General features: G+C 40.3%; 53 protein-coding genes, 13 tRNA genes and 2 pseudogenes. 6 read left to right on the forward strand and 62 right to left on the reverse strand.

What is annotated here, in order from left to right:
- Nucleotides 1-255: 255 nt before the first annotated feature.
- The 7 genes from recA to ACYVQ1_RS09250 form a co-directional block, all read right to left on the reverse strand.
- Nucleotides 256-1395, reverse strand: a complete 1140-nt coding sequence (gene recA, locus ACYVQ1_RS09220) for a recombinase RecA (RefSeq protein ID WP_002889600.1) — start codon at nt 1393-1395, stop codon at nt 256-258.
- Nucleotides 1396-1435: 40 nt separating this feature from the next.
- On the reverse strand, nt 1436-2701 hold the full coding sequence (locus ACYVQ1_RS09225) for a competence/damage-inducible protein A (protein ID WP_461250492.1): 1266 nt from the start codon (nt 2699-2701) through the stop codon (nt 1436-1438).
- 96 nt (nt 2702-2797) lie between these two features.
- Entirely contained in the window at nt 2798-3352 is a 555-nt protein-coding gene (locus ACYVQ1_RS09230; protein ID WP_201712506.1) for a DNA-3-methyladenine glycosylase I, read from the reverse strand.
- Between the two features lie 8 nt (nt 3353-3360).
- Nucleotides 3361-3951, reverse strand: a complete 591-nt coding sequence (ruvA, locus tag ACYVQ1_RS09235) for a Holliday junction branch migration protein RuvA (RefSeq protein WP_461250493.1) — start codon at nt 3949-3951, stop codon at nt 3361-3363.
- A 157-nt stretch (nt 3952-4108) separates the two neighbouring features.
- On the reverse strand, nt 4109-4330 hold the full coding sequence (locus ACYVQ1_RS09240) for a hypothetical protein (RefSeq protein ID WP_037597288.1): 222 nt from the start codon (nt 4328-4330) through the stop codon (nt 4109-4111).
- A gap of 130 nt (nt 4331-4460) precedes the next feature.
- Nucleotides 4461-6398 carry a DNA mismatch repair endonuclease MutL gene (mutL, locus tag ACYVQ1_RS09245; RefSeq protein WP_461250494.1) on the reverse strand — a complete coding sequence of 646 codons (1938 nt, stop codon included), beginning with the start codon at nt 6396-6398 and terminating at the stop codon, nt 4461-4463.
- 51 nt (nt 6399-6449) lie between these two features.
- The gene (locus tag ACYVQ1_RS09250; RefSeq protein ID WP_073689439.1) at nt 6450-6755 is read right to left on the reverse strand and encodes a hypothetical protein; all 306 of its coding nucleotides are present in this window, start codon (nt 6753-6755) and stop codon (nt 6450-6452) included.
- A gap of 178 nt (nt 6756-6933) precedes the next feature.
- Between ACYVQ1_RS09250 and ACYVQ1_RS09255 the strand changes: the two genes are divergently transcribed.
- Together ACYVQ1_RS09255 and ACYVQ1_RS09260 are read left to right on the forward strand one after the other, a co-directional pair.
- A complete protein-coding gene (locus tag ACYVQ1_RS09255; RefSeq protein WP_461250495.1) occupies nt 6934-7371 on the forward strand; it encodes a LytTR family DNA-binding domain-containing protein in 438 nt (145 codons plus the stop codon).
- Nucleotides 7368-7823, forward strand: a complete 456-nt coding sequence (locus ACYVQ1_RS09260) for a DUF3021 domain-containing protein (RefSeq protein WP_201553399.1) — start codon at nt 7368-7370, stop codon at nt 7821-7823. The genes ACYVQ1_RS09255 and ACYVQ1_RS09260 overlap by 4 nt, the downstream gene beginning before the upstream one ends.
- A gap of 33 nt (nt 7824-7856) precedes the next feature.
- Here the strand turns inward: ACYVQ1_RS09260 and mutS are convergent, their stop codons facing one another.
- From mutS to ACYVQ1_RS09350, 18 genes and pseudogenes are all read right to left on the reverse strand, one after another.
- Nucleotides 7857-10415 (reverse strand): DNA mismatch repair protein MutS, encoded by a 2559-nt coding sequence (mutS, locus tag ACYVQ1_RS09265; RefSeq protein WP_461250496.1) that lies wholly within the window; start codon nt 10413-10415, stop codon nt 7857-7859.
- The gene (locus tag ACYVQ1_RS09270; RefSeq protein ID WP_084915133.1) at nt 10408-10767 is read right to left on the reverse strand and encodes a YlbF family regulator; all 360 of its coding nucleotides are present in this window, start codon (nt 10765-10767) and stop codon (nt 10408-10410) included. Before ACYVQ1_RS09270 ends, mutS begins: the two co-directional genes overlap by 8 nt.
- Complete coding sequence (gene argR / locus ACYVQ1_RS09275; RefSeq protein WP_171963598.1) at nt 10767-11195, reverse strand: arginine repressor; 429 nt, start codon at nt 11193-11195, stop codon at nt 10767-10769. The genes ACYVQ1_RS09270 and argR overlap by 1 nt, the downstream gene beginning before the upstream one ends.
- Nucleotides 11196-11548: 353 nt before the next feature.
- Nucleotides 11549-12127: a GNAT family N-acetyltransferase gene (locus ACYVQ1_RS09280; RefSeq protein ID WP_270307392.1), complete on the reverse strand. Its 579-nt coding sequence runs from the start codon at nt 12125-12127 to the stop codon at nt 11549-11551.
- Nucleotides 12128-12133: 6 nt separating this feature from the next.
- Complete coding sequence (locus tag ACYVQ1_RS09285) at nt 12134-12298, reverse strand: hypothetical protein (RefSeq protein ID WP_270307393.1); 165 nt, start codon at nt 12296-12298, stop codon at nt 12134-12136.
- 124 nt (nt 12299-12422) lie between these two features.
- Nucleotides 12423-12616 (reverse strand): annotated as a pseudogene (locus ACYVQ1_RS09290) (competence regulator inhibitor paratox).
- A gap of 265 nt (nt 12617-12881) precedes the next feature.
- Nucleotides 12882-13319: a hypothetical protein gene (locus ACYVQ1_RS09295; protein WP_270307396.1), complete on the reverse strand. Its 438-nt coding sequence runs from the start codon at nt 13317-13319 to the stop codon at nt 12882-12884.
- A gap of 281 nt (nt 13320-13600) precedes the next feature.
- Nucleotides 13601-14098 carry a hypothetical protein gene (locus tag ACYVQ1_RS09300; protein WP_270307398.1) on the reverse strand — a complete coding sequence of 166 codons (498 nt, stop codon included), beginning with the start codon at nt 14096-14098 and terminating at the stop codon, nt 13601-13603.
- 35 nt (nt 14099-14133) lie between these two features.
- Nucleotides 14134-14556 carry an ArpU family phage packaging/lysis transcriptional regulator gene (locus ACYVQ1_RS09305; RefSeq protein ID WP_270307400.1) on the reverse strand — a complete coding sequence of 141 codons (423 nt, stop codon included), beginning with the start codon at nt 14554-14556 and terminating at the stop codon, nt 14134-14136.
- 24 nt (nt 14557-14580) lie between these two features.
- Nucleotides 14581-15021, reverse strand: a complete 441-nt coding sequence (locus ACYVQ1_RS09310) for a hypothetical protein (RefSeq protein ID WP_270307402.1) — start codon at nt 15019-15021, stop codon at nt 14581-14583.
- 405 nt (nt 15022-15426) lie between these two features.
- On the reverse strand, nt 15427-16932 hold the full coding sequence (locus ACYVQ1_RS09315) for a DNA primase family protein (RefSeq protein ID WP_270307404.1): 1506 nt from the start codon (nt 16930-16932) through the stop codon (nt 15427-15429).
- Nucleotides 16922-17782 (reverse strand): primase alpha helix C-terminal domain-containing protein, encoded by an 861-nt coding sequence (locus ACYVQ1_RS09320; RefSeq protein WP_270307406.1) that lies wholly within the window; start codon nt 17780-17782, stop codon nt 16922-16924. The genes ACYVQ1_RS09315 and ACYVQ1_RS09320 overlap by 11 nt, the downstream gene beginning before the upstream one ends.
- A 16-nt stretch (nt 17783-17798) precedes the next feature.
- Entirely contained in the window at nt 17799-18071 is a 273-nt protein-coding gene (locus ACYVQ1_RS09325) for a MerR family transcriptional regulator (protein WP_023909303.1), read from the reverse strand.
- Nucleotide 18072: 1 nt separating this feature from the next.
- Nucleotides 18073-18414: a hypothetical protein gene (locus tag ACYVQ1_RS09330; protein ID WP_270307409.1), complete on the reverse strand. Its 342-nt coding sequence runs from the start codon at nt 18412-18414 to the stop codon at nt 18073-18075.
- Complete coding sequence (locus ACYVQ1_RS09335; protein WP_270307411.1) at nt 18401-18634, reverse strand: hypothetical protein; 234 nt, start codon at nt 18632-18634, stop codon at nt 18401-18403. The genes ACYVQ1_RS09330 and ACYVQ1_RS09335 overlap by 14 nt, the downstream gene beginning before the upstream one ends.
- Before the next feature lie 13 nt (nt 18635-18647).
- Nucleotides 18648-18854 carry a hypothetical protein gene (locus ACYVQ1_RS09340; RefSeq protein ID WP_270307413.1) on the reverse strand — a complete coding sequence of 69 codons (207 nt, stop codon included), beginning with the start codon at nt 18852-18854 and terminating at the stop codon, nt 18648-18650.
- Nucleotides 18855-18857: 3 nt separating this feature from the next.
- Nucleotides 18858-19169, reverse strand: a complete 312-nt coding sequence (locus ACYVQ1_RS09345; RefSeq protein WP_270307415.1) for a hypothetical protein — start codon at nt 19167-19169, stop codon at nt 18858-18860.
- Between the two features lie 215 nt (nt 19170-19384).
- Nucleotides 19385-19582: a helix-turn-helix domain-containing protein gene (locus ACYVQ1_RS09350; RefSeq protein ID WP_014727431.1), complete on the reverse strand. Its 198-nt coding sequence runs from the start codon at nt 19580-19582 to the stop codon at nt 19385-19387.
- A 153-nt stretch (nt 19583-19735) separates the two neighbouring features.
- Between ACYVQ1_RS09350 and ACYVQ1_RS09355 the strand changes: the two genes are divergently transcribed.
- The 3 genes from ACYVQ1_RS09355 to argS all read left to right on the forward strand — a co-directional run bounded on the left by ACYVQ1_RS09355 (nt 19736) and on the right by argS (nt 23418).
- Nucleotides 19736-20275, forward strand: coding sequence for a helix-turn-helix transcriptional regulator (locus ACYVQ1_RS09355; protein WP_270307416.1), 540 nt, complete (start codon nt 19736-19738; stop codon nt 20273-20275).
- 78 nt (nt 20276-20353) lie between these two features.
- A complete protein-coding gene (locus tag ACYVQ1_RS09360) occupies nt 20354-21520 on the forward strand; it encodes a tyrosine-type recombinase/integrase (RefSeq protein WP_270307417.1) in 1167 nt (388 codons plus the stop codon).
- Between the two features lie 206 nt (nt 21521-21726).
- Nucleotides 21727-23418, forward strand: coding sequence for an arginine--tRNA ligase (gene argS, locus ACYVQ1_RS09365; RefSeq protein ID WP_461250498.1), 1692 nt, complete (start codon nt 21727-21729; stop codon nt 23416-23418).
- Between the two features lie 876 nt (nt 23419-24294).
- Here argS and ACYVQ1_RS09370 read toward each other — a convergent pair.
- The 10 genes and pseudogenes from ACYVQ1_RS09370 to purD form a co-directional block, all read right to left on the reverse strand.
- Nucleotides 24295-24540, reverse strand: a pseudogene (locus ACYVQ1_RS09370) (adenylosuccinate lyase); the annotation flags it as partial.
- A 39-nt stretch (nt 24541-24579) separates the two neighbouring features.
- Nucleotides 24580-25428: a hypothetical protein gene (locus tag ACYVQ1_RS09375; RefSeq protein ID WP_175060959.1), complete on the reverse strand. Its 849-nt coding sequence runs from the start codon at nt 25426-25428 to the stop codon at nt 24580-24582.
- Between the two features lie 5 nt (nt 25429-25433).
- Nucleotides 25434-26732, reverse strand: a complete 1299-nt coding sequence (purB, locus tag ACYVQ1_RS09380; RefSeq protein ID WP_084915138.1) for an adenylosuccinate lyase — start codon at nt 26730-26732, stop codon at nt 25434-25436.
- Nucleotides 26733-27002: 270 nt separating this feature from the next.
- Nucleotides 27003-27758, reverse strand: coding sequence for a DUF6710 family protein (locus ACYVQ1_RS09385; RefSeq protein WP_084915139.1), 756 nt, complete (start codon nt 27756-27758; stop codon nt 27003-27005).
- Nucleotides 27759-27856: 98 nt separating this feature from the next.
- Nucleotides 27857-28105, reverse strand: coding sequence for a hypothetical protein (locus ACYVQ1_RS09390; RefSeq protein WP_084915141.1), 249 nt, complete (start codon nt 28103-28105; stop codon nt 27857-27859).
- A gap of 125 nt (nt 28106-28230) precedes the next feature.
- Complete coding sequence (locus tag ACYVQ1_RS09395) at nt 28231-28458, reverse strand: phosphoribosylaminoimidazole carboxylase (protein ID WP_084915143.1); 228 nt, start codon at nt 28456-28458, stop codon at nt 28231-28233.
- Nucleotides 28459-28466: 8 nt separating this feature from the next.
- Nucleotides 28467-29417, reverse strand: a complete 951-nt coding sequence (locus ACYVQ1_RS09400; protein ID WP_084915144.1) for a ketopantoate reductase family protein — start codon at nt 29415-29417, stop codon at nt 28467-28469.
- Nucleotides 29418-30509, reverse strand: coding sequence for a 5-(carboxyamino)imidazole ribonucleotide synthase (gene purK, locus ACYVQ1_RS09405; protein WP_084915147.1), 1092 nt, complete (start codon nt 30507-30509; stop codon nt 29418-29420).
- Entirely contained in the window at nt 30496-30987 is a 492-nt protein-coding gene (gene purE, locus ACYVQ1_RS09410; protein ID WP_084915149.1) for a 5-(carboxyamino)imidazole ribonucleotide mutase, read from the reverse strand. Before purE ends, purK begins: the two co-directional genes overlap by 14 nt.
- Before the next feature lie 200 nt (nt 30988-31187).
- Nucleotides 31188-32453 carry a phosphoribosylamine--glycine ligase gene (gene purD, locus ACYVQ1_RS09415; RefSeq protein WP_084915151.1) on the reverse strand — a complete coding sequence of 422 codons (1266 nt, stop codon included), beginning with the start codon at nt 32451-32453 and terminating at the stop codon, nt 31188-31190.
- Nucleotides 32454-32759: 306 nt separating this feature from the next.
- Between purD and ACYVQ1_RS09420 the strand changes: the two genes are divergently transcribed.
- Nucleotides 32760-33599 carry a CHAP domain-containing protein gene (locus tag ACYVQ1_RS09420; RefSeq protein ID WP_084915153.1) on the forward strand — a complete coding sequence of 280 codons (840 nt, stop codon included), beginning with the start codon at nt 32760-32762 and terminating at the stop codon, nt 33597-33599.
- 191 nt (nt 33600-33790) lie between these two features.
- On the opposite strand, the gene purH is transcribed toward ACYVQ1_RS09420, so the two are convergent.
- The 27 genes from purH to ACYVQ1_RS09555 all read right to left on the reverse strand — a co-directional run bounded on the left by purH (nt 33791) and on the right by ACYVQ1_RS09555 (nt 52315).
- Nucleotides 33791-35338, reverse strand: a complete 1548-nt coding sequence (purH, locus tag ACYVQ1_RS09425) for a bifunctional phosphoribosylaminoimidazolecarboxamide formyltransferase/IMP cyclohydrolase (RefSeq protein ID WP_461250499.1) — start codon at nt 35336-35338, stop codon at nt 33791-33793.
- A 75-nt stretch (nt 35339-35413) separates the two neighbouring features.
- Entirely contained in the window at nt 35414-35968 is a 555-nt protein-coding gene (gene purN / locus ACYVQ1_RS09430; protein WP_461250500.1) for a phosphoribosylglycinamide formyltransferase, read from the reverse strand.
- A complete protein-coding gene (gene purM / locus ACYVQ1_RS09435) occupies nt 35968-36990 on the reverse strand; it encodes a phosphoribosylformylglycinamidine cyclo-ligase (protein ID WP_013989890.1) in 1023 nt (340 codons plus the stop codon). The genes purN and purM overlap by 1 nt, the downstream gene beginning before the upstream one ends.
- 170 nt (nt 36991-37160) lie before the next feature.
- Nucleotides 37161-38600 carry an amidophosphoribosyltransferase gene (gene purF, locus ACYVQ1_RS09440; protein ID WP_461250501.1) on the reverse strand — a complete coding sequence of 480 codons (1440 nt, stop codon included), beginning with the start codon at nt 38598-38600 and terminating at the stop codon, nt 37161-37163.
- A 154-nt stretch (nt 38601-38754) separates the two neighbouring features.
- The gene (locus tag ACYVQ1_RS09445; RefSeq protein WP_461250502.1) at nt 38755-42480 is read right to left on the reverse strand and encodes a phosphoribosylformylglycinamidine synthase; all 3726 of its coding nucleotides are present in this window, start codon (nt 42478-42480) and stop codon (nt 38755-38757) included.
- 66 nt (nt 42481-42546) lie between these two features.
- The gene (gene purC, locus ACYVQ1_RS09450; protein ID WP_037599463.1) at nt 42547-43254 is read right to left on the reverse strand and encodes a phosphoribosylaminoimidazolesuccinocarboxamide synthase; all 708 of its coding nucleotides are present in this window, start codon (nt 43252-43254) and stop codon (nt 42547-42549) included.
- Between the two features lie 262 nt (nt 43255-43516).
- Nucleotides 43517-43762 carry a phosphopantetheine-binding protein gene (locus ACYVQ1_RS09455; protein WP_461250503.1) on the reverse strand — a complete coding sequence of 82 codons (246 nt, stop codon included), beginning with the start codon at nt 43760-43762 and terminating at the stop codon, nt 43517-43519.
- Nucleotides 43762-44766, reverse strand: a complete 1005-nt coding sequence (plsX, locus tag ACYVQ1_RS09460; protein WP_347106073.1) for a phosphate acyltransferase PlsX — start codon at nt 44764-44766, stop codon at nt 43762-43764. The genes ACYVQ1_RS09455 and plsX overlap by 1 nt, the downstream gene beginning before the upstream one ends.
- A 211-nt stretch (nt 44767-44977) precedes the next feature.
- Nucleotides 44978-45751 (reverse strand): DNA repair protein RecO, encoded by a 774-nt coding sequence (recO, locus tag ACYVQ1_RS09465; protein WP_461250504.1) that lies wholly within the window; start codon nt 45749-45751, stop codon nt 44978-44980.
- A complete protein-coding gene (locus tag ACYVQ1_RS09470) occupies nt 45738-46913 on the reverse strand; it encodes a pyridoxal phosphate-dependent aminotransferase (protein WP_461250505.1) in 1176 nt (391 codons plus the stop codon). Before ACYVQ1_RS09470 ends, recO begins: the two co-directional genes overlap by 14 nt.
- 91 nt (nt 46914-47004) lie before the next feature.
- A complete protein-coding gene (locus ACYVQ1_RS09475) occupies nt 47005-47970 on the reverse strand; it encodes a ribose-phosphate diphosphokinase (RefSeq protein WP_002886286.1) in 966 nt (321 codons plus the stop codon).
- 211 nt (nt 47971-48181) lie between these two features.
- Nucleotides 48182-49693, reverse strand: a complete 1512-nt coding sequence (locus ACYVQ1_RS09480; protein ID WP_461250506.1) for a PcsB-like coiled-coil domain-containing protein — start codon at nt 49691-49693, stop codon at nt 48182-48184.
- Between the two features lie 84 nt (nt 49694-49777).
- Nucleotides 49778-50302: a rod shape-determining protein MreD gene (gene mreD, locus ACYVQ1_RS09485; protein ID WP_461250507.1), complete on the reverse strand. Its 525-nt coding sequence runs from the start codon at nt 50300-50302 to the stop codon at nt 49778-49780.
- A 1-nt stretch (nt 50303) separates the two neighbouring features.
- Nucleotides 50304-51134, reverse strand: coding sequence for a rod shape-determining protein MreC (gene mreC, locus ACYVQ1_RS09490; protein ID WP_461250508.1), 831 nt, complete (start codon nt 51132-51134; stop codon nt 50304-50306).
- 56 nt (nt 51135-51190) lie between these two features.
- A tRNA-Ser gene (locus ACYVQ1_RS09495) sits at nt 51191-51278 on the reverse strand.
- Nucleotides 51279-51282: 4 nt separating this feature from the next.
- Nucleotides 51283-51356, reverse strand: a tRNA-Ile gene (locus tag ACYVQ1_RS09500).
- A gap of 31 nt (nt 51357-51387) precedes the next feature.
- A tRNA-Gly gene (locus ACYVQ1_RS09505) sits at nt 51388-51458 on the reverse strand.
- 9 nt (nt 51459-51467) lie between these two features.
- Nucleotides 51468-51540 (reverse strand) — tRNA-Phe (locus ACYVQ1_RS09510).
- Between the two features lie 3 nt (nt 51541-51543).
- A tRNA-Met gene (locus ACYVQ1_RS09515) sits at nt 51544-51617 on the reverse strand.
- Between the two features lie 9 nt (nt 51618-51626).
- Nucleotides 51627-51716 (reverse strand) — tRNA-Ser (locus ACYVQ1_RS09520).
- 19 nt (nt 51717-51735) lie between these two features.
- Nucleotides 51736-51809: transfer RNA gene (locus tag ACYVQ1_RS09525), tRNA-Ile, on the reverse strand.
- Nucleotides 51810-51825: 16 nt separating this feature from the next.
- Nucleotides 51826-51899, reverse strand: a tRNA-Met gene (locus ACYVQ1_RS09530).
- Between the two features lie 5 nt (nt 51900-51904).
- Nucleotides 51905-51978 (reverse strand) — tRNA-Pro (locus tag ACYVQ1_RS09535).
- A 6-nt stretch (nt 51979-51984) separates the two neighbouring features.
- Nucleotides 51985-52058: transfer RNA gene (locus ACYVQ1_RS09540), tRNA-Arg, on the reverse strand.
- 14 nt (nt 52059-52072) lie between these two features.
- Nucleotides 52073-52158 (reverse strand) — tRNA-Leu (locus ACYVQ1_RS09545).
- Between the two features lie 6 nt (nt 52159-52164).
- Nucleotides 52165-52236: transfer RNA gene (locus ACYVQ1_RS09550), tRNA-Gly, on the reverse strand.
- A 6-nt stretch (nt 52237-52242) separates the two neighbouring features.
- Nucleotides 52243-52315: transfer RNA gene (locus tag ACYVQ1_RS09555), tRNA-Thr, on the reverse strand.
- Nucleotides 52316-52365: the final 50 nt, after the last annotated feature.

Below are 52365 nucleotides of genomic sequence, written 5' to 3' on the forward strand. Positions count from 1 at the left end.
TACAATGTGGTACTTACACATCCATTTTGTATGTGATAAACTGTGAGCTTTTTGCGACATAGTCTTAACTCCTTTCGTTTTACAATTGGCTTGAACACCTATATTGTAACTCGTTTGGAGTTTTTTTTGTTATGACGGTATAACCTTCGATGCGCACCCGCATAGCGGGTGGTTTATTTGTTTCGCACCTTGGGAGCGAAACGGACTCAAAGTCACCAAATCAAAGAGAAAAAGAGCTCTTCGGCTCTTTTATACTTATTCTTCAATTTCAATGGTTGAATCAAGGTCCAAAACAAGTTCATCAGATGTTTCTTCAACTTGTGCTTCTTCAACACTATCCTCTTCATCTGGTTCAATCAAACCATAGTGTACACGTACTTTATGATCAATTTCTTCAAAAATATCTGGATGATCTGCCAAATATTTTTTCGCATTTTCAGATCCTTGACCAATCTTCTCTCCATTATATGAGAACCATGCTCCGGCTTTTTGAATAATTCCTAAATCACTAGCGATTTTTACAAGCTCACCTGTTTGTGAAATCCCTTCACCATACATAATTTCGACAAAGGCTTCTTTAAATGGTGGGGCAACCTTGTTTTTGACAACCTTGATTTTAGTTTCCTTACCAACATTTTGGTCTTTTTTATCACCAGTCCCTTTGATTTGCGTATTTCCACGTACATCAAGACGTACTGATGCATAGAATTTCAGAGCACGTCCACCAGGTGTTGTTTCTGGATTACCAAACATAATACCAACTTTTTCGCGCAATTGGTTAATGAAGATAGCAATTGTTTTTGTTTTATTGATAGATGCAGATAGCTTACGCATGGCTTGACTCATCATACGCGCTTGAAGTCCAACATGACTGTCACCAATATCTCCATCAATTTCTGCACGTGGTACCAAGGCCGCAACTGAGTCAACAACAACCAAATCAACTGCACCAGAGTCAATCAGCTTACCTGCAATTTCGAGACCTTGCTCACCTGAATCAGGTTGTGACAAAAGAAGCTCATCGATATTAACACCTAAGGCTGCCGCATAAGCAGGGTCAAGGGCATGTTCCGCATCGATAAAGGCAGCGATTCCGCCTTCTTTTTGCGTCTGAGCAACAGCATGGAGGGCTACAGTCGTTTTACCTGATGATTCTGGTCCGTAAATTTCGATAATACGACCTTTAGGATAACCACCTGCACCAAGAGCAATATCCAAAGCTAGCGAGCCTGAGCTCATAACCTGAACCTTCTGCTCTGCACGCTCACCAAGACGCATAACTGCACCCTTACCAAAATCTTTTTCAATATTCTTCAAAGCATCATCAAGTGCTTTACGACGCTCATCTCCAAATTTCTTTGTAATTTCTTCTGTTTTCTTTGTTTTCTTAGCCACTTATTTTCCTCTTCTTTCTATAGCTAAAGACAAACTAAAATCAAGTTGTCTCTTGTAATAAAGCTTGGCGAACTAGGTTAAAGGCATAGAGGGTACTAATATATCTAACATCAGAACGACTTCTTCCACCTATAACAACCTTGATTGACCTTACTTGATTCCTATCAGCAATACCAATAAATACTGTACCTGCTGGGTGTCCTTCTAATGAATCTGGTCCAGCTACTCCGGTAAGTGCAATTCCGTAATCGCTATCTGTTTTAGCTCGGGCACCTTCAGCCATTTTTTCTGCAGTAAAATGACTAACAACACCATGTTTTTCTAGTTGCGACAAGGGAATATCCAACATTTTAGATTTTTCTTCAATGCTGTAAGTAACAAAGCCGCCTTTAAATACTTGTGAGGCTCCTGAAAAATCAGCAATACTAGCCTGAAATAAACCTGCTGTTAGGCTTTCAGCTGCAGTGATAGTCTTGCCATGGTTCTTAAGCAAACGAAAAGCTTCAAAGGCTAAACTATTAGACTCTCCATACCCATAAATAAAATCAGATAAGGATTTGCCATCTAGAGTTTTAGTAGAACGAATTTGTTTTTCTAAAACATCTAGTTTTTGATCTGCTTCTTCTCGTGAAGAAGCCTTTGTTGACAAGCGAAGTGTTACTTCCCCCACTTTAGCGTATGGAGCTATGGTTGGATCGGTTTGGTTAACAATAAAATCCTTCAGAATAGTCACCAATTGACTTTCTCCAACGCCAAAGAATCTTAGGACTCTCGAATAAAGACTTGCGTGATTCTCAGTAAGTGCTGGAACAAGTTCCTGATTCACCATAGGTTTAAGTTCACTTGGTGGCCCAGGTAGGACTACATAGGTCACCCCTTGAGTAGTAATGACACCTCCAACTGCAAGACCTGTAGGATTTTGCAAGGGGATAGCCCCCTCAACAATTTGCGCTTGACGTTCATTATTAGGCGTTCGTGTGTATTTAGGGCGAGTAGCAAAGAAACTGTCCAGCTTTTTACTTGCCTTCTCATCAAAAACAAGTTTTTTTCCTAAGAACTTAGCTAGGGTTTGCTTGGTTAAATCGTCCTCCGTAGGGCCAAGTCCTCCACAAAGTATGACTAATTCACTACGTTTACTAGCTTGGTCTAGAACTGAGAGTAGGCGGTTTTCATTGTCTCCTACTGCTGTGTGAAAATACACATCGATTCCTAGTTCAGCTAGTTTCTCAGATAAAAATTGGGCATTGGTATTGGTGATTTGCCCGGTTAGGATTTCGGTTCCTACTGCAATCAATTCAGCTTTCATTGGTTCACCTATATTACTATTCGTAAAATAATCTCAAAAACATGTTCGTTTATAAACTAACATGTTTTTCTCGTCTTGTCAATCAAATCCACTCATTTATTTGAAGTCACAGTTATTTTCATGATCATTCACAAATCCTGCGGCTTGTAAAAATGAATATATAGTAGTCGGTCCTAAAAATTTGAACCCTCTCTTTTTTAGATTTTTGGCAATCTGTTGGGATAAATCAGTTGATGATGGGACGTCCTTATATGTGGGAACATTATTTATCAAGGGCTTTCCGTCAAAGAAATGCCAAAAATAATGAGACAGGGAGCCAAATTCATCTTGGAGTTTTAGTACTTGTTTGGCATTGTTTACGGTTGCTTCTAACTTAAGTTTGTGACGAATAATATCCGGATTTTGAAGCGCTTCTTCAAGTTCACTTAGGCTAAACTGGGCAACACGCTCAATATCATAGTTATGAAAAACACGATTAAAGGCCTGACGTTTATTTAAAACAGTTAACCAAGAAAGTCCTGACTGATAACTTTCTAAGCAAAGCAGCTCAAAAAGTTTTTGATCGTCACCAATAGGCTTTCCCCACTCCTTGTCATGATAATCACAATATAATTTATTGTTTGTTGGAACCCAACGACAACGATTGACCATTGCTTACCTCATTTCATCAACATCTTAAGAGCTGATTTAATGTATTGCTCTGCCGTTTCATTAGTACCTTCGAAGAAGGCTTTGATTTTCTTAAGTTCTACAGCTTTATAACCAAGAGCAAGCAAAGCTTCCATAGCCTCATCCAACTGATGATTTCCTTCAGGTTGACTTGGTGTCGTCTTGGTCGTTTCTGTTGGTAACTCTGCAAATTTCCCTGCCAAGTCCAAAACCATTTGCTGGGCTGTCTTTTTACCAACCTTTGGAAACTTCATCAGGTACTTGATGTCACTATTATCAATGGCAGCCACCAAGCCTTGATTATCATCTACAGCAACAATGGCTAGAGCAGTCGTCGGACCTATTCCAGAAACTGAAATAAGCTTAAGGAAGACCTCTTTTTCATCTTCAGTATGGAAACCAAAAAGAAGGTGGGCGTCATCCCTAATAACCTGATGAAGGTAGACTTGGATAGTCTGAGTCATCTGGTCAGAAAAACTATAGGGGTTCGCTACAGTGACAATATAACCTAAGCCGTTTGCTTCTATAACAATATACTTGGCGGTAATTTTCACTAGAGTTCCCTTGATGTAATCATACATAGCGTGTGATTTCCTTTCTCGTTCGTATCTTCAATGGATTGCTTTGTTATTTTATACTTATAAGATAGTTGTCTTGAGTGTTTATTTTGTCACCTCAAGCACTGCTGTACTATTGTAACAAAAAATCCACTCGAAAGTGGATTCTGTTTGCTCTATTTTAAGGATGACTACTCGTCTTTAAAGTATCTGTAATCATCTTCAATCCTAATAGAATATATGTTACAACGCCTAAAGTAAAGGCAATGCTAGAAACATTTACTAGGGCATTCTCCAAACTTGGTCGACCTAACCAAGCCAAAATATAGAAAATCAAGCTAGTCGCTAAAAATGTCAAGCCAACAAGTAAAAAGTGTTTATTAGTTTTTGTTAGGTGTCTCATCACTCTATCTCCTAACCTAAAAATCAGTCAACCATCCTACAATGATGTGCTAAAACATTAGAAGATTCCTTGTCTTCACCACTATTATAAATCTAACATTCCTATTCGTAAAGTAAGACGAAAAAAAGTTTTAATACTTCCCTAGGTCACGTAGACTGGTATGATTTTCTTGAATTCGACGGAACATTTTTTCCATATCAGACTTTGTAAAGTTGACAAGTACAGGACGTCCGTGAGGGCAATTGTAGGGGTTTTTACACTGGGCAAGCTGTACTAGAAGGTCACGCGCAGAGTAATCATCGAGAGCATGATTGGCCTTGATTGAACGTTTACAACTCATCATGATGGCTAACTCAGCACGGTAGGTCTTAACAGACACTTCATTCGTCAAAAGAAGCATGTCGCACATCTCATAGACTGCAGATTCAATCTCTTCTTCCTTCATCCAGATAGGATGTTCACGAAGAATGAAGGTGTTATTCCCATAAGGCTCTAAATAGATACCAACCTGGTTAAGAAGAGGCATTTTTTCTTGTAAACTAATGTAATCCGAACCTGAAAATTCAAAGAGATAGGGAACCAAGAGCTGTTGTAAACTACTGTCAACCTCACCAATCTTTTCGCGATAGTACTCATACTTAACACGTTCTTGGGCAGCATGCTGGTCAATGATGTAAAGTCCACCTTGTCCTTGAGCAAAGAGATAGGTTCCATGCATTTGACCAAAAAAATCCAACTCAGGGAAGGTTGATGTTTCCTCATTGTCCAGATTTTCAAGCATGCGCTTCATTTTCGACTTGTTTTTATAATCAAGTTTTTCGTGTTCACTATCACTTTCATCTGCTAAACGTTGTGCTTGTTTAACAGAAGGTTGCGGTTTGTTTTCTACCGATAAAACTGGAGACTCTGATACGAGTGGTTTGATATCCTCTTGGACTGTCTCTGGTTTGACAAAGAAATCATTACGACTGCTATCATAATAAAGATTGGTTTGTTTGAGTGGAAGACTGGTTTGAACCGGCTTAGTTGCACCTCTAGTACTAGACTTGGCTAGATTTTCAAGGGCATCAGGAATCAAATCCTGCTCTCTAAGGCTTTGAGCAATGGCAGAGCTGATGAGGGCCATAAGCTCCTTTTCTTTAGAGATACGTACTTCCTGCTTTGTTGGGTGAACATTGACATCAGCCAAGTAGGGATCAATCTGAATATCAATAACCGCAATAGGGAAGCGCCCCACCATGAGTTTAGAACCATAACCATCAAAAATAGCACGGTTAAGTAGGAAGTTTTTTATATAACGTCCGTTAATGAGAATCGTGATGTAGTTACGATTCGCACGAGTTAATTCAGGAAGGCTGACATAGCCAGAAACTTCAAAATCAAGGTCAGAATTTGAAATTTCCACCATTTTTTTAGCCGTTGTCAAACCATAAATCCCGGCAATAGCTTGACGGAGGTCTCCAGTACCTGAGGTCTGTGTCAACTGACGACCGTCATTAAGCAAGGTGAAGGCAACTTCGGGATGAGCTAGACTCAGACGATTGACAACATCGACAATATGAGCCAACTCGGCCTGTAAACTCTTCATATACTTGAGACGAGCAGGGGTATTATAAAATAAGTTTTCAACGGTAATCTTTGTTCCAACTGGTGTTGAAATAGGATCCTGACTCTCAATTTCCCCACCCTTGGCAACCAGTTTAGTCCCATAGGCTTCTCCATCAGCCGCTGTCACAATAGTTAGATGACTGATAGAAGCTATTGATGGCAGGGCCTCACCTCGAAAACCAAGAGTTCGAATACGAAAGAGGTCTCCTTGATTTTTGATTTTACTTGTTGCATGACGGCGCAAACTCATAGCTACATCAGATTGAGCCATTCCTTCGCCATTGTCTGTAATTTGAATTTTTGAGAGGCCTGATTCTTCAACTTCAATAGTAATCTGGGTGCTGCCTGCATCAATAGCATTTTCCACCAGCTCTTTAACTACACTAGCTGGTCGCTCTACGACCTCTCCAGCAGCGATCTGATTGGCTAGAACTTCAGGCAATTCGATGATTTTTGGCATAATTATTTTTTCTCCCTTCTAAAAGGTTGATAAATTCACTGGTGCTGACTGTTACTGATGCTTCCTATACAACCATAACTCACACACAACTGTTAGCCAAGATAAGGCTGTGGCTATAACAATCATATCCCCATGACGAAGGTTGAACCAAATGAGCCCAGAAAAAATCAAGAGGTAGATGATTTGGAAAATCCATTGGTAGGTTTTAGGCGAGCTTGTAGAATCCATAAACTGCTTAACAAAGAAATAAAGCAAGAGCAGGTTCAGTGTTAGTGCCTTTTCAAAAGGTGTAAAAAAACTCAAAATCAGACTGCAGGCAAGAAAAATTCCTGCTAGCCATTTCATTATAGATTTCATGTGATTACCTCGTCAGTATGTTTTCATTAAGTATAGGGGTTTTCTAAAATATTTTCAACCACTTAGACACCACATAGGACCACATAGACAAACGCTATTGCTGTGGGCTAGTAAATAGTGTTTAATAAAGGTGTGAAAGGGAGGAGGCCTCCTCAATTACAAACAAGAAAGGATAGTTATGAAAATAAAAGTTCATATTGACTCGATATTTCAAGAAGAAATGTTGCAGATTCAGGCACCTATTCGGACGCCAAAGATTCAGCAAGTTGTCGAGTTTGTTGAAAGTTTGGATAGTAACCAGCGACTCAAGGGAAAAAGAGATGGCGAAACTTACCTCATCGAACCCAAAGCTATTTCCAGAATTTACATCGAAAATCGTCAAGTTCTAGCTGAAACTACTCAAGGAGAGTACCACTTAAGCTTACGCCTCTATCAAGTTTTAGAAAAACTGCCATCTTACTTTATCAAAATCTCACAGTCAGAAATTATCAATCTTAAAGAAATCGAACGCTTCAACATTACCCCTAACGGCCTCGTTGAAATTCACCTTAAAAACAAGGAAACCACTTACTCATCACGCCGTTACCTCAAAGCAATAAAGGAGAAATTACAATGAAAAAGCAACTTTTTAAATCAGGCACAAAGGGCATCCTTATTGGACTTGCCGTATCCATGATTATGTCTCTTATCTGGGCACCAAGCTACATGCCTCTAAATCCTCACTCAGCCATTGGACAATGGATGACGTCACATCAGGTTCACGGATCTATAGTATTGGCCTACTGCCTCATCACTTGGTTTGCTATCGGTATTCTTTTTGAAGTCGCTAGTTATATTTTTCGTAAGGCTGAATGGAGTTTGCTTCGTGCAACCCTCACTCACTACGCCTTGACCTGTCTAGGTTTCATTCCACTAGCTACCCTCAGCGGATGGTTCCCTCTACGTTTAACTTTCTACTTGGAGCTAGTCATTGAATTCAGCCTTATCTATCTCCTCGTTTGGGTCTTCTCTTATTGGAAAATGAAAAAGGATATTGAACAACTCAACCAAGAATTGAAACACCTATAAAAGACAAGAAGCCTGTCAATTGACAAGCTTCTTTTATAGTTTCTGTTTTAAATCTGCTACAGCCATCATGACCTGCATAGGTGTCATATTGTAAATGTCCAAATCACGCAACTCTTGAAGAACTGGATTTTCAGTAAAATCATCAAAGAGAGAGATTTGCTCGTTGACATGCGTTTCAGTGGCAGGTTTCTCTTGAGGCGATACCTTTTCCTGAGGTTGGATGGTAACTGTATCGCCCTCTAGTTGTGTCAAGATGGTGTCAGCACGTTCCAGTAGATCTGATGGTAAACCTGCAATCTTAGCTACATGAATACCGTAAGATTTGTCAGCTGGGCCATCGACAATCTTGTGAAGGAAAGTCACTTCACCGTCCTTTTCAAGTGTCGCCACATGAACGTTGACAAGGTGTGTCAAATTGTTTGACAGGGCTGTCAACTCATGATAATGGGTAGCAAACATGGTCTTAGCCCCCACCTTGTCATGAATAAACTCAATAATAGACTGGGCCAGAGCCATACCATCATAAGTGGCTGTCCCACGTCCCAACTCATCAAAAATAATCAAGGAATTAGGTGTCGCCCGCTTAATAGCCTGGTTAGCCTCCATCATCTCAACCATGAAGGTCGACTGCCCTGAAATCAGGTCATCTGCAGCACCAATACGTGTATAGATAGCATCAAAAACTGGCAAGTCAATACTATCTGCTGGCACGTAAGACCCCATCTGAGCCATAACTACTGACAAGGCTAACTGACGCATATAGGTGGATTTACCACTCATATTTGGTCCTGTAATGAGCTGAATATTGGTCTGACTATCAAAGGTAATGGTGTTTGGAATGTATTCTTGAACGCCCATAACCTTCTCAACCACTGCATGACGGCCTTGATCAATAACAATACGATGCTCATCATTGAAAATAGGGCGAACATAATGATTGGTCTCTGCTACAACAGCTAGACTCTGAAGCACATCGACTGTCGCAATAGCCTTAGCCAAAGATTGCAAACGGTCAATATAGCGTTCAACCTGTTCACGGACACGCATGAAAATATCATACTCTAGCGTTGATGATTTTTCACGCGCCTCAAGCATCTCACCTTCAATTTTAGCCAACTCAGCAGTTCCAAAGCGTTCTGAATTTTTCAGGGTTGCCTTGCGGAAGAAATGGTCAGGAACCAAGCTAAGGTTAGAGTTGGTCACATGGAAGTAATAACCATCTTTACGGTTATAATCAATCTTTAGTGTTGTAATACCAGACGCTTCACGTTCTTTAGCTTCGATATCTGCGATCCATGAGGTTCCCTCACTCATCACCTTGCGATACTTGTCCAAGGTCTCATCAAAACCAGCACGGATAATGCCACCTTCTGTAATGGTTGCAGGGGCATCAGGATCAATAGCCGACCGAATCAAACTCTCTAATTCTGGCAGAGCATCTAACTCTTGTAAAAGACGTGACAAGGCCTCATCATTAAAGGACTCCAAAATCGCCTTAATCACCGGTACTTGAGCCAAAGTATGACCTAGCTGAATCAAATCTTTTGGATTAGCCTTGCCAAAGGAAACACGACTGGCTAGGCGCTCAATATCGTAAACACCTTTTAGACTCTCAGTCAAGTCACTCCGCTCAAAGAAGTTGTCCAAGAAAACTTGGATAATATTCTGACGCTCGGTGATAGTGGCTTGATTCACTAAAGGACGATCAATCCAAGTTCGCAAGAGACGCATTCCCATAGCTGTCTTGGTTTCATCCAAGAGCCAGAAAAGGGAACCGTGTTTCTTGCCCGTTCTAGCATTTTCTAGTAAATCCAAACTTGACTTGGTCGCATAGGACATCTGCAAGTAATCCTTAATCTCATAGTGCTGAGCCTTTTGTAAATGACTAAGCTCACGCATCTGAGTACGGTGCACATACTGGAGAAGTTTACCCGCCACACTGCTTTCCAAATCTGTCAAGCTAGTGTCAATCAAGTGGACATCATCGTAAACCTCTGTTTCCTTGGAGAGTAGAAGGTTGAGTTGCTTCACCAAAATTTGTTCGTCAGCTTCAGGTAAATCATAACCAACCACTACTTCACGTGCCTTAAGGTTCTGAATTTCACTACAAACTGAACTGAAATCATCCAACTCTGTCGCAAAAAATTCACCCGTTGATACATCCATATAGGCCAGGCCGAATCGACTTCCAACCTTGTCAATGGCTACTAAGAAATTGTTGGCATTATCAGGTTTAGAGCTGTCAACCACTGTCCCTGGCGTGATAACCTGAACTACCTCACGCTTAACCACGCCAACAGCCTGTTTAGGGTCCTCCATCTGCTCAGCAATGGCTACTTTGTAGCCCATCTCAACCAAGACATCGATATAGGCTTGAGCCGAATGATAAGGAACACCTGCCATAGGAATGGGTTTATCTGCGTTCTTATTACGACTGGTTAGGCTAATTTCCAAAATTTGAGCAGCCTTAACGGCATCATCGTAAAATAATTCGTAAAAATCCCCCATCCGAAACAGCAAAAAAGCATCTGGATAATTTTCCTTGATATCCAAATACTGCTGCATTCCTGGAGATATTTTTTCCTTAGCCATGTCTTAACTCCTCGTTAATCTTTTCTTCGATAGACTTGGTCACATATTGAATCAAGTCACTGGCATCTTGCATCTTTTGACGGTAATCCTGAACAATGGGCAAATTTTCCAACTCATTCTGAATCAAATCTGCCTGCTCACCTGCCTCCTCATAGGCACGTTGTTTCTCAATTTTTTGAAAAAGCACCGCTTCTTGTTGATAGGCCTTCATCTGTCCAGCCAGATAACTAATCTGAGGGATCTGTCCAATAGCTTTCTCAGCCTCTTGAAAAGCAAGAACCGCCTCATGGTTTTTGAGGAGGTCGATTAACTCTTCTTTGGCTTTTTGGAAATCCTGATGGGGAGTCTTCATCAGTGAAACTCACTTTCCAATCTTTCAGCAACCACTGCGTCCTTACAGATTACCAATAGGGTATCTGCGCCAGCAACGGTTCCTAAAATTTCAGGATTGCCGTCACTATCAATCAGGTTAGCCAAAACATCTGCTTCACCCAATTCTGTATGGAGAACCAGCATAAACTGGGCACGGGAAACTGATTTGACATAGTCCTTAACCGTAGGATCCAAACTTGAAAGCACATGCTCAGACAAACTATAGTAAAGTTTACCTTCCTCATCACGAAGCTTCAACAGGCCAATCTCACGCAAATCACGTGACAAGGTAGCCTGTGTAACCGTGATACCTTCCGCCTCTAGGCGTTGCTTAATTTCCTCTTGTGTCCCAATCTTATCTCTTGAAATCATCTGTTTGATAACAGCTTGACGATCTCTCTTCATTATCTTTCCTCTTTTTATGTATATTCCTTGCATATTATAACAGAATTTTTGTATTTTTTCATGGAATATCAACCCCTTTTTCATAGGTTTTATTAGAGTGATAGCAAAGCGATTTTGTGAGCTATTTTAGTAATTCATACCCCTTAAGTTGCCGTTTGCTTACCTCAAAAGTTAGCAAAATAGAAAGCAAAAAAATACCCGTTAGGGTATCAATCAATTTATAAGTTTAATATTCAAGAGAACTCGCCCCTAATCGTTCAACGTTGAACGATTTAAGGTATCAATCAATTTACGAGTTTAGCAGGCAAGAAAAGACACCTCCAATGGTGTCTTTTAATTATATTTTATCAACGTTATTACTTAATTTTTAATATCATTACCACTAATTCATCCTTAGAAGCATTAGGGGCAATTGTTTTAAAACCAAAAGAGCTATAAAAATTAATCAACTTAGGGTGATTTTCGCATTCTAACCATACATATTTTGCACGTATAATATTAGAAGCCTCTTCAACTTTATCAAAAGCTAAAGTTAATAAATCTCCTCCAGTAATTAAATTTGAAGCCTCCTTAGAAAAATTTTTTCCTAACTGACCAATCAAGTAGCTATTAATTTGAAACTTTTGTCCTATAGCACGTCCATGTTGCTTTAACTTATTTTGTTGATTATTACTTAAAGCGTCAAAATTTCTCTTTGACATTGTTAAGGGTTTGTTCGCTAAAGAAAAGAAGCCAACTAAAATATTGGTTTCTCTTTCAAAAACTAAATAAGTCGAAGCGATAGCAGCTCTTTCAAATTGAATTGCCTTTTTATGTAAAAAAATTTCAATATCGTTGGGATGTGCTGAGTTGCTTTTAAAACTTAAGATTATTTTTTCCAACTCTTCCTTATCCAATGCTTCTATTAGATTAGTCAACGATACTACTTTATACACACCTATTTATCCTTTTTTAAACATTGATCTGATTTCTTCTAAACTTTGAATATCACTCGCTTTAACATCTCTTGAGCGTTTAAATTTACGAGTTTCTGATAAAGCAGAAATTAAATTATCAGCAGAACGTCGATTAAAAGTTAAATCTGTTGTAAAACTTTTAGTTGCCATTTTAATTCCCCCTTAAATAGATATCGTACAAGAATACATATTCCTATACAACATCATTATATATCTTATAGTCGCTTTTATCAAGGCTTTTTAAATTATATTCACTAGCTAAAGTAAAATGTTTTCATATTTTAATGTTTTTTAGTTCCTTTATTATATCCGATACCTTTTCTAAACTCAATGTTTCGTGTAGCTCAACTCGTTCACCGTCTAAAACGTAGTCATGGATCTTACCATTCTTACGGACAATCTGGACAGTATCACCTTTGATAAAACCCTTGTCCATAGCCCCTCTTTAAATTCATCATAGGTTAGCATTATATCATTCTCCTTTTCTTTACTATTCGTAATTGATACAGAAAAAATACGTATCTTTTTTAGTAATTCTATTATAGCGAAAATCTTAGCATAAATTGGTATAGACACCCTATAAAAAACTAGAAAAAATTGCGCGTGATGTAAGACAACACCTTGTCGTGGCTCTCCAGACGGCAATATAGGGGCGGGGGGTGCATTTAAAAATAGCCCGAGTATATCGGACTATTCTTTGTATAGGGCGTGTTAAGGACGTTATAGAGGGGTTTTAGTTTGTCTCTTTTGGGCTACCGTCTGGGTTAAGATAGCCTTGCTGAATACCCCATTCAACTTGGTCGTCATGCCATTGTTGACGTGCCTCATTCTGACCTTGCTCACGCGCAACCTCGGGTGAGTCTGCAGGTATGCCACCATAACCATACTGGGCTTGAGCTTGTTGTAACGTGTCTTGTGGTGGTGTTACTCCGTCAGCTTGCGTGCTAGGTGCTTGCTCGCTTTGTGTCGGTTGTTCCTGCGTTTGAGACGTTTCACTAGGTTTTTCTTTAGATGAACTATGTGAGCTATGTTTTGATACCTTTGTAACTGTCGTAGGTTTGTTTTTTACTTCCTTTGTTTTCTTACTTGGTTGCATAGTTACGATAGCAACAACAATTACAAGGATAGCTAATGGCAATATATACCACTTATATTTCTTAATGATATCCATATCTTTACCTTTTTCTGCTTGGTTTCTATGACACATTATAGCCCAACTATTTCATTCATTCAATCCATTATCAAATATTGCTTTACTAATAACATTCCACTATTTTCTACTATCTATGACGTTTCATTCTAGTATTTTCTATCATTTATGGTTTCCATTCCCATATTTTCCAATAATATAGTAGTGTTTTATACCAACATTTTCCAACATTTCCCTATAATTAGGGCGTTAAGAACGTTCACCGCTCCATGTAAAGAGTAACTAGAAAAATCAAGATCATATCATAGTTTAATCCCACTTAACCATAAGTCTTCACCTTTGCGCCAATATTGATAATACTTAGCTCTATGCTTGTAATAGGTTTTCCAGTGCATTCCTTTTGGCTTATCGGGAAAATCGGGAGTTATGTAGTCCTTTGCTTCATATCCAGTCACTATCTTTTGAGCTTCTTTAACTGCCTGCTCCCAGTAATAAACACAGTCGGTCTTGCTTCGGTTTAATGTTCTATTATGCAACCCTATACACTTACGACATGATAAAGCTTCGCAATACCAATATAAGCTCGTTCTAGCCTCTCCACAGTTAGGGCAATATAAATAATAGCGATAGCCTCCATAGTTTAATGACTGCCGTTTTAGGGGCGTTTCTTGACCGTTATAAACTATGGTCAACTTATCCAAGTCTAGCCATACCCTAGCTTTGCCGTGTGCTATCTTTGCTTTGGTTAGGTTGCTAGCTTTGAGAACGTCTATAAACGCCTTTAATTCAATTTCTATCACTTTGACACCTCGCCTTATATATATGAACAACCCAACTATTCAAGCAAATCAACAAGTTCACCGTTTCGATAGTTTTCAGCAAAAGCTAGACAAGCTAGGTTAACTAGCTCTTGAAATCTTGTTTTAGCGTAGCCTAATTCTTGACCGATAGCCCAGTTTGGTGCTGGTGGAGATTGTAAGAAACGGCGATAGATAATAAGCCTATATCGTTCATCAATGATATTTCTGTGTGCTTCCTCAATATCTTCCAGCTCATTTATGGCATTCATTCGTCTTAGGGCTAGTGTTTCAACAATGTTACTTCGGTTATTGTTCTTAGAACGTGGCTCAAAGGTATAATTTGCCGTTATACGTTGCTCAGCGCTATCGTGTGCGATCTCTCGCCAACGTGGATATTCACGCAACTTCTTTTTAGCGTTCTTGATTGTCTCTTTCTCGTTAATTTTCATTAGTTCCATGATTTATCCTCTTTTTATATCTGTTCAATCTTTGGCTAGTATCCCACTGACTGCCATATCTCGGATAAACTGGCTTTCTATCTCTGCTGGTAGCTCTACCAAATCTAGTAACTCACCTAGTGCCTGTTTGTCTGTGCTGACAATCATTTTCTTTAAGGTGTTTTCGTATTGCTGTTCTAGATAGTCGCAAAATGCCAATCTTTGGGCTTGTGTCGGTGTAGCATTCAAAGCCATATAACAAGCTTCAGTTATCTGTGAGAATAGTTTAGCACGCGCTTCTGGGTGCTTATGCAGTTCATAAATGTTCAGACTGGTATCCTCTGCTTGTAACTTTTTAGCTATTTCCATTAGTTTAGGAATATCGCTAGGCTCAATAGGTGTATCATCAGCCATATAATTTAAGCGGATCTGTTCAAGTTCCAGTCTGTCTTTTTCCGCTTGTTCTAGGTAGTGGTTTTCAGTCATTTTTAGTCTCTTTTCTTGTTTTAAGATAAATTATGTAAACTTTTGCTATTTGTGACCATCTTTGAAAAAACTTGGTCACACCTTTTTATCTAGTAGTACCAAGGGTTTAGGTGGTGTCCTTTTTTTAAAAAAATAGTGATTTGTCCCATTGTTGTCCCCTTTTGTCCCATTGTTTGGAACAGATACGAGACTAGTAGTAGCAAGGGTTTGAGGGATGTTGTCCCTTTGTCCCATTGTTTTCTCTATTCTCTTATATATAACTATCAATATATATTTATATATATATAAACATTATAAAGAAAGGGACAACGGGACAGAATAGGTCTAACCCCTTATGTATCAAGCGTTTAGGGGTGTTCCATTGTTGCGATTTTTTTGGGACAACAACGGGACAATGGGACACTATCATTCTTTAACGATTGAACGTTGTGGGTTAGTTAGTTTCTCTCTTTCAAACTCATAAGGGTCTAATATTTGAATATCGCACGTTTTTGCTCGGACTTTTTTAATGACATAGTTATGAGTTGTCAAGTTTCTTAGACTTTTTGCGATTTCCTTACCTGCTCCGTATAGATTAGGCTTTGGAATACCCATATCTTCAGCGTAATTTTTAAGTTTCCGAGTGGCAATGAATACGGGAACAACGTCTAACTCATGCCAGCCGTTAGGGATGTATTCGTTTCTGATAAAATCAAGCAAATAATCATTATCTTCTTGGTATTCCTCTAACAAGTCTTTGACAGCCTTAGGCTCAATAAAATGAGTGAAAGGCTCTTGATTGACAGTTTTATATAGGACATATTCTAAAACGTCTTTATCTGCTAAGAACTCGTTCTTAATCCAAGGCTTTTCGATTTGACCATTAAAGTCAGCGTTAAATGGCACAATCATAATACGTCTATACCAACCTTTGGTTTTATTCCCACCATTAGGAATGTAGTTACCCGAAAAGATATTGAATAGCTTGAAAGTCGCTTCAAAGGCAGTCTTACCTTTTGGGTTAACCAGTACAGTGTCACCACTAGTAATGCTCATTAGATCAGACGGGTTTTTCAAGTAGTCGTTTGGTGCTTCATCCCCAATGTTACACACCTTACCTACAAGCGTTTCAAGATTGAACTTGTCGCTAAACTGTGCAGGCTTTAAAGCGGACACGTTACTTTCACCGATTAGGTTGATAAGCAAGCGTTGAAATGTTCCCTTACCGTTATTACCGTCACCGTAGAAGATAGCGAACTTGTTACGAGTATAGTTTGGGTTGATAGCCTCTAGGATAATTTGCCAAAAGAGGGTTATTAGCTCACTATCACCACAAGCAATAGAACTTAACCAATCATCAAACGTGTTACCCTCTCTATCCTTAGGGGGAAACTTAGGCGGATTGTAAGCAGTGGCTATCTTGCTGGTGATAATATACTTAGGGTCAAATGGTCGTAGTTCCTTGTTTTTCAAGTCCAAGATACCATTCTGCACTGGGACTAAGTTAGCACTTTCTAGCGGTCTGCTAATATTCGTCATGGTACGCACCATCATTTTTATTTGTTTCCAGTCGTTTGGCTTTATTCTGCTATCAAACGTCTTACACAAAATATTGAATTCGTCTGTGCTAGCAGTATAGATACCCTCATCGAGATCGTACAGATAGAGCAAACTATTATCGGGAGTGTTAGACTTGGTAATAAACGTAAATGTTACGATTTTACTCAACTCTTTAGCTACGGTAAAGATACTAGGAAGCGGGATGACTGTTTTCTCATTCTTTTTTCCCTCGTTAACTAAGTATTTATTTTCTGAGCGCCATAGCTCACCAGCTTGATAGATACGGTCTATTAACTCTTTCATAGACTTAGGTGGCTCAATAACCTTGGTTTCGTTAAGTTGCTCTTGCAAGTCATCAAAATTAATCTCCATTTACACCTCTCTTTCTGATTTCAGCTTTTACAATACTTTCAAAAGTTCTTGCTAGTTCCTCGACTGGTAAAGGGTTATTAGTAACGCTATTTGCTATGGTTGTTAACTCATAAGCAGTGGCTACGTCTGCATTAACCCACTTTGATAGTAATAACCCTACAAACCTAGTTACTGCAACATTACGCCCACCCTCATCACCAAACCCATGTAATAGGGTATCTAGCACGCGCATAGTGATTGTTTTATTACCGCTTTGGCGTGGTGTGTGATAGTGTGGTTTCTGACTAGCCGTAACTGTATTTGCTACGGGATAATCACGCCCTCTATTTACAATCTTTTCATAGTCAGCAGGGTCTCCAGTGGTTACTGGTAAGCCTTGTAACTGCGACCATGTTAGGCTTGTACTGTCAAAAGGTAGCCCGATTTTACTTGCTATCTCTTGGACAGTCTGCCTATAGATTTGCTCGTTCATTGCGTCGCTAGGTTTCACCACAAGCCTATAACGTGGCTTATTAGCCGTGTGCTTAATAGTAGGGTAAACAATATAAGAATAGCCATGTAAGGCGTTATCGACAACGCTAGGAAAGTCTATATTAGCCTCTAGCTCGTCATAGTCCAAGAAAATCAAGTCACGATAAACTAAGCTAGCATTATTGCGTTTGTAGTTGCCGTTCTCGTCTTGTTTCACCTTGCCACTAAGGCAGTAGGGGGCTGATTTGCGCTTAAAATCGTCTATATCTGCACCTTTTGGGACTGTCCTAGGTCTAAATTCTGCTATATAGTCAAAGGGTGCTTTTTTATCGAATAAATTTAAGTCATTCCCAAACCCTTTGCTTTCATAAATAGGCATAATTAACCCCCTCTTTTTAGTTATAGACGCCTAGAAAAGCTAGAATATCACTGACACGGTAATAGACTTTGCGCGTGTCCTCTACTGGTGGCTGATAGCGTTTAAGCCCAGCCTCTTCCCAGCGTCTTAGGGTATTATATTTAAGTCCTAACTCGTCCATAGCTTGCTGGGCGGTGATTAACCCTAACTGGTGTTTATCGAGCTTAGAATAGCCCTCTAGGGCTTTATCTAGTACCGATATAACCCCTTGGGCAAGCTCTTTTTGGTATTCTTCACTTAGAACTTGCATATTAGCCCCTTTCTAGTATTTTCTCGTAGTTAGTCACGTCCTCGATAGACATTAGAACATCGAGCCTTTTCTGCTCGTTCTTGACTTGGTTTTTAAGAGAAATAAGTCCCTCTAATAGTTCCTCTCTGGTTTCTGCTATATAGTAACCGTTACAAGTACCAACCCTAGCACCAATGATAGGAACACCATAGCGAACGACTAGGTTACTGATAGCGCTATATATTAGACGGGACTTGTAACCCGTGATAGTGGCTATCTCTTTGCCAGTCGTAGCGTTAGCACGTCCTTTCTTTAGGATTGCTAAGACTGCCATTTCTGCCTCTTGTAATCTATTTTTTTTCATTTACACCTCTTTCTAGTTGTATTGTTTTCTCTGCTATATTAGCTAAGTTCTCTATAGATTGTTGTTGTGTTTTAATGATATCCAGTAGTTGCTTAATGATCTCGACAATTTCCGGAACAACGTCCGTATCCGTATCTTCCATATCCGTAATTGTAACTAGAGTTGTGCTTAGTGTTTCTAGCTCTTTATTCCGTCCAAAAAGGTCAATAATTTCAGTCATAGCACGCGCCTTTCTAGTTGTAATACTTGCCTTGAGATTGAATATACGCCCCGTAGCGTGTGCCTACGTTGCGCGTGGTGTTATCTGTCACGGTATCAGCTTTAGGCTCTATATCAAGCTGAAAATAGCTCTTTTTAAGCCACAGAACAGTTAGTGCAAGCGTTAAAATAATAGCTAGGATAATAAACTGGCTAGCAGATAAATTCAATTCAGTAGTCATGCTTTACTCTCCTTTTTCCTCTGCCTCGTATGCTCTTAATTCCTCTGGGTTATCACACTCGAGTAGGTAAAAAGCAATTCTATCTAGCTCGTTAGAATAAATTTCAACCATATCAAAGACTGTTTCCAGAAAGTTATCTGTTTCAAGGCGTAGTAGCCCGTTATCAGCCCCAGCGTGTTTCGCAATCATAAGAGTGTTAGCGTGGTGGCGTAGTGCTTGTAAACCAGTCATGATGTCATGTAATTCAAGACCTAGCTTGTTAGACTGTTTAACTGTGATTGTGTTTTTGTTTTTGTTTTCTTTTTTCTTGCTCATGATATTTACCTCAATCGTATTCTTTAATCGCTATTTTTAAGAGGTAGCGCTCTAAGTAGGGGTATGCGATACCAGCAATTCATGATATAATTGAGGTATCTAATTTGATTGCTAAAACCCGACATAATATGGCTTGCCTGCCAGTGTATTGCGTTTTAGTTGTGAATGTTTAAAGGCTTGTGAGTTTGGCGACTGCTAAGCCTTTTTTGTTGCTCTCAATCGTCAACGGTCAAGAGTTCATCAATACTAACATTTAGATAGTCAGCAACTTTCCGCAAAGTACCAATATCGGGGTGTTTGGTACGTTCATAATAAAGCGCAGTTAGAGCACTTTTAGAAAGTCCAGTTCCTTTTGCTAAATCTGACACCTTTTGGCGTTTCTTTGCAAGTAAAACTCGTAAATTATTTTTCATTGTTTGCTCCTTTCTTATAGCACAATATTCTTGTGCACAAGTTTATAATACACAATATTTTTTCTTGGGTCAACAAAAAAACCTTTATAACACACATTTTTCTTGTATAAAGCACATCCTCATGTTAGACTTGTAGTTGTAGAGGTAAAGAGTATGAGTGATAAAAAAGAATTTAAGCACAATAATAAACTTAAGGAATTGAGGAAAGATAAAGGGTTATCTCAACAAGCCCTAGCAGAACAAATAGGTGTGCATTATAGAACATTGCAGAACTGGGAAAATGGGAAAACAAACATAAAGCCAGAAAAAGCTGAACAGTTAGCAAGTTTTTTTAATGTCCCAGTAGTTCATCTATTAGGTTATGATGATATAGGGGATTTAATAACCGACACCGAGGATAGTCTAAAAAAAGGTGTCGAAGAACAACAAAAGGTAGGACAACAAGCTTCAAGCCATTATGACTATTTTTTGGAGACTATTTTTGATGTATTAGACACATTCAAAGAGGGAACGAAAGAAAATAAACTGGAACAAAAAGATTCACTAGAAATGATTGATACTCTAGAATATTTAGTTACCAGTTTAGATAAATGGAATAAAAAACTTTACGAGTCGCAAACAATGCTCCTACAGTATGATAAGTTAAAACAGAAAATTGATTACTCAAAACAAGAGTTAAAAAACTTAAAGTAAACGATTATCTCTTAAACATTTAACCAATCTAAACCCGACATAATATGGCTTGCCTGCTGATGTTTAGAAAGGTTTATCATGAAAATTAACGAGATAAAGAAAAAAGACGGGTCAACCGTCTATCGTGCTAATGTATATCTTGGTGTTGATGTAATCACTGGCAAGAAAGTTACAACTAAAGTAACCGCTAGGACAAAGAAAGAACTCAAGACCAAAGCTCAACAAGCGCAATTTGATTTTAAAGCTAATGGATCAACACGCTACAAAGAAGTAGCAATAGAAACATACGAGGAGTTAGCTATTTCATGGTGGGATAGCTACAAAAATACAGTTAAAGCTAATACAAGAACGACACAAAAAGGACTCTTAAACAACCATGTTTTACCGTTGTTTGGTGAGTTTAAACTGGATAAGCTAACCACGCCTTTAATTCAGTCCATGATGAATAAGCTGGCAAACAGTACAAATACTGGTGAAGTTGGCGCTTATCTTCATTACGGCAAAATTCACACCCTTAATAAACGTATATTACAGTATGGAGTGATTTTACAAGTTATTCCCACTAACCCAGCTAATAACGTTGTTTTGCCTAGAAACACTCAAAAGGATAAGAAAGCCAAAGTTAAGCATTTCAATAATGAAGAGTTAAAACAGTTTCTTACCTACCTTGATAGCTTGGATAACACTAAATATAAAAATTATTATGATATCACGCTATATAAGTTCTTACTTGCCACTGGTTGCCGTATTAACGAGGCGTTGGCTCTCTCATGGTCTGATATTGACCTTGGTAATTCGGTTGTGCATATAACAAAGACTTTAAACTGTGAAATGGAGTTAAACAGTCCAAAATCAAAATCTGGCTACCGAGATATCGACATAGATCAGCAAACCGCAACCATGATGAAAAGATACCAACGCAAGCAAACTCAAGAGGCTTGGAAACTAGGTAGGACTGAAATAGTGGTATTCTCTGATTTCATCAATGCCTATCCAAATTATAAAGCAGTAGCGGGACGACTTAAGTCGCATTTTAAAAAAGCTGGGGTAAATAATATAGGTTTCCACGGTTTTCGACATACTCATGCTAGTTTGCTTCTTAATTCGGGTATTCCTTATAAGGAGTTGCAACACCGCCTAGGACATTCTACTCTTTCAATGACTATGGACACTTACAGTCACTTATCAAAAGAGAACGCTAAAAAAGCGACGTCATTTTATGAGCAAGCACTAAAATCTATCTAAAAGTAAGCAAAAAGGTAAGCAAATTGAAATTAGAATATGAATTAGCAGTTACTAGCCCTTTATTTTCAAAGGGGGTGCTTATTCTAACCGATAACAGTAGTATTCTTTCATGAAATACTTCTTGAGAGATACTTTCTTGTCTCTACCCTATTAACTAAAATAATGGTAAAATAGGTATGAATGACAAGATTTGAAATGGAGTGCCTATGAATACTAAAGAACTCATTGCAGCAGAGATTGCCAAAGTTGTTCCCGAATTGGAACAAGAAAACATTCAAAATCTGCTTGAAACCCCTAAAAATGCTGACATGGGGGACCTTGCCTTCCTTGCCTTCTCATTGGCAAAAGTCTTACGCAAGGCCCCTCAAATGATTGCAGCAGACATCGCTGAAAAAATTGATGCTTCAAACTTTGAAAAAGTTGAAGCTGTTGGTCCTTACATCAACTTCTTCCTTGATAAATCAAAAATCTCGGCGGACGTTCTTGGACAAGTCATCGCTCAAGGCAGCCACTACGCTGACCAAAACATCGGTCACGGACGTAACATTGCCTTTGATATGTCTAGCCCTAACATCGCTAAACCTTTCTCTATCGGTCACTTGCGTTCAACAGTTATCGCTGACGCTCTTGCCAACATCGTAGCTAAACAAGGCTACAAACCAGTCCGCATCAATCACTTGGGTGACTGGGGTAAACAGTTTGGTATGCTGATTGTTGCCTATAAGAAATGGGGTAGCGAGGAAGCTGTCAAAGCCAACCCTATCAATGAACTTCTTCAACTTTATGTGCGTATCAATGCCGAAGCTGAAAAAGACTCATCTGTAGATGAAGAAGCTCGTGAATGGTTCCGTAAATTGGAAGCTGGTGACGAGGAAGCAACTGCCCTCTGGCAATGGTTCCGTGACGAAAGCTTAGTAGAATTCAACCGTCTCTATGATGAACTTGGTGTTTCATTTGATAGCTACAACGGTGAAGCCTTCTACAATGATAAGATGGACGAAGTCGTTGACATCTTGACAGAAAAAGGACTTCTCCAAGAATCTCAAGGTGCCCAAGTGGTTAACCTTGAAAAATACGGTATCGAACACCCAGCCCTCATCAAAAAATCAGATGGTGCAACACTCTACATCACACGTGACTTGGCTGCTGCCCTCTACCGTAAACGTACTTACGACTTTGCCAAAGCCATCTATGTGGTTGGTAATGAACAATCTGCTCACTTCAAACAGTTGAAAGCTGTTCTTAAAGAAATGGGCTACGACTGGTCTGACGATATGACTCACGTTGCCTTTGGTCTTGTAACTAAGAACGGTAAGAAATTGTCAACTCGTAAGGGTAACGTTATCTTACTTGAGCCAACTATCGCTGAAGCTGTTAACCGTGCTCAAGCTCAAATCGAAGCTAAGAATCCAAACTTGCCTAACAAGGAAGCTGTTGCCCACGCTGTTGGTGTCGGAGCTATCAAGTTCTACGACCTTAAAACAGACCGCATGAATGGTTATGACTTCGACCTTGATGCCATGGTATCCTTCGAGGGGGAAACTGGACCTTACGTACAGTATGCACACGCTCGTATCCAATCTATCTTGCGCAAGGCTGACTTCACACCATCTGCAGATGCCACATACAGCCTAAACGACGTTGAAAGCTGGGAAATCATCAAACTCATCCAAGACTTCCCACGTATCATCAACCGTGCATCAGATAACTTTGAACCATCTATCGTTGCTAAATTTGCTATCAGCTTGGCTCAAGCCTTTAACAAATACTATGCCCATACACGTATCTTGGACGAAAGCCCAGAACGTGACAGCCGTTTGGCTCTTTGCTACGCAACAGCAACAGTCCTCAAAGAAGCCCTTCGCCTTCTCGGTGTTGAAGCTCCAGACGAGATGTAAGCCATATTTAAAACGCCTAAGGGCGTTTTTTAGTGACCAAAAAAAGAACCCAACACATGGTGTTGAGCTCTTTTGGAGATTATGAAAAAGAAAAGTTCGTTGTTCTACAAAAAGTGTAAGCCAACGAGACTTACTGAACAAGGTTCAGTAAAAGTTATTTAGGAGACTTAAAGTATAACCTCCCTACCTTAAAGAAACCTTAAATCGCAGAAAAAAATCCCCAAAGGGATTTTCACAACAGTCCAGAGACCGCTGAAAAGATACGATTGTACAGGCTTCCCAACCTCTTCTTCCTAATCCTCCAAGGTGACCGCTTGTCCAATAGAATCTTTATATAACTATATTACCTTGTTTTGGAAGGGTTTTCAAGTGTTTTCTTAAAATATCCTAATAAAACCTCAAAAAAGAAGAAAAAAGCCTAGATTTCTAGACTTTCTTCGGGGAGATTTGTTATGAAAAAATTATGTTTACCTCTAGCTCACAAAAGCTAGCTGCTTTACTAGGATGGTTATAATATATCTTAATAAACTTAAAAGTAGCTTAAGATATTATTATCTTTTGTCACTTTTTAAAATAATAAGCAAAATAAGTAATAGTAAGGATCCACTAGGAATATCCATATCTAAAAACCAAGAGGGGACTTTGATACTTCCAAGATCATTCATGATGCGGATGATATTATAAGCAATGCTTACTATTACGAGGCTAAGTTCCGGTAAACAGTTAAATCGTCCTTTTAAGATGGCTAACTTCTCCTTCCTGACAGTTTTCTAGCGATGACTCTATTATACGGCTGAAAAGAGAACAAAAATAGTGACATAAATGTCACCATCAAAAAAAGCAGGTCTGCCCTGCTTTTTTACTGTATTGCTTCAATTAGTCACCCAAACCGATGCGTTCGAAGATTTCATCAACACGTTTAGTGTAGTAAACTGGGTTGAAGATCTCGTCGATTTCTTCTTGGGTGAGGCGAGAAGTTACCTCTGGATCTGCTTCAAGAAGTGGTTTGAAGTCTACTTGGTTATCCCAAGATTGGGCTGTCTTTGGTTGTACAAGGTCATAAGCTTGCTCACGAGTCATGCCTTTTTCAATCAAAGTAAGCATCGCACGTTGGCTGAAGATGCCTTTTTAGATTATTAAATTACTATTATCTTATTTTGACTAATTTTGAATCCACAAAATCAACATACCCGAAGTCATCAGGTAAGATAGTACTGAAAAAACAATAATCATTATAATTAAAAAAATTTGCGACTCTAAAAAGGATGTATTATATATAGTCCTTTTTATAAATTTAGGGACATTTATTTTTCTTGCAAAATAAATCAACAAATTTCTTAACATCATAAAATATACTAAAAGTTGTTGTGCTACCGCAATTAATAGACCCAATATTATATACGTACTTCTAATAAACTCGCTATTTATCAGAGTAGCTGACATTCCTTCAGAAATTTTTGATAAATTAAATCCATAATAAATCGTAAGTATAGATATAGGGATTGAATAAAAAAGATAAATTAATGTAGATTTTTGAATACGCCCACTAATTGCAATAAAAAACAAAATTATAATTGAAGACAACAGAGGAATTAAACCATACCATTTTAAAACAAGCGAAATTTCATTTATATACTTCATAAACATATAAACAGCACCACTAATAAGCACTAGAGATAAGATAATCATCCCCCAAAAATCAGAATCGCTCATATTTTTGTTATATTGAGTAGGCTTAGTTTTCTTTCTTTTAAGTTGAAAGTCCTCTCCCGGAATATATGTAGGAGTTGGAATTATTTTTGTATCCTCAGAAATTTCTAATGAATTGTTATTGAAAAAGTGTGATAATTTATTAATCCATTCAGAAAATCTTGGCCCTATCCGTGGTAGTTTAATTAATGTTTTCCTAAGAACTAGTATAACAATACCTACAATTAATGATTGAATTATACCATCCGGTGTGGTTTTTATTACATTATTCAACCAAGCTAGTACAGTATCTACATTCATTATTTTTACTCACCCAAACCGATGCGTTCGAAGATTTCATCAACACGTTTAGTGTAGTAAACTGGGTTGAAGATTTCGTCGATTTCTTCTTGAGTGAGGCGTGATGTTACTTCTGGATCTGCTTCAAGAAGTGGCTTGAAGTCTACTTGGTTATCCCATGATTGGGCAGTCTTTGGTTGAACAAGATCGTAAGCTTGCTCACGTGTCATGCCTTTTTCAATCAAAGTAAGCATAGCACGTTGGCTGAAGATAAGACCAAATGTAGAGTTCATGTTGCGAATCATGTTTTCTGGGAAGACTGTCAAGTTCTTAACGATGTTTCCGAAACGATTGAGCATGTAGTCAATCAAGATTGTTGTGTCTGGTGCGATGATACGCTCAGCTGATGAATGTGAGATATCACGTTCGTGCCAAAGGGCTACATTTTCATAGGCTGTTACCATGTGACCACGGATCACACGCGCAAGACCTGTCATGTTTTCAGAACCGATAGGGTTACGTTTGTGAGGCATTGCTGAAGATCCTTTTTGACCTTTAGCAAAGAACTCTTCCACTTCACGTTGTTCTGATTTTTGAAGACCACGAATCTCTGTTGCCATACGCTCAATAGAAGTTGCGATGCTCGCAAGAACTGCAAAATACTCAGCATGAAGGTCACGAGGAAGGACCTGTGTAGAGATTTCTTGAGCACGGATACCCAATTTGTCGCAGACGTATTTTTCAACGAATGGTGGGATGTTGGCAAAGTTACCAACCGCACCAGAAATCTTACCAGCTTCCACACCAGCAGCAGCATGCTCGAAACGCTCGATGTTACGTTTCATTTCGCTGTACCAAGTTGCCAATTTAAGACCAAAAGTTGTAGGCTCAGCGTGCACACCGTGCGTACGACCCATCATGATAGTGAACTTGTGTTCTTTCGCTTTGTCAGCGATGATGTTAAGGAAGTTTTCAAGGTCCTTGCGGATGATATCGTTGGCTTGTTTGTAGAGGTAACCATAGGCAGTATCTACTACGTCAGTAGAAGTCAAACCATAGTGAACCCACTTACGCTCTTCACCAAGCGTTTCAGAAACCGCACGTGTGAAGGCAACCACATCGTGACGAGTTTGCTGCTCGATTTCCAAAATACGGTCGATGTCAAAGTCCGCTTTTTCACGAATCAAAGCCACATCTTCCTTAGGGATTTCCCCCAACTCAGCCCATGCTTCGTCAGCCAAGATTTCCACCTCAAGCCAAGCACGGTATTTATTTTCTTCAGTCCAAATGTTCGCCATTTCTGGGCGAGAGTAACGTTCGATCATTTTTAAGATACCAAGGGCGACTAGAAAGCGACTGAATTTTAGGAAACCAACGACGGACGCTTGCGTCCTAGGAGGTTTATCTAAATTCCGAGCTTTCCGCCCGGGTTCAGTTCTGCAAACTAGATGCCCATTTCCTTTCTTTGTTTACAATTAGGAAGTCCGTAGCCCGTATTCAGTTAAAGAATACGGTGCCCTTGTTCCTTTCTTTTTTATTTTTTTCTATGTAAAGATTGGGAGTATGGGACTAATGCTGAATATCCTTATAAATTTCTAAAACCTATGGTACTCAGCTTCCAATAAATATCTTCCAAGTTCAAAAATAACTCCCGAATAGAAAATTATCTTTTTATCATAGGATAATGCAATAGTTGAATCATCCAATTTCTTTCTATAATTTAAACCATCAAAATATATCTTTTCATATAAATTTGAATAATTATAGACAGCCTTTATAACAGTCTGTCCTTCATGTTGAAATCTCGCAGCAAATTGTGAGTGATTAGCTCCATTACAAACTACAATATCCATAGGATAAATATAATGATTTTCTATATTACTACTGTAACGTTCCCCATCAAAAACATTATTATCATTTATGTCTTTGAAATTTCTTATTATCCTATCAGAATTCCAAGTATTCAATAAAATAGGAAACTCTCTAATAGCTATTTTTATCGGGCCATCTTCTCTAATCGTTTTATCACGATAGAACTTCAAATCATCCGGATGAATTTTTTCGCAAATTATTTCATCAGTAATCACATCATTTCTATCTGCAAGCATATTATAAATTGTCTCAATTGACGAATTATTTTGCGCATCATGAATTGTTTCAATAGTTTGAATAGCTTCATCAAAATTTAAATACTCTATTATAATCGATAAGAGATTTTTAACTACTACTATTCTTTCAGATGTATTAGATTTCTCAACTATATTTTTATAATTGAGGAATCTACTTTGATAATCAACCACATCCTCTTTTACTGACTCAATTTCAAAGAACCTCCTAACAAAACTTAGCATCAACACTTCCTTTACACTTAATTTTTCTATGACATAATGACATTCTAATTGAGTCTGTGATAAAGTCTCTAATCATAATGTCATAGGAAATCTCAATTCTACTTTTCCTTTTTCGTTTTTAGGACATATTTATATACAAAATCAATAAACTCTTGGGCCTCACTGGGACGAAGATCCCAATGCTTTTGAAGTAGTGCCTTTGTTCTTTCCTCGTCAATTCCAGCTTCTAAAAGAGCTGTTGTAGCCTTTCCAATGTTATCTAATCGCTCATTATATGCTGCATCATCTAGCTTAGCTTGTTGATTTGCTATAATTCTTTCCCGCAAATCTTCCCAAAAACCCGTCATATAAAATTCTCCTATCTTGTTTCAGGACAATCTCTGCAATAATAAGCCTTTTTCTATCTCTCATTACTATTTACTTTTTGAATACACACTCTCTCTTTCTATCTATCAAATATTTTAGTCTTAGCTCATTCAAATTCTTCTTTCCCAATCCACACTGATGGATAGTGATCGAGTGTATTCAAATCAGTATCCATCGGCAAATCATAGATAGCTAAATAGTTTTCAGGATATTGAGCAACCAACTCTTCATACTTAGCTCTCAATTTTTCGTGATTGCTACTCGCATACAAGACTTCAACGACTGCCCCAGTCTTATCTTTTTCAACAAATGCACTAACGATGAGTTGAATCATAAAGCCTCCTAAATCGAAATTCCCTTCATGTTTGCTTCTAGAATGGGCATGTCCACACCTAACTCCTGACCGGTCTGATAGACACTTTGACAACAGTAGAAAATATCCTGTTTATCATTGTGTAAGGTCATGATTTTTCGTGTCAGCTCATTTTTCGCAAACATGATTTTCATGGCTTTGCCTGCTATCCATGCGGGAATTTTGTATGGTAAGAGTTCGGCTTTGTAAAGCTTCAAATTCACTCCACGCGCTTCTACCACTTTCAAAGCCTCTCGAATGGCCTTGATGGCGAGTGATAATTCCGAAGAACTATTCATCAAGTTCAAAGCCAGCTGTTCTGGGTTTTCCAATTTTCCCGAACGAGCAGCTGTTGAAGTAACACCCGCATTAATCGCCATGTGAATCCAGATCCACTCGACCATATCATGAGGAACTTCCCACTTCAAATCTGCAGAAGTCAATAAATCTGTCAGATCAGCATAGTTAGAAATATCTGCTTTTTGCTCACCTTCTAGCATTAAATGGTCGAACAAGACACCATCCAAATGGTCCTCCTGCATATGACCGCCCGCTGTCGGAAAAGCCAGAATATAGTCGTAATCTCCTGCCCACTCTTGGACCTCTTTTCGTGTATTCCAGAAATTGCAGAAGAAAACGAGGGTGCCTTTGATATTATTTTTTCGCAAGGTTTCCACGGCTTCTTTGACAAAACCATGACGCACACTGAGAAAAATAAAATCATATTCCAAATGAGCTTCTGCCACATGAACTTCATAGGTGTCGTGTTTGTTTTCACCCTTGGAATGATAGCGACCATCTAGCAAATCAACCGAGAGGGATTTTGGAGCATTGTTTCGCTTACTGTCTCTAAGTACGTGTTCTACTTGATGACCTGCTTTTTGAAAAGCGTAGGCGTAAGTGGTCCCGATAACTCCGAGTCCTAGGATTGCTATTCTCACCTAAAAATCAATTCCTTTCCCAAACTCAACCACACTATCTGGTTCATCACTAAACAAAGTCACATGCCCCATTTTGCGGTTGTGCTTCGCTTCTAGTTTACCATACATGTGAAGGTGGGCGCTTGGATTTTCTGTGACATAACGCTCAGCTGCTTCGACGTGTTGGCCGAGGACGTTGAGCATGACAGCAGGTGCATGGAGGTGGATTGCTGGAAGTGGTGCTCCGAGAACACCCAAGATATGCGTGTCAAATTGTGAAAAGTCGCAGGCTTCGATTGAGTAGTGCCCTGAATTGTGTGGGCGTGGCGCGATTTCGTTGACAATGATGTCATCAGCTGTCGCAAACATTTCTACACAGAGAGTACCAGAGAGGTTAAGTTGCTCAGCAATCTTCACGGCCATAGCTTTAGCTTTCTCAGCTAGACTATCAGAAATGCGAGCAGGCACGATTGTTTTAGAGAGGATGTTGTTGCGATGGATATTTTCCTGAACTGGGAAAACCGTCACGTCCTTGCCGTTACCAGACACGATAACCGAAATTTCAAGGTCGAAGTTGACGAACTCTTCCAAGACACACTCGGCTGAGTTAGCAAGGGCATTTGCCTCTTCCAAATCGTCGGCTGATGTGATGACTTTTTGACCGTGGCCATCGTAACCACCTGTCGCAGTCTTGAGAACGTATTTTTTAGAAAGGTCAATATCTTCCAAATCAAGGCTAGAGGTCACAACCTTGTAAGGAGCAACTGTCACTTTAGCCTTATTTGAGAGGAAGTCCTTCTCAAAGATACGGTTTTGTGAAATGCGAAGCAGGTCTGTCCCTTGTGGGAGCTGACCGTCTTTAATAACAGCGTCAAGACCGTCAGCGTCGACATTTTCAAATTCATAGGTAAGAACATCACAGCGGTCCGCCAGCTGATGAAGGGCATCTACGTCATCGTAAGGAGCCACGATAACCTCAGACACACGAGAAGATGGACAATCTGCTGCAGGATCAAGGGTGATAACCTTGTGACCCATGTAGATAGCTGAGATAGCCATCATCTGACCAAGCTGGCCACCTCCGATGATACCAATGGTTTTAGTTGAGCTCATTTGTAGACTCCTCTGCGATTTTTCCTTGTTCTTCAGCAAAATCTGCCAAAGCTGTCGCAATAGCCTGGTCCTCTACTGATAGGAGACGGAGGGCAAAGAGGGCAGCGTTAGTCGCACCTGCTTCACCAATCGCCATGGTTGCGACAGGTACACCACCTGGCATCTGAACGATAGAATAGAGCGAATCCACACCGCTAAGAGCACGTGATTTGACTGGCACACCAATGACTGGAAGAGTTGTTTTGGCAGCAACCATACCTGGCAAGTGGGCTGCACCACCAGCACCCGCGATGATGACCTTGATGCCACGGCTACGTGCTTCTTCAGCATGCTTGAACATGAGGTCTGGTGTACGGTGAGCGGAAACAACTTTCTTTTCGTAAGCAACGCCGAAGTTATCGAGGACTTCAGCGGTTTTTTGCATGGTTGCCCAGTCGGATTTTGAGCCCATGATGATGGAAATTACTGGTTTAGTCATAATTTTTCCTTTTTATCCTTTTTGATAATGGTCTTAGATGGTGGGGACGGAAGCAAATCTTCGGTTTCATTCCTAAACTTTGAGCCTAGGGTCTCAAAGTTTCTCTCGACCAGAACAGAGACTGTTCTGGTCTTTTTACCACGGCGACCATTATCTTAGTTTGGCTCGCTTTCGCTCGCCATTGACAAATATTATATCTGTTAATCTTTTATCGCTTTGCTACCGATATCTGTACGGTAGAACAAGCCTTCTGTGTTTTGGTTATTGAGTTCGCTGTAAATAATGTTTTGACCATCTTTGACGGTGTCTGCTGTTGTGACCAGCATGTAAACACGTCCGCCGTTTGAGAGGAGGTCTTGGCCATTTTCAGCGAATTTAGCACCTGCATAGTAAGTGATGATGTCGCCCTCTGTCTTGGCAGGAAGCTTGACACCTTTCTCATAAGCAAGTGGGTAGCCGTTTGATGCTACAACCACACCAAGTGTCACACCTTTGTCAGTCCATGTGATAGTTGGCTCTTTACCATCCAAAATATCAGTGATATTTTGCGCAAAATCAGAAGTCAAACGAGGCAAGATGATTTGCGTTTCAGGATCGCCAAAGCGAGAGTTGAACTCGATGACTTTAGAACCGTCAGCTGTCAAGATAAGACCAGCGTAAAGGACACCAGTGTAAGGACGACCTTCTTTAATCATACCTTCAAGGACTGGCTTGACAATAGTGTCAACCGCTGTGTCAACCACGCTCTGTGTTAAGTGAGGAACCGGCGCATAGGCACCCATCCCACCAGTGTTAGGGCCCTTGTCCCCATCATAAGCACGTTTGTGGTCCTGAGCCGTTGGCATGATGTAGAACTTGTCACCATTAACAAAGGCAAAGAGAGAGAACTCTTCCCCGTCAAGGAATTCCTCGATGACCACACGCGCACCTGAATCACCGAATTTATTATCCAAAAGCATCTCGTGAGCAGCTTCTACTGCTTGCTCGACTGTCTCAGCAACGACGACACCCTTACCAAGGGCCAAGCCGTCTGCCTTGACGACGATTGGAGCGCCTTTCCCCTCGATGTAGGCCTTGGCTTCCTCGAAATCTGAAAAGGTGCCATAAGCTGCTGTCGGAACGTCGTATTTGACCATGATTTCCTTAGCGAAATCCTTAGACCACTCCAGCTCAGCCGCAGCCTTGGTCGGACCAAAAGCCTTAAGACCAGCTGCATTGAAATCATCCACAATTCCAGCCGCAAGCGCATCATCTGGACCGATAAAGGTCCAAGCAATATCGTTCGCTTTTGCAAACTCAATCAGCTTAGAATGTTCGGAAATTCCGATATTGATCAAATCAAGACCGTCCAATGTCATCCCGTCATTACCAGGAGCTACGAAAACTTGCTCAACGTCTTTAGACTCCAATAATTTCTTGGCAATCGCATGTTCACGACCACCAGAACCAACAACCAAAAGTTTCATTTGAAAGATACCTCAATATCAAATAAGACTAGGGGCAAATGCCCGTTAACGACAATCATTCGGAAAAATTAGCAATTTTCACGAATTATACATAACCATTATAACATATTTGTTCGGAGATATGGGTGTGTATCCAAATTTGAACATAAAAAAGGTGGCCACTTGGACCACCTCTTGGGAGATTATGAAAACGAAAAAAGTTATTTAGGATTAATGATAGTATACCCTGAGCAGCTTAAGGGAGGCTTAAACGCAAAAATATCTTCATTTTCCTGAAAAACTGCGAATAGGTAGGTGGAGGTTAAAATGAAGAAAAAATTACTAAATTGTCTCTTACCGCTAGCTTGTCTAGCGACTGTATCGGTTTCGTGTGGCAGCTCTGCTCAGGCGGCTGTCCTTGGAGATGACTACCCTTCCTCTTGGAAATATGGGGGATTCGGCGTGGACCCTTGGACTATGTACTGGCGTCAGTGTACGTCTTTTGCGGCCTATCGTCTCAGTAATACCAATGGTTTCACCTTACCTGTAGGTTATGGGAATGCCATCACTTGGGGCAGTATCGCACGTGCCAATGGTCACCGTGTTGACATGAATCCTGCCGTTGGAAGCATTGCCTGGTTCTCAGCCGGTGTCAATGGAGCTGGTCACATGGGACATGTCGCTTGGGTTGCTGAAGTTCATGGCGATCAGGTAACGATTGAGGAATATAACTACGATGCGGGTCAGGGACCTGAGAAATATCACAAACGTAGCTTCCATAAGAGTCAAGTGTCTGGCTATATCCATTTTAAAGACCTTGAACCAGGGGCTCAAAACGGAAATACTACTAACTCTTCTATCAAAGTTGGCAATACGGTCCGCTTCACAGGTACCTTCCGTGTCACATCTGTATCAGGAAATACCATCACCAGCCAAGATTTAGCTGGAGGCACACCAACCAAACACAATATCGTTGACCCTGGACCCGTTCTTGAAGTTGATAGACAAGGCAATCCAACTTCAGACCAGTACCTCAATCCTGGTGAAACTTTTACCATTCCAGGTAACTTCAAAGTGCTTGCCATTGACCCACCAAGCGATGGTATTCTCGTCCAAATCGGCAATCGCAAGACTTGGGTAACTCAGTCTGTCCTTGAAAAGGTTTAAATCTATTGAACAATCGTGAGAACGGTTGTTTTTTTGATGGTATGAAACAAAAAAGCCCAGCAGATGCTGAGCTCTTAGGAGATTTATGAAAAAGAAAAGTTTTTTAGGATGGTATTAGTATAACTTGGAGAGCTTAAAGGAAACTTAAGGCATCTAAAAAACATCCAATTTCTTGGATGCTTTGTAAGTTCTTAATGACGGAAGTGACGAACGCCTGTAAAGATCATTGTCAAACCATGTTTATCAGCCGCTTCGATAGACTCTTGGTCACGTACTGAGCCACCTGGTTGGATGATTGCTTTAATACCTGCTTTGGCGATTTCTTCCACGTTATCTGCAAATGGGAAGAAGGCATCTGAAGCAAGAACAGCTCCGTCAAGACGGTCTTTAGCTTGGTCAATGGCGATACGGACAGAAGCCACACGGTTAGTTTGACCAGGGCCAACACCAAGTGTCATGTGGTCATTAGTCACGATAATACCGTTTGATTTGACGTACTTGATGGCTTTCCAAGCAAACTCAAGAGCTGTCGCTTCTGTCTCAGTTGGTTGGCGTTTCGTAACCACTTGCCAGTCAGCTGGACTTTCTTTAACAACATCTTGGTTTTGAACGAGAAGTCCACCGACAACACCAGTGTATTCTGCTTCCACTTCGCTAGCATCTTGAGCGTCAAATGGCAACTCAAGGATACGCAAGTTTTTCTTCTTGGTTGTCAAGATTTCAAGCGCTTCGTCTGTGTAGCTTGGTGCAATGATGATTTCAAGGAAGACACCATGCATTTTCTTAGCTGTCGCAGCGTCAACTTCACGGTTGAGGACTACGATTCCACCGAAGATTGACACTGGGTCAGCTTCATAAGCGTAGTCCCAAGCTGTTTCGATGTCATCAGCTTGACCGATACCACATGGGTTCATGTGTTTGAGAGCCACAACTGTTGGGCGGTCTTTGAAATCACGGATGATACGGATAGCAGCATCAGCGTCACGGATATTGTTGAATGACAATTCTTTACCGTTAAGCTGTTTAGCTGAAGCAATTGAGTAATCCGTTGGCAAACCTTTTTGGTAGAAGTCTGCGTCTTGTTGAGGATTTTCCCCATAACGCATTGGTTGTTTAAGGTCATAAGTCAAAGTGAGTTTTTCAGGTTTTGTTTCACCCACTTGAGCTGTGAAGTATTCCGCAATCAAAGCATCGTATGAAGCTGTGTGACGGTATACTTTAGCTGCCAAACGTTGGCGAGTTTCGTAGCTTGTTTCGCCGTTCGCTGACAATTCATCAAGAACAACCGCATAGTCAGCAGGGTCTACCACAACTGTTACGCTAGCGTGGTTTTTAGCTGCTGAACGAAGCATAGATGGCCCACCGATATCGATGTTTTCCACCGCGTCAGCGTAAGTCACGTCTGGTTTGAGGATGGTTTCCTTGAATGGGTAAAGATTGACCACAACAAGGTCGATCAGTTCGATCTGATTATCCTTAGCAGCTTGAAGGTGGCTATCGAGGTCACGACGAGCGAGGAGACCCCCGTGGATATTTGGGTGGAGGGTCTTCACACGACCGTCCATCATTTCTGGAAAACCAGTCACATCATCAATGGCGATAGTGTCTACCCCAGCATTGTCAAGGGCAACTTTGGTACCACCTGTTGAGATGATGTCCCAACCTAATTTTTTGAGTTCTTGGGCAAATTCAACAATGCCCGCTTTGTCTGAGACTGAAATAAGTGCTCGTTTAGTCATTTTCTTTCTTTTCCTTTTTTAAAAAAGTTCTTTATCTGCTACAGTCAAAAATTTTCTTTCAGCTCTAGCACTTCCTTATTTTCGTGCAACACCCAAACTATCCAAGACTTCTGGATAGAGCTTGTACTCTGTTTCGTGGATGCGAGTTTCGAAAGTATCAAGGGTATCACCTTCAAGGCGTGGGACACGGACTTGTTTGATGACCTTACCGGTATCAACGCCAGAATCCACCCAGTGAATAGTCACGCCAGACTGGTCAACACCTGCATTCCAAGCATCCTCAATACCATGAGCACCTGGAAATTCAGGGAGATAAGCCGGGTGAATATTGATAATACGGCCTTCATAAGCTGCTAGCAAGGTTGGGCCGACGATTTTCATATAACCCGCCAAACAAACCAAATCAATCTGGTGATCATCCAAGAGTTTGACGATAGCTTCTTCATAAGCCGCTTTATTGTCAAATTCCTTGAGTTCAAAGGCATGGCTAGCCACACCAAGGTTTTTGGCACGTTCTAAGACATAGGCATCGCGGTGATCTGAAAAGACAAATTCTACTGGAAATTGTTCTGCAATCACCTGGAAGTTTGAGCCGTTGCCAGAGGCAAAAACAGCAATCCTTTTAGCCATTATTTAATCACCACACTTGCGCCATCTTTCTTCACAATACGACCGATTTCATAAACAGGTTCGTCAAGAAGTTCTTTGACACGTTCCACATTTTCTGGTTTAACCGCAAGCATGAGACCAATACCCATGTTGAAGATTTCAAACATTTCTTCGTGTTTGATTTCACCATATTTTTCAAGAGCTTTGAAAATTGGAAGGACTGGCACTTTGCTTTCGTCAATTTCAGCAGCCAAGTCATCTGAGAACATACGTGGTACATTTTCAATGAAACCACCACCTGTGATGTGGGCAATACCGTTAACCAATTCTTCTTTGATGAGTGGCAAAGCTGCTTTAACGTAGATACGAGTTGGTTCAAGAAGAACGTCTTTAAGTTTTTTGCCTTCAAGTTCTGGGAGAACTTCTTCACCTGTGTAATCAGCAAAAACACGACGCACGAGTGAGTAACCATTTGAGTGGATACCGCTTGAGGCAAGTCCAAGAAGCACATCACCTTCAGCCACTTTTGAACCGTCAATGATTTGAGATTTTTCTGCGATTCCTACCGCGAAACCTGCCAAATCATAGTCGTCTTCTCCATACATACCAGGCATTTCAGCAGTTTCACCACCAATGAGGGCGGCACCAGCTTGCACACAACCTTCAGCCACACCAGCAACGACCTGTTCCAATTTAGCTGGTTCATTTTTACCAGTTGCTACGTAGTCAAGGAAGTAAAGGGGCTCAGCTCCTGCAGCGATGATATCGTTAACACACATAGCTACACAGTCTTGACCGATAGTATCGTGTTTGTCGTACTTGATAGCAAGCATGAGTTTAGTACCGACACCATCTGTACCTGAAATCAAAACGGGCTCTTTGACACCTGTTTTTGAAAGGTCAAACATACCACCGAAGCCACCGAGAGCTCCCATGACACCTGCACGCTCTGTACGGGCAACATGTTTTTTGATACGTTCAACAACTTCATAACCTGCTTCAACATCCACACCCGATTGGGCATACGCATTTTTATTTGTCATTTGTTTATTCCTTTTCTTTTTTCGAGAAAAATACTAGTCAGGTCTCTAGCCTTGGCCCCATAGGGCAAAGCGTCTACTGACAAATGCTTTAGCTTTTAGTCAGTAGTTAGACGTGGAGCGTAAGCATTTTTAGACATAATTTTTTACTCTTTTTTCCTTCTAGACTACTCTTAATAGAAAGAAGTGTGTTCTTTCAAACTTTCCAAATAGCGTTCTTCGTAATCGTACAATGGTGTTGGATATTTACCATCGAAGTAAGCCACACAAAGGCCACCGTTTGGTGCATCTGTGTCAATTCCAATAGAATCAATCAAGCCATCAATTGATAAGTAAGTCAAGCTATCCGCACCAATGATTTCCCGTGTTTCCTCAACTGTATGATTGGCCGCAATCAATTCCTTACGTGTTTGAATATCAATACCGTAGAAACATGGGTAGGCAAGGGCTGGACTACCGATTGCCACGTGAACCTCTGTTGCTCCCGCTTCTTTTAGCAAATTAACGATACGGCGTGATGTTGTCCCACGTACAATAGAGTCGTCAATCATAACCACACGTTTGCCTTTAACAACACCTGATACGGCAGAGAGCTTCATACGAACCCCTTGCTCACGTAACTCTTGTGTTGGTTGGATAAAGGTACGTTGAGTGTATTGGTTTTTAATCAAGCCCATTTCATTTGGCAAGCCTGATTCTTCTGCAAATCCCATGGCTGCGCTAAGTGATGAATTAGGCACACCAACTACAATATCTGCTTCATGTTTGAATTCACGTGCCAATTGAGCACCCATACGTTTACGAGCTGTATGGACATTGACCCCTTGGATATTTGAATCAGGACGGGCAAAGTAAATATACTCCATTGAGCAAACAGCCAATTGGGTGTCCGTTGTATAGTTATCGTAAGTAATGCCATTATCATCGATGATAACAACCTCACCTGGATTCACATCGCGAATCCACTCTGCTCCAACCACTTCAAAGGCACAGGTTTCAGATGAAACCACAATAGCTCCATTGCCCATCTTACCAATAGAAAGGGGACGGAAACCATTTGGATCCAAGGCTGCAATGAGCTTGTCCTCAAGCATGAGGAGGTAAGCAAATCCACCTTTAACAGTGTTCAAGGCTTCTTTCACCTTACCCATGAAGGATGGGTTGTGGCTACGACGAATCAAGTGGGCCAAAATTTCTGAGTCAGAAGTCGAGTTAAAGATTGCACCATTTTTTTCCAACTCACGTCTAAGTGACTCTGCATTAGTCAAGTTCCCGTTGTGGGCAAGTCCAAACTGATTATCATGAAAGCGAAAGAGGAAGGGCTGGATGTTATCCACCGAAGCTTCACCAGCAGTCGCATAACGAACATGACCGATAGCAGCCGTTCCAGTTAGCTTGTCCAAGTTGGCTGGATCACGAAAAACTTCTGAGAGAAGCCCCATATCACGATGACGCTTCAATTGACCCGCATCATTTGAGAGAATTCCCGCTCCCTCTTGACCACGGTGTTGGAGACTGTGAAGTCCGAAATAAGTTAATTTGGCAGCATCTGGGTGACCCCAGATACCAAAAACACCACATTCTTCATTAAGAGATTTAACTTCGTATGTCATTTTTTATACCTTTTATTTTTGATATTTTCCTTATGCAAGGCGAACGAAAAACTGTTTCTAGCCTCTCATTCCACTAATGTGAACTCAAGTTTTCAAGCTCTTTATAACCACTGCATATCGAAAAATATCATTGCTGAGTGCACTTGGCACTCTATTATTTTCCAGTAAAGTATTTAACCGCTGACGCAAAGAGGTGTTGGTCTTTATTTCCTGGAATATTTTGGAAGAGACCGTCTTCGAAACGTTCTGAGTGACCCATCTTCCCAATAATTTGACCATTCTTGCTTGTGATACCTTCGATAGCATTCACAGATCCGTTAGGATTGTATTTTGAATCCACGCTTGGTTTACCTTCGAAGTCAACATATTGGGTAAAGATTTGACCATTGTCACGAAGCTCTGCAAATTCCTCAGCTGTCACGACAAATTTACCTTCACCATGTGATACTGGGATGGCATGGATGTCACCAACTTCTACTCCGGCAAGCCATGGTGAGTTCGTGTTGGCAATACGTGTTTCTACCATCTTAGCCACGTGTTGATTGGCATCATTGTAGAAGAGGGTTGGACTAGTACTGCTTGCATCTTCAAAGTTACCGTATGGAAGGAGACCTGATTTGACAAGAGCTTGGAATCCATTACAGATACCGATGATTAAACCACCACGTTCGATGAAGCTATCGATGGCTGCACGTACTTTTTCATTGAGCAAGATGTTAACGATAAATTTAGCTGATCCATCTGGTTCATCGGCTGCTGAGAAGCCACCTGCAAAGAAGATAATGTTAGCTTTTTCGATATTGTCAACCATGGTGTCAACAGACTTGACAATAGCCTCTTCATTAAGTGTTACAAATGGTACCAAGTTGACTTTTGCACCTTCTTTTTCAAAGGCCTTAGCTGAATCGTACTCAGAGTTAGTACCTGGGAATACTGGGATGTAAACCACTGGTGTCTCAACTGTTTCTTTAGCTTTGATAACAGCATCTGATGCCACAGCAGGTACTTCTTCCAACTCAGTTGCTTGTGCAAATTCCGTTGGGTAAACTTCTTCCAATTTACCTTGGAAGGCACTGTCAAGTTTGTGTCCATCAAGCGTTACACCATTGACAGTAAGTGTAAAGTCAGCTGCTGTTTGTCCAATCTTGGCAACGCCTGCAATTTCTTCAGGCGATGTGAAGATGAATCCGCCCAATTGGGCTGTCAAGCTGGTGTCAAGGTCAGCTAATTCGACGTTAGCACCAATATGGTTACCAAATGTTGCAAGGGCAAGAGCTTCAAGGACACCACCATATTTGACAGCTGATGCAGATGTGATTTTATAATCAGCTTGGATGGCTTCAAACTTAGCAAAGTTAGACTTGATAAGATCGAAGTCAATTTCTTGTGCCAAAGCTTGACCTGGAATATAGTAAATATTTTCACCAGCAGCTTTAAATTCTGGAGAAAGGACCTTACGGCTATCTGCTGTTGTCACCCCAAAAGCAACCAAGGTTGGTGGTACTGTCAACTCTTCAAAGGTACCAGACATAGAGTCTTTACCACCGATAGATGGCAAACCAAGTTGAATCTGAGCTTCAATGGATCCAAGAAGAGCTGATACTGGTTGACCAAAACGCTCTGCTTGTTTATCCATACGCTCGAAGTATTCTTGATAAGAGAAACGAGCCTTAGACCAGTTTGCACCAGCAGCAACCAAACGAGCGGTTGCTTCGATGACCGCATAAGCCGCACCATGATATGGAGACCATTCTGCTACATAAGGGTTGAACCCTTGCGCCATAACAGAAGCAGTTGTTGTCACGCCATGTTGGACTGGCAATTTCTGTACAGAAGCTTCAGTTGGTGTGATTTGGTAGCGACCACCAAGTGGGTGATTGACTGTTGAACGACCAACCGAGCTATCAAAGATAGTTTGTAATCCCTTTTGACTGGCATGGTTAAGGTCAGCCAAAACTTCAAGTGTATCAGCTTCAAGGGTTTCAGCAGATGTTTGGCGTTCTTCTGGAAGCTTGACATCCTTGTCAACTACCTTAGCATCCACAACTACACGTACACCGTTTGTATCAAGGAAACGACGTTCCAAATCAACGATGGTTTCGCCATTCCAGTGCATAACAAGATTTGGTTTTTCAGTCACTGTCGCAACGACAACAGCATCAATATTTTCTTTATTACATTCAGCAACGAAGGCGTCTACATCTTCTGGACGAACCACTACAGCCATACGTTCTTGAGACTCAGAAATGGCAATTTCTGTACCGTTCAAACCTTGGTATTTCAATGGCACTTTGTCTAGATCAATTTCAAGACCATCTGCCAATTCACCGATAGCCACACAGACACCACCAGCACCAAAGTCATTTGATTTCTTGATAAGACGTGTCACTTCCCCATTACGGAAAAGACGTTGAATCTTACGTTCTTCGATGGCATTCCCTTTTTGAACCTCAGCACCAGCTGTTTCAACTGATTCAACCGTTTGAACTTTAGAAGAACCTGTCGCACCACCGACACCGTCACGTCCAGTCTTACCACCGAGCAAGATAATTACATCACCAGCTTCAGGTTTTTCACGAACAACATTTTCCTTAGGAGCCGCACCGACCACAGCACCTAGCTCCATACGCTTAGCAACGAAACCTGGGTGGAAGTATTCACGAACATAGGTTGTTGCAAGACCAATTTGGTTACCGTATGAAGAATAACCGTGAGCTGCTGTTTTAGAAATCACTTGTTGTGGTAATTTACCAGCACGAGTTTCAGCAATTGGTGTTGTAATATCACCAGCACCTGAGATACGCATGGCTTGGTAAACGTATGAACGCCCTGACAATGGGTCACGAATGGCCCCACCGATACAAGTAGCAGCCCCACCAAATGGTTCGATCTCCGTTGGGTGGTTGTGGGTTTCGTTCTTGAACATGAGAAGCCATGGCTCTTTCACACCATTGACATCCACTTCAATTGCAACAGAACAGGCATTGATTTCATCAGACACTTCCATGTCATCCAAACGACCATTGGCACGCTCGTAACGACCAAAAATAGTCGCCATATCCATCAAGGTTTGGGGTTTTTCGGTACGTCCCAACTCATCACGCATGGCAATATACTTGTCATAAGTCGCTTGCAATTGTTTTTCAAATTTAGAAGCTGAGAAGTCGATGTTTTTCAACTCAGTCTCGAAAGTTGTATGACGACAGTGGTCAGACCAGTAAGTATCCAACACCTTAAGCTCAGTCTCAGTTGGCACACGACCAATAGACTTGAAGTAATCTTGAATGAATAGAAGGTCATCCACTTCCATTGCCAATCCTTGCTCTGCCTTATACTTAGCAAAATCTTCTGCCGTATAAGTTTCAAAGAAATCCAAACTTGGAATGGTCTTGTCAGACTCAGAGAAATCCTGTTTAGCAATGCCAACAGTGATGTCTTTGAAGCGAGAATCCACTGGGTTCAAGAGGTAGTTTTTGACAGCTTCCAACTCATTCGCATCAATATCCTTGTTAACCAAGTAAAGTTGCGCTGTGTTCACCGTTACATCATTTGAACTACCAAGCAAAAGCAAAGCTTCCTGTGAAGATGCCGCACGTTGATCAAATTGACCAGGCAAACTTTCGATAGCAAAGAAAGCATACTTCTCAAAATCAGCCTTAACCGCAGCTTCATCCAAAACAGTATCGGTCACTTGCTCAGAGAAGATGTGTTTTTCCGCACGCGCAAACAAGTCCTCTGCCAAATTAAAGACATCGTAAACTTGAACAATACGAAGATCATTCAAAGTTTTCAACTGAAGATTATGCTTTAATTCTTTTACTAAAGAGTGAGATTTCACACGAAAATCAGCTTTTTTCTCAACGAAAATACGTTTATCCATTTTATTTCCTTTATCTATTTCTACTTAAAGATTGTAGTGAAGACCAAGTATTCTATTTGTAAAAGGCTACTTCAATCCTTGCAATTTTTCCAATACAACTTCATAAACATCTGTCAAGCTACCAAGATCACGACGGAAGACATCCTTGTCCATATGGTGCCCCTCAGCATCCCAAAGGCGGCAGTTATCTGGTGAAAATTCATCTGCCAAGATAATTTTGCCATCCTTATCAAAACCGAATTCCAATTTGAAGTCAATCAAACGAAGACCAATTTGTGCAAACCAATCTTTCAGCAATTCATTGATACGACGCGTTTCTTCCTTGATATAAGCAATTTGTTCATCATTGGCAATATCCAAGAACTTCACATGCTCATCATTGATGAATGGATCATCCAAATCATCGTTCTTATAGTAAAATTCAACGATAGGAGTTTTTAAGTCCAAACCTTCTTCCACGCCAAAACGTTTAGAAAAAGAACCCGCAGTCACGTTACGAAGAACAACCTCCAAAGGAATAATTTTCACTTTCTTGTTGAGTTGTTCTGTGTCAGAAATACGTTCGATAAAGTGAGTAGCTACACCCGCAGCATTCAATTTTTCAAAAATAAGAGACGAAATCTGATTATTTAGCACACCCTTTCCCTTAATAGTCTCCTTACGAGCACCATTAAGCATAGTTGCTTGGTCCTTATAGACCGACTTAATCACATTTTCGTCTTCTGTACTATAAATATCTTTAGCTTTACCAGTATAAATTAGTTGGTTTGACATGGTATTGTTCGCCTTTCAAGTTTTTTCTTCTTCATTATACCATACAAAAAACCAAAAACCAACATATAACAAACTTTATTACTTTAGTAAAAAAACAACGTTCGTCTTTTGATTGTTTTTTAGAGTTTCCTAATAAAAAATGTATAGAAAAAAGGAGTGTGACAGAACTAAATCCATATAACATTTAGTTTCTTGCCTCACTCCCACAAAATAACAATCATATAATACACAACTATTATACTCTTATCTATCTCTAGCTTTCTTATTCTTTATTCAATTCCTCAGACAAATAGTCCAACAAATCAGCTACCTTAACCATATGGTCAATAGTATCATCGGAAATCTCAAGAGCAAACTCATCCTCCAAATTAATAATGAATTCCATAAGCTCTATTGAATCTACACCCAAGTCATCTAATTTGGTGTCTTCGGTTAAAACAATGTCCTCTTTACCCATCTGCTCTTGAATCACGAACTGCATTTTCTGAAGAATTTCTACTCTACTCATCAGTTAGCCTCCTCTTTCGGACTAAAGGCTTCAACTAGCTGCTCAACAACCTTAGTATCAAGCATCGTACGAACCTGCTTAATGGTGTAGTAAACTGCCTTAGCATCACTAGATCCATGACATTTTACTACGGGAGCTTTAAGACCAAAGAGAACCGCACCTCCGGCGCTAGAGTAATCCATAGTCTCTTTCATACCTTTTAGACTGTCCTTCAATAGGAAGGCACCTAACTTAGCTTTAAGACCACCATTCATGATAGTTGACTTAAGAGTCTTCATGGCACCAAGTCCCGTTCCTTCAATTGCCTTAAGAACTGCATTTCCTGTGAAACCATCAGCGACTACTACATCAGCAGCTCCTGACATAATTTCACGTGCCTCAACATTACCAACAAAGTTAATACTTGGCTCCTTAGATAGGAGTTCAAAAGCCTCCTTACGAAGACTATCCCCCTTTGTTTCCTCAGTCCCATTATTAAGGAGACCTACACGAGGATTGGCAATGCCACGCACATTTTTAGCATAGAAAGAGCCTAAAATAGCATATTGATGCAAATGACTAGCTGTATTTTCCGCATTTGCACCTAAATCAAGCATATCAAAGGGTTGACCAGTAAAACTTGGCATTGTTGACATAAGACCTGGACGCTCAACTCCCTTAATACGTCCGACCACGAAGAGACCTGCGGCAAGAAGGGCACCTGTATTTCCCGCAGAAATCACGGCACCTGCTTTTTTCTCCTTAACAGCTTGTGCACCTAAGACCATTGAAGCTTTTTTCTTCTTGCGAATAGCTTTAGCTGGCTCATCATCCGAATTTATCTTTTCATCAGTATGCACAATGCTCACACGTTCATTCGCTGTCAAATAAGTCTTGATTTTAGCTTCATCACCATAAAGCTGGATTTCAATATCTTTGAAATCTGCTATAGCCTGATTGACTCCCTCTACAATTGCTTGTGGCGCATTATCGCCACCCATAGCATCTACTGCAATTACATGCATAGCATTCTCCCTCTCGTCCTCTGCCATAAAAAACAAACTCAGATTTCTTTCAATAAAACATTAGGTAACTAAAATAGACTAGTTCACTGTTTCTAGCAGAGTCTTTCAGCTTATTATCTTCTTATTATAGCACGAACTGACCTGCATTTTAACCCCTGAGACTGAAAACCATTACTTTCCTGTTTCACGTGAAACAAAAAGAAGATAATGTCTAGTCAGCACTATCTTCTTTATTCATAATATGGCCCCAAGAATTTAGATTATCAATAAACTTCTTACTTTTAAGATGTATTCCAACATAATTATCATAGAGGTCATCGATAAAATATCGTAGCTTTCGTTTCATGTCATCCTTAACAGATATGCTTCTCAATTTTTCAAAGGAAAGCCCCTGAAAACGATCTAAAAGATAAGGCACATTAGGGTCCAAGTGACTACGCCTTTCATCCTCTGCATAGTGATTTGGACAAAGTAGCCCCGAAAACTTAAACGAGAAATCAAAAGGAAGGCCTACACGATGACAAAAGACACACTCGTGAAAATTCAAGCGTACGCCGAAACGGTCTAAAACCTGAATCTCAAAGATATTAGTCAAGATTTCATAATCCAAGCCTTCTTCCATTAATTCAAGCGTCTTCTCCAAGAATACAAATAATTGCGCATCTGTCACACCATCAGCAATAGTAGCATCTGTCAATGCAGCCAAATATGTCGCATAAGACAGCTTGAAAATATCGCTTGTAATTTCCTTGAAGGATTGTGCCTGGCTATAATCTTCTATGAAAGATAGACCTTCATCATTTACAGTCATCATGAATTCAGCGATGGTCAAGGGTTGAATGACAGCACTTAATTTACCTGCCCCACCACCTCTAACAAAAAACATCCGTTTACCAGCTTGCTCGGTAAAAATTTTAACTAGTTTATCATTCTCACGATAATTACGATTGAAGAGGACAAGGCCTCTACTCTCAAGCTTCTGCATGTTCTTCCATAAACTCTTTCAAACGAGTCATAGCTGTTTCAATAGTATCCATGCTAGCCGCATACGACAGGCGAACAAAGCCTTCGCCATACTTCCCAAAAGCGACCCCTGGGATAATCGCAATAGCTTTTTCACGAGCAAAGTCTTGGCAGAACTTAAAGGAGTCTTGAGTATACCCTTCTGGAATCTTAGCAAAGATGTAGAAAGCACCATCAGGTTTAATAATTCTGAAACCAAGCTCAGTCATTTTTTCAAGAATATAATCACGACGCTTCAAGTACTCAACTTTCATTGGTTGGGCATCATCCTTACCAGCAGATAAGGCTTCAATAGCTGCAAATTGCGCCATTGTTGCTGCAGCTGTTACCAAATATTGGTGACTCTTAATCAACTGAGCCGTCAAGATTGCAGGTGCGAAAATCAAACCAATACGCCACCCTGTCATCGCATGAGATTTAGACAAACCATTAATCAAAATCGTTTGTTCCGGCAAATACTCAGCAATAGATACATGGTGATCCACATAAGTTAGTTCAGAGTAAACTTCATCACTAACAACAAAAATATCGTATTTTTTCAGAACTTCAGCCAGATCTTTAATCTGTTGACGTGAGTAGGTCACACCGGTTGGGTTGGTTGGGTAGTTAAGCAAAACGGCTTTAAGCTTATCTCCCTGCTCCAAAATTGCCTTTTCTAACATCTCCGGAGTCAAAACAAAATCATTAGCTGTTGTATCAATTTCGACAATTTCAGCACCAACTAGATTAGCAATCGGCTCATATCCTGGATAGGCTGGTGCAGGTAAAAGAATCGTATCACCTGGCTCCAAAATCGCTGTCAAAGTTGCAGAAAGGGCTTCTGTAGCTCCAATAGTCACCAATATTTCATTTTCTGGGTTATAAGTAAGATTGTATTTTTCCTTAACAAACTCCGCAGCTGCCTGACGTAAGGCAGGAAGCCCTGCCATACCTGTATAGTGCGACTGGTTAGCATCAATAGCAGCTTTAGCAGCCTCTTTTACATGATCTGGAGTTGTAAAATCAGGTTCACCAAGTGTCAACTTTTTGATTCCTGGTACATCTGAAATTGATTGGTCAAACTGACGAATCATTGAAACTTCAATCTTATCTAAATTTTTATTAAAACGTTGTGTTAAATCCATCACGGTCACCTCTTTGCAATTATGCCTTACATTATATCAAAAACTCAAACGCATTTAAACACCAAAAAAGCTAGCCTAGGCTAGCTTTAGTCTATTTATGGCCCATTTCAAACAAAGGTGACAATGGACGTTTTTCATGAATACGAATAATTGCCTCTGAAATCAAATCAGCAATTGAAATTTGTTCAATTTTATCAATCAAACGTTCTTCTGGAAGATAAATCGTGTCCAATACGACAAGCTTCTCAATAGCAGATTTTTGAATATTATCAAGTGCTGGACCTGACAATACAGGGTGAGTACATGAGGCATAAACATGAGTTGCACCAGCTTCAGCAAGCGCATCCGCCGCATGACAGATTGTACCCGCAGTATCAATCATATCATCAATCAAGATACATGTTTTACCTTCAACGTTACCAATAATATTCATAACCTCAGAAGTGTTCATTTTATCAACACTACGACGCTTATCAATGATTGCAATTGGTGTTTTCAAACATTGAGCAAGTTTTCGTGCACGAGTCACACCACCATGGTCTGGAGAAACAACAACAACATCATCTCCAGTAAGACCAGCACGATCAAAGTAATCTGCAATAAGTGGTGCACCCATCAAATGGTCTACAGGAATATCAAAGAATCCTTGAATTTGAGAAGCATGGAGGTCAACTGTCAAAAGTCGATCAACACCTGCAACCTCAAGCATATTAGCAACCAACTTAGATGTGATTGGTTCACGTGAACGTGCCTTACGGTCTTGACGTGCATAACCATAATAAGGCATAACAACACTGATTGTTTCTGCACTTGCACGTTTTAGTGCATCAACCATAATCAAGATTTCCATCAAGTTATCATTTACAGGGGAGCTTGTAGATTGAAGAATAAAAACGTGATGACCACGGATAGATTCTTCAATATTAACTTGAATCTCACCATCTGAAAATTCACGAACACTTGATTTTCCGAGTTCAATACCCATTTTATCAGCAACTTTTGCTGCTAATTCCTGGTTAGACGACAAAGCAAACAACTTCAAATTCGTATAAGACATGATTTCCTCCAAAATATCTACTAAACCATTCTACCTTTTTTTAGATTGATTTTCAATGCAAAATAAATGGTGTCACAGTAACTTAACAAGACTAAAAAGATTTATCCTTAGTTACGACATTTTCCCAGCTAAAATCAGTTCCACAAAGTAAAGAGATTTTCCCGTAAAATAAAAAGGATTCGAGAAAATTCGAATCGCTTTTTTGTGTTCATTATGGGTAAATATAGTATACAGAACCACCATGAGCTGATGATGTTGGATCAAATGTACCACGGTAGTTACCGATTGACATGTTACCAGCATAGTTTGATTCCATAACTTGAATTGAATTTGCACCTGATGCTGATGTGACGTAAGCTACGTGACCATAACCACCACCATCATTTGGCCAAACCGCAATTGCACCGGCTACAGGAGTTGTACCAACTGAGTGGCCAGCTGCTTGTGCGCTAGCAATCCAGTTTTTAGCATTACCCCAGTAATTACCAACCCATGAAGCTAGTGATTTAGCACCCCAAGTACATTGACCAACTGGATATGTATTAGGAGTTGATGCTGCTGATACTTTAGGTGTTTCAGCAGCAGGAGCTGGTGCTTCTGAAGCTGCAGGTGCTTGACTTGCTGGTGCTTCAGATGTTGCTGCAGGTGCTTCGCTAGCAGGAGCTTCTGAAGCTGCTGGAGCAGCTGATTCTGGTTGTGCTTCAGATGTTACTGGAGCAGCAGGCTCTTGTTGTGCCTCTGACGCAGCTGATTCTGGCTGTACTTCAGATGTTGCTGGAGCAGCAGGCTCTTGTGTTGCTTCTGAAGTTGCAACAGTTGGCTCTTGAGTAGTTTCTGAAGTTTCTGATGAAACTGGTTCTTGTGCTACTTCTGAGGCTGTCGCTGTTTCTGAAACAGTAGCTTCAGAAGGTTGAGCTACAGCTTCTGAAGTTGCTGCCGCCTCTGATTGAGCTACAAATGCTGCCGCTTCTGAAGATGCTACTGCTTGTGCTGCTGCCTCTGATTCTGCAATTGCTTGAGACTGAGCAACTGATGCTGCAGTTGAAGCTGCCACAGCTTCTGCAGTTGATTTAGCAGAAACAAGTGATGTTTTTTCATCTTGTGCTGTAGCCAATTCTGCAGCCAAAGTAACTTGTGCTGCTTCTAGTTCAGCTTGTTGAGTTGTCAAACCAGCTTCTGTTGTTTCAAGCTCAGCTTTATTAGTTGCAATTTCATTAATAGCAGCTTGGTTTTGTTCTTGCTTTGCAGCAAGCTCTTTTTGATCAGACTCTTGTTTTGTCAACATGTCATTATTAGCTGTAACAACTTTTGAAATAGCTGTGATACGAGTAATAGCTTCAGAGATTGACTTAGAGTTCAAGATAGAGTTGATATAGCTAGTCGCAGTATTATTTTGTTGAGCACTACGAGCTTGTTTCGCCAAAGAATCTTGACGAGCTACAATTTTACTTGATAATTCTTGAATTTCAGATTCCAAATCTGCTGACACTTTTTCAAGTTCAGCATTTTTAGTTTCCAGTTCTGATTTTTGTGTTCTAAGTGTAGATACTTGAGATTGGATTGTAGCAACTTGCGCTTGTGCAGTCTCTTGTTGAGAAGCAAGGTTACTAATTGCGTTATCTGCAGCAGCGATTTGCGAATCATAATCCTCTGCATGTACTGATGCAGCTGCTGATAAGGTTACACCACTTACCAACACTGCTGAAAGAATACGTTTTTTCATAATATAAAATACTACTCCTTTTCGATAAGACCTTCTTATTGTATCAAAAAATGGCGCAAACTTTGTTACGCCAATATTACAGTTCTATTTAAATCTATCAACTGACAGATACAAAAATAATTTTTCAAGAATAGGTTTAATAAAGATAAAGATCAAAAGATTAAACACTATACTAGGACTTAGTTGATAAATAATAAAATCCGTCACAGACTCATTGGAGAAACCATAGAATAAGGCAAAGCCAAAATTTATGGTATCAAAGAGAAATAAGAATAAAAACATTAACAAAAAATCAACATAGGTATTTCTCTTAACAATTCGACCTAGCTGAATTAACAGATAGCATAACAGTGGCAGAGTTAGAATCACTATACCAACTGTTTTGAAATAATAGGTATCATAAAGAAATCCAAAACAAATAAGGTAAAGAAATGCATACTTATTTGGATAATCAAGAGTTAAGATGAAAATATAAATAATAAAAAGATTAGATGATAGAAAAAATTCCGGAGATAAATAATGATTAAGGATCATCGAAATATGTCCATCCCATAGAAAAGGGACAATACTCAGTAAGAAAAGAATAATAGAATACTTGGACAATTTCATATTATTTACCATCTCCAACTAAAGTAACATAAGAAATTTTATCAAAATCAGCATAAGGTTTTACCAAAATCGTACGATTTCCTTCATAATCACTCACAGAGTCTACAGTACCAATTGGAACATCCTTTACTGATACATCATCAAGACCACTTGTAACTACTTCAGTGCCAACCTTAACGTTAGAAGATGAATTAAGTTGTGTCATCTCTAACAGCTTCTTTTTACTATCATAACGAGATATAATCCCGAAAATCTGGTTATCGCCCTCTGATTTGACGCTAGAAGCAAGGTAGCTATCACTAGAACTACTAGAGAGTAAAGAAATAGTTGTTGTATCATCGTATACTTTAGTAACAGAACCAATTACTCCACCATTAGAAGTTGCTAGCATGGACTTACTAACATTCTTAGACTTACCAACATTAATCGTTAACTCTTTTAACCAAGTAACAGAAGGCCGCATAGAAACTTCAGCAGTGAGAACATTATCACGACTTAGCTTGTCCGAAAGATTAAGCGAAGCTCTTAAAGAATCATTCTCTTCTTGCAAGTTAGAGATAATAGCTGATTGATTTTCTAAATTTGATAAAGATTTTTTTAAATCACGATTCTCAGAATAAGTTGATAAAAGATCAGAAAGAACATTATGAGATTTTGATAGTGCAGTAAATGGAACTGAAACCACTGAGTCAACTTTGGTTACTAAACCAGAAACATTAGAGGAGATATCCTTCGTTAATTTTTTATTAGTAAAGACAAAAGAAAAAAACATTACAAAAAATAGAATAACAATAAACCCATAAAGAAGAAATCGATAAAAACTATTTTTCATTTTGTCACCTCAAAAAAGAAAACGAATTATCTAAAAGATAATTCGTCATAATACTACGGAGAATGGGGGATTCGAACCCCCGCGCCAGTTACCCGACCTAACGATTTAGCAAACCGTCCTCTTCAGCCTCTTGAGTAATTCTCCAATATGGGCACGAGTGGAATCGAACCACCGACCTCACGCTTATCAGGCGTGCGCTCTAACCATCTGAGCTACGCGCCCAAGCAAATGCTTGGCTATAATATCCAAATAAAGCGGGTGACGAGAATCGAACTCGCGACAACAGCTTGGAAGGCTGTAGTTTTACCACTAAACTACACCCGCTTAACAAAATGGCGCGAGACGGAATCGAACCGCCGACACATGGAGCTTCAATCCATTGCTCTACCAACTGAGCTACCGAGCCATATTGCGGGAGCAGGATTTGAACCTACGACCTTCGGGTTATGAGCCCGACGAGCTACCTAGCTGCTCCATCCCGCGTTAATTATAAGGAGGATGTGGGATTCGAACCCACGCACGCTTTTACACGCCTGACGGTTTTCAAGACCGTTCCCTTCAGCCGGACTTGGGTAATCCTCCAAATATTATAATTAATATATGGACCTTGTAGGACTCGAACCTACGACCGCTCGGTTATGAGCCGAGTGCTCTAACCAGTTGAGCTAAAGGTCCAAGAAATCCATATATATAGCGGCGAAGGGGATCGAACCCCCGACCTCCCGGGTATGAACCGGACGCTCTAGCCAGCTGAGCTACACCGCCATAAATCGGGAAGACAGGATTCGAACCTGCGACCCCTTGGTCCCAAACCAAGTGCTCTACCAAGCTGAGCTACTTCCCGATAAAATGCACCCTAGAGGAGTCGAACCTCTAACCGCCTGATTCGTAGTCAGGTACTCTATCCAGTTGAGCTAAGGGTGCTCATTATTATATTATGCCGAGGACCGGGATCGAACCGGTACGAAAGTTTCCTTTCGCAGGATTTTAAGTCCTGTGCGTCTGCCAGTTCCGCCACCCCGGCTCCTCAAGCGAACGACGGGATTCGAACCCGCGACCCCCACCTTGGCAAGGTGGTGTTCTACCACTGAACTACGTTCGCATTTTATGCCGGCTACATGACTTGAACACGCGACCCTCTGATTACAAATCAGATGCTCTACCAACTGAGCTAAGCCGGCTAACTTTTCTAATGCGGGTGAAGGGACTTGAACCCCCACGCCGTTAAGCG

The sequence above is a fragment of the Streptococcus parasalivarius genome (assembly GCF_054785155.1).

Bases quoted from the DNA above. Each gene is read 5' to 3' on its own strand.
- ACYVQ1_RS09225 (WP_461250492.1), bottom strand. From the start codon at position 2,701: ATGAAAGCTGAATTGATTGCAGTAGGAACCGAAATCCTAACCGGGCAA.
- ACYVQ1_RS09230 (WP_201712506.1), bottom strand. From the start codon at position 3,352: ATGGTCAATCGTTGTCGTTGGGTTCCAACAAACAATAAATTATATTGT.
- ruvA (WP_461250493.1), bottom strand. From the start codon at position 3,951: ATGTATGATTACATCAAGGGAACTCTAGTGAAAATTACCGCCAAGTAT.
- ACYVQ1_RS09240 (WP_037597288.1), bottom strand. From the start codon at position 4,330: ATGAGACACCTAACAAAAACTAATAAACACTTTTTACTTGTTGGCTTG.
- mutL (WP_461250494.1), bottom strand. From the start codon at position 6,398: ATGCCAAAAATCATCGAATTGCCTGAAGTTCTAGCCAATCAGATCGCT.
- ACYVQ1_RS09250 (WP_073689439.1), bottom strand. From the start codon at position 6,755: ATGAAATCTATAATGAAATGGCTAGCAGGAATTTTTCTTGCCTGCAGT.
- ACYVQ1_RS09255 (WP_461250495.1), top strand. From the start codon at position 6,934: ATGAAAATAAAAGTTCATATTGACTCGATATTTCAAGAAGAAATGTTG.
- ACYVQ1_RS09260 (WP_201553399.1), top strand. From the start codon at position 7,368: ATGAAAAAGCAACTTTTTAAATCAGGCACAAAGGGCATCCTTATTGGA.
- mutS (WP_461250496.1), bottom strand. From the start codon at position 10,415: ATGGCTAAGGAAAAAATATCTCCAGGAATGCAGCAGTATTTGGATATC.
- ACYVQ1_RS09270 (WP_084915133.1), bottom strand. From the start codon at position 10,767: ATGAAGACTCCCCATCAGGATTTCCAAAAAGCCAAAGAAGAGTTAATC.
- ACYVQ1_RS09285 (WP_270307393.1), bottom strand. From the start codon at position 12,298: ATGGCAACTAAAAGTTTTACAACAGATTTAACTTTTAATCGACGTTCT.
- ACYVQ1_RS09295 (WP_270307396.1), bottom strand. From the start codon at position 13,319: ATGGATATCATTAAGAAATATAAGTGGTATATATTGCCATTAGCTATC.
- ACYVQ1_RS09305 (WP_270307400.1), bottom strand. From the start codon at position 14,556: ATGGAACTAATGAAAATTAACGAGAAAGAGACAATCAAGAACGCTAAA.
- ACYVQ1_RS09310 (WP_270307402.1), bottom strand. From the start codon at position 15,021: ATGACTGAAAACCACTACCTAGAACAAGCGGAAAAAGACAGACTGGAA.
- ACYVQ1_RS09315 (WP_270307404.1), bottom strand. From the start codon at position 16,932: ATGGAGATTAATTTTGATGACTTGCAAGAGCAACTTAACGAAACCAAG.
- ACYVQ1_RS09320 (WP_270307406.1), bottom strand. From the start codon at position 17,782: ATGCCTATTTATGAAAGCAAAGGGTTTGGGAATGACTTAAATTTATTC.
- ACYVQ1_RS09325 (WP_023909303.1), bottom strand. From the start codon at position 18,071: ATGCAAGTTCTAAGTGAAGAATACCAAAAAGAGCTTGCCCAAGGGGTT.
- ACYVQ1_RS09330 (WP_270307409.1), bottom strand. From the start codon at position 18,414: ATGAAAAAAAATAGATTACAAGAGGCAGAAATGGCAGTCTTAGCAATC.
- ACYVQ1_RS09335 (WP_270307411.1), bottom strand. From the start codon at position 18,634: ATGACTGAAATTATTGACCTTTTTGGACGGAATAAAGAGCTAGAAACA.
- ACYVQ1_RS09340 (WP_270307413.1), bottom strand. From the start codon at position 18,854: ATGACTACTGAATTGAATTTATCTGCTAGCCAGTTTATTATCCTAGCT.
- ACYVQ1_RS09345 (WP_270307415.1), bottom strand. From the start codon at position 19,169: ATGAGCAAGAAAAAAGAAAACAAAAACAAAAACACAATCACAGTTAAA.
- ACYVQ1_RS09350 (WP_014727431.1), bottom strand. From the start codon at position 19,582: ATGAAAAATAATTTACGAGTTTTACTTGCAAAGAAACGCCAAAAGGTG.
- ACYVQ1_RS09355 (WP_270307416.1), top strand. From the start codon at position 19,736: ATGAGTGATAAAAAAGAATTTAAGCACAATAATAAACTTAAGGAATTG.
- ACYVQ1_RS09360 (WP_270307417.1), top strand. From the start codon at position 20,354: ATGAAAATTAACGAGATAAAGAAAAAAGACGGGTCAACCGTCTATCGT.
- argS (WP_461250498.1), top strand. From the start codon at position 21,727: ATGAATACTAAAGAACTCATTGCAGCAGAGATTGCCAAAGTTGTTCCC.
- ACYVQ1_RS09375 (WP_175060959.1), bottom strand. From the start codon at position 25,428: ATGAATGTAGATACTGTACTAGCTTGGTTGAATAATGTAATAAAAACC.
- purB (WP_084915138.1), bottom strand. From the start codon at position 26,732: ATGATCGAACGTTACTCTCGCCCAGAAATGGCGAACATTTGGACTGAA.
- ACYVQ1_RS09385 (WP_084915139.1), bottom strand. From the start codon at position 27,758: ATGCTAAGTTTTGTTAGGAGGTTCTTTGAAATTGAGTCAGTAAAAGAG.
- ACYVQ1_RS09390 (WP_084915141.1), bottom strand. From the start codon at position 28,105: ATGACGGGTTTTTGGGAAGATTTGCGGGAAAGAATTATAGCAAATCAA.
- ACYVQ1_RS09395 (WP_084915143.1), bottom strand. From the start codon at position 28,458: ATGATTCAACTCATCGTTAGTGCATTTGTTGAAAAAGATAAGACTGGG.
- purK (WP_084915147.1), bottom strand. From the start codon at position 30,509: ATGAGCTCAACTAAAACCATTGGTATCATCGGAGGTGGCCAGCTTGGT.
- purE (WP_084915149.1), bottom strand. From the start codon at position 30,987: ATGACTAAACCAGTAATTTCCATCATCATGGGCTCAAAATCCGACTGG.
- purD (WP_084915151.1), bottom strand. From the start codon at position 32,453: ATGAAACTTTTGGTTGTTGGTTCTGGTGGTCGTGAACATGCGATTGCC.
- ACYVQ1_RS09420 (WP_084915153.1), top strand. From the start codon at position 32,760: ATGAAGAAAAAATTACTAAATTGTCTCTTACCGCTAGCTTGTCTAGCG.
- purH (WP_461250499.1), bottom strand. From the start codon at position 35,338: ATGACTAAACGAGCACTTATTTCAGTCTCAGACAAAGCGGGCATTGTT.
- purN (WP_461250500.1), bottom strand. From the start codon at position 35,968: ATGGCTAAAAGGATTGCTGTTTTTGCCTCTGGCAACGGCTCAAACTTC.
- purM (WP_013989890.1), bottom strand. From the start codon at position 36,990: ATGACAAATAAAAATGCGTATGCCCAATCGGGTGTGGATGTTGAAGCA.
- purF (WP_461250501.1), bottom strand. From the start codon at position 38,600: ATGACATACGAAGTTAAATCTCTTAATGAAGAATGTGGTGTTTTTGGT.
- ACYVQ1_RS09445 (WP_461250502.1), bottom strand. From the start codon at position 42,480: ATGGATAAACGTATTTTCGTTGAGAAAAAAGCTGATTTTCGTGTGAAA.
- purC (WP_037599463.1), bottom strand. From the start codon at position 43,254: ATGTCAAACCAACTAATTTATACTGGTAAAGCTAAAGATATTTATAGT.
- ACYVQ1_RS09455 (WP_461250503.1), bottom strand. From the start codon at position 43,762: ATGAGTAGAGTAGAAATTCTTCAGAAAATGCAGTTCGTGATTCAAGAG.
- plsX (WP_347106073.1), bottom strand. From the start codon at position 44,766: ATGCATGTAATTGCAGTAGATGCTATGGGTGGCGATAATGCGCCACAA.
- recO (WP_461250504.1), bottom strand. From the start codon at position 45,751: ATGCAGAAGCTTGAGAGTAGAGGCCTTGTCCTCTTCAATCGTAATTAT.
- ACYVQ1_RS09470 (WP_461250505.1), bottom strand. From the start codon at position 46,913: ATGGATTTAACACAACGTTTTAATAAAAATTTAGATAAGATTGAAGTT.
- ACYVQ1_RS09475 (WP_002886286.1), bottom strand. From the start codon at position 47,970: ATGTCTTATACGAATTTGAAGTTGTTTGCTTTGTCGTCTAACCAGGAA.
- ACYVQ1_RS09480 (WP_461250506.1), bottom strand. From the start codon at position 49,693: ATGAAAAAACGTATTCTTTCAGCAGTGTTGGTAAGTGGTGTAACCTTA.
- mreD (WP_461250507.1), bottom strand. From the start codon at position 50,302: ATGAAATTGTCCAAGTATTCTATTATTCTTTTCTTACTGAGTATTGTC.
- mreC (WP_461250508.1), bottom strand. From the start codon at position 51,134: ATGAAAAATAGTTTTTATCGATTTCTTCTTTATGGGTTTATTGTTATT.